Annotated in this window: 43 protein-coding genes, 1 pseudogene and 1 riboswitch; of the genes and pseudogenes, 30 read left to right on the forward strand and 14 right to left on the reverse strand. The window is 55.6% G+C overall.

Annotation, left to right across the window (positions count from 1 at the left end; genetic code table 11):
- The 4 genes and pseudogenes from ACR0DX_RS21405 to pedF form a co-directional block, all read right to left on the reverse strand.
- Window positions 1-98: pseudogene (locus tag ACR0DX_RS21405) on the reverse strand ((2Fe-2S)-binding protein); the annotation flags it as partial.
- 24 nt (window positions 99-122) lie between these two features.
- On the reverse strand, window positions 123-701 hold the full coding sequence (locus ACR0DX_RS21410; RefSeq protein ID WP_170356210.1) for an SRPBCC family protein: 579 nt from the start codon (window positions 699-701) through the stop codon (window positions 123-125).
- Window positions 702-772: 71 nt separating this feature from the next.
- Entirely contained in the window at window positions 773-1669 is an 897-nt protein-coding gene (locus ACR0DX_RS21415) for a substrate-binding periplasmic protein (RefSeq protein ID WP_480847332.1), read from the reverse strand.
- 18 nt (window positions 1670-1687) lie between these two features.
- Window positions 1688-2368 (reverse strand): cytochrome c-550 PedF, encoded by a 681-nt coding sequence (gene pedF / locus ACR0DX_RS21420; RefSeq protein ID WP_170356212.1) that lies wholly within the window; start codon window positions 2366-2368, stop codon window positions 1688-1690.
- A gap of 158 nt (window positions 2369-2526) precedes the next feature.
- On the opposite strand from pedF, the gene ACR0DX_RS21425 reads away from it, so the two are divergent.
- The 11 genes from ACR0DX_RS21425 to ACR0DX_RS21475 all read left to right on the forward strand — a co-directional run bounded on the left by ACR0DX_RS21425 (window position 2527) and on the right by ACR0DX_RS21475 (window position 13971).
- On the forward strand, window positions 2527-3693 hold the full coding sequence (locus ACR0DX_RS21425) for an ABC transporter substrate-binding protein (protein WP_170356213.1): 1167 nt from the start codon (window positions 2527-2529) through the stop codon (window positions 3691-3693).
- Between the two features lie 5 nt (window positions 3694-3698).
- A complete protein-coding gene (locus ACR0DX_RS21430) occupies window positions 3699-4661 on the forward strand; it encodes a YVTN family beta-propeller repeat protein (RefSeq protein WP_170356214.1) in 963 nt (320 codons plus the stop codon).
- Between the two features lie 15 nt (window positions 4662-4676).
- On the forward strand, window positions 4677-5120 hold the full coding sequence (locus ACR0DX_RS21435; RefSeq protein ID WP_170356215.1) for a cupredoxin domain-containing protein: 444 nt from the start codon (window positions 4677-4679) through the stop codon (window positions 5118-5120).
- On the forward strand, window positions 5117-5836 hold the full coding sequence (locus ACR0DX_RS21440) for an ABC transporter ATP-binding protein (RefSeq protein WP_170356216.1): 720 nt from the start codon (window positions 5117-5119) through the stop codon (window positions 5834-5836). The genes ACR0DX_RS21435 and ACR0DX_RS21440 overlap by 4 nt, the downstream gene beginning before the upstream one ends.
- Window positions 5833-6618: an ABC transporter permease gene (locus ACR0DX_RS21445; RefSeq protein ID WP_170356217.1), complete on the forward strand. Its 786-nt coding sequence runs from the start codon at window positions 5833-5835 to the stop codon at window positions 6616-6618. The genes ACR0DX_RS21440 and ACR0DX_RS21445 overlap by 4 nt, the downstream gene beginning before the upstream one ends.
- A gap of 73 nt (window positions 6619-6691) precedes the next feature.
- Window positions 6692-7231: an SEL1-like repeat protein gene (locus ACR0DX_RS21450; RefSeq protein ID WP_480847336.1), complete on the forward strand. Its 540-nt coding sequence runs from the start codon at window positions 6692-6694 to the stop codon at window positions 7229-7231.
- Window positions 7232-7351: 120 nt separating this feature from the next.
- Window positions 7352-7744 (forward strand): c-type cytochrome, encoded by a 393-nt coding sequence (locus ACR0DX_RS21455; RefSeq protein ID WP_170356218.1) that lies wholly within the window; start codon window positions 7352-7354, stop codon window positions 7742-7744.
- A 201-nt stretch (window positions 7745-7945) separates the two neighbouring features.
- Window positions 7946-9712: a PQQ-dependent methanol/ethanol family dehydrogenase gene (locus ACR0DX_RS21460; protein WP_170356219.1), complete on the forward strand. Its 1767-nt coding sequence runs from the start codon at window positions 7946-7948 to the stop codon at window positions 9710-9712.
- Window positions 9713-9845: 133 nt separating this feature from the next.
- Entirely contained in the window at window positions 9846-10535 is a 690-nt protein-coding gene (locus ACR0DX_RS21465; protein WP_170356220.1) for a response regulator transcription factor, read from the forward strand.
- A gap of 45 nt (window positions 10536-10580) precedes the next feature.
- Window positions 10581-11759, forward strand: a complete 1179-nt coding sequence (locus tag ACR0DX_RS21470; protein WP_170356221.1) for an FIST N-terminal domain-containing protein — start codon at window positions 10581-10583, stop codon at window positions 11757-11759.
- A complete protein-coding gene (locus ACR0DX_RS21475) occupies window positions 11752-13971 on the forward strand; it encodes a hybrid sensor histidine kinase/response regulator (RefSeq protein WP_170356222.1) in 2220 nt (739 codons plus the stop codon). Before ACR0DX_RS21470 ends, ACR0DX_RS21475 begins: the two co-directional genes overlap by 8 nt.
- Window positions 13972-14027: 56 nt before the next feature.
- On the opposite strand, the gene ACR0DX_RS21480 is transcribed toward ACR0DX_RS21475, so the two are convergent.
- The 3 genes from ACR0DX_RS21480 to dctP form a co-directional block, all read right to left on the reverse strand.
- Entirely contained in the window at window positions 14028-15371 is a 1344-nt protein-coding gene (locus ACR0DX_RS21480) for a TRAP transporter large permease (RefSeq protein ID WP_353392356.1), read from the reverse strand.
- Between the two features lie 15 nt (window positions 15372-15386).
- A complete protein-coding gene (locus tag ACR0DX_RS21485) occupies window positions 15387-16718 on the reverse strand; it encodes a TRAP transporter small permease subunit (protein WP_170356224.1) in 1332 nt (443 codons plus the stop codon).
- A 74-nt stretch (window positions 16719-16792) separates the two neighbouring features.
- Window positions 16793-17893 carry a TRAP transporter substrate-binding protein DctP gene (gene dctP, locus ACR0DX_RS21490; protein ID WP_170356225.1) on the reverse strand — a complete coding sequence of 367 codons (1101 nt, stop codon included), beginning with the start codon at window positions 17891-17893 and terminating at the stop codon, window positions 16793-16795.
- 320 nt (window positions 17894-18213) lie between these two features.
- Here dctP and queC point away from each other — a divergent pair, with 320 nt between their 5' ends.
- From queC to queF, 4 genes are read left to right on the forward strand one after another with little or no spacing between them, the layout of a single operon-like run.
- Window positions 18214-18915: a 7-cyano-7-deazaguanine synthase QueC gene (queC, locus tag ACR0DX_RS21495; RefSeq protein WP_170356226.1), complete on the forward strand. Its 702-nt coding sequence runs from the start codon at window positions 18214-18216 to the stop codon at window positions 18913-18915.
- Window positions 18915-19268 (forward strand): 6-carboxytetrahydropterin synthase QueD, encoded by a 354-nt coding sequence (gene queD / locus ACR0DX_RS21500; RefSeq protein WP_170356227.1) that lies wholly within the window; start codon window positions 18915-18917, stop codon window positions 19266-19268. Before queC ends, queD begins: the two co-directional genes overlap by 1 nt.
- The gene (gene queE, locus ACR0DX_RS21505) at window positions 19265-19975 is read left to right on the forward strand and encodes a 7-carboxy-7-deazaguanine synthase QueE (protein WP_170356228.1); all 711 of its coding nucleotides are present in this window, start codon (window positions 19265-19267) and stop codon (window positions 19973-19975) included. The genes queD and queE overlap by 4 nt, the downstream gene beginning before the upstream one ends.
- Before the next feature lie 20 nt (window positions 19976-19995).
- Window positions 19996-20457 (forward strand): preQ(1) synthase, encoded by a 462-nt coding sequence (queF, locus tag ACR0DX_RS21510; protein WP_170356229.1) that lies wholly within the window; start codon window positions 19996-19998, stop codon window positions 20455-20457.
- A gap of 59 nt (window positions 20458-20516) precedes the next feature.
- Here queF and ACR0DX_RS21515 read toward each other — a convergent pair whose 3' ends face one another.
- Window positions 20517-21398, reverse strand: a complete 882-nt coding sequence (locus ACR0DX_RS21515) for a LysR family transcriptional regulator (protein ID WP_170356230.1) — start codon at window positions 21396-21398, stop codon at window positions 20517-20519.
- A 462-nt stretch (window positions 21399-21860) separates the two neighbouring features.
- Between ACR0DX_RS21515 and ACR0DX_RS21520 the strand changes: the two genes are divergently transcribed.
- The 6 genes from ACR0DX_RS21520 (at window position 21861) to ACR0DX_RS21545 (ending at window position 34879) form a co-directional block, all read left to right on the forward strand.
- Entirely contained in the window at window positions 21861-22439 is a 579-nt protein-coding gene (locus ACR0DX_RS21520) for a toxin-activating lysine-acyltransferase (RefSeq protein WP_170356231.1), read from the forward strand.
- A 78-nt stretch (window positions 22440-22517) separates the two neighbouring features.
- On the forward strand, window positions 22518-23741 hold the full coding sequence (locus tag ACR0DX_RS21525) for a hypothetical protein (RefSeq protein ID WP_480847344.1): 1224 nt from the start codon (window positions 22518-22520) through the stop codon (window positions 23739-23741).
- Window positions 23705-31414 (forward strand): beta strand repeat-containing protein, encoded by a 7710-nt coding sequence (locus ACR0DX_RS21530; protein ID WP_480847346.1) that lies wholly within the window; start codon window positions 23705-23707, stop codon window positions 31412-31414. Before ACR0DX_RS21525 ends, ACR0DX_RS21530 begins: the two co-directional genes overlap by 37 nt.
- 65 nt (window positions 31415-31479) lie before the next feature.
- Window positions 31480-31728, forward strand: a complete 249-nt coding sequence (locus ACR0DX_RS21535; RefSeq protein ID WP_170356233.1) for a hypothetical protein — start codon at window positions 31480-31482, stop codon at window positions 31726-31728.
- A 95-nt stretch (window positions 31729-31823) separates the two neighbouring features.
- The gene (locus tag ACR0DX_RS21540; protein ID WP_170356234.1) at window positions 31824-33566 is read left to right on the forward strand and encodes a type I secretion system permease/ATPase; all 1743 of its coding nucleotides are present in this window, start codon (window positions 31824-31826) and stop codon (window positions 33564-33566) included.
- Window positions 33563-34879, forward strand: a complete 1317-nt coding sequence (locus ACR0DX_RS21545) for an HlyD family type I secretion periplasmic adaptor subunit (protein ID WP_170356235.1) — start codon at window positions 33563-33565, stop codon at window positions 34877-34879. The genes ACR0DX_RS21540 and ACR0DX_RS21545 overlap by 4 nt, the downstream gene beginning before the upstream one ends.
- Here the strand turns inward: ACR0DX_RS21545 and ACR0DX_RS21550 are convergent.
- The 5 genes from ACR0DX_RS21550 to ACR0DX_RS21570 form a co-directional block, all read right to left on the reverse strand.
- On the reverse strand, window positions 34842-35633 hold the full coding sequence (locus ACR0DX_RS21550; protein ID WP_170356236.1) for an aspartate racemase/maleate isomerase family protein: 792 nt from the start codon (window positions 35631-35633) through the stop codon (window positions 34842-34844). The genes ACR0DX_RS21545 and ACR0DX_RS21550 overlap by 38 nt on opposite strands.
- Complete coding sequence (locus tag ACR0DX_RS21555) at window positions 35630-36712, reverse strand: aminotransferase class I/II-fold pyridoxal phosphate-dependent enzyme (protein WP_170356237.1); 1083 nt, start codon at window positions 36710-36712, stop codon at window positions 35630-35632. Before ACR0DX_RS21555 ends, ACR0DX_RS21550 begins: the two co-directional genes overlap by 4 nt.
- The gene (locus tag ACR0DX_RS21560; protein WP_170356238.1) at window positions 36709-38358 is read right to left on the reverse strand and encodes a hydantoinase B/oxoprolinase family protein; all 1650 of its coding nucleotides are present in this window, start codon (window positions 38356-38358) and stop codon (window positions 36709-36711) included. Before ACR0DX_RS21560 ends, ACR0DX_RS21555 begins: the two co-directional genes overlap by 4 nt.
- Window positions 38358-40454, reverse strand: coding sequence for a hydantoinase/oxoprolinase family protein (locus tag ACR0DX_RS21565; RefSeq protein WP_170356239.1), 2097 nt, complete (start codon window positions 40452-40454; stop codon window positions 38358-38360). Before ACR0DX_RS21565 ends, ACR0DX_RS21560 begins: the two co-directional genes overlap by 1 nt.
- 246 nt (window positions 40455-40700) lie before the next feature.
- On the reverse strand, window positions 40701-41438 hold the full coding sequence (locus tag ACR0DX_RS21570; protein WP_480847350.1) for a DUF3299 domain-containing protein: 738 nt from the start codon (window positions 41436-41438) through the stop codon (window positions 40701-40703).
- Window positions 41439-41769: 331 nt separating this feature from the next.
- Window positions 41770-41876: riboswitch (guanidine-I (ykkC/yxkD leader) on the forward strand.
- A 95-nt stretch (window positions 41877-41971) separates the two neighbouring features.
- Here ACR0DX_RS21570 and ACR0DX_RS21575 point away from each other — a divergent pair.
- The 7 genes from ACR0DX_RS21575 to aspT all read left to right on the forward strand — a co-directional run bounded on the left by ACR0DX_RS21575 (window position 41972) and on the right by aspT (window position 48465).
- On the forward strand, window positions 41972-43030 hold the full coding sequence (locus tag ACR0DX_RS21575; protein ID WP_480847352.1) for a putative urea ABC transporter substrate-binding protein: 1059 nt from the start codon (window positions 41972-41974) through the stop codon (window positions 43028-43030).
- A gap of 63 nt (window positions 43031-43093) precedes the next feature.
- The gene (locus ACR0DX_RS21580) at window positions 43094-43906 is read left to right on the forward strand and encodes an ABC transporter permease (RefSeq protein ID WP_170356240.1); all 813 of its coding nucleotides are present in this window, start codon (window positions 43094-43096) and stop codon (window positions 43904-43906) included.
- Window positions 43903-44670: an ATP-binding cassette domain-containing protein gene (locus tag ACR0DX_RS21585; RefSeq protein ID WP_480847354.1), complete on the forward strand. Its 768-nt coding sequence runs from the start codon at window positions 43903-43905 to the stop codon at window positions 44668-44670. The genes ACR0DX_RS21580 and ACR0DX_RS21585 overlap by 4 nt, the downstream gene beginning before the upstream one ends.
- Window positions 44671-44767: 97 nt before the next feature.
- Window positions 44768-46021, forward strand: coding sequence for an agmatinase family protein (locus tag ACR0DX_RS21590; protein WP_209196120.1), 1254 nt, complete (start codon window positions 44768-44770; stop codon window positions 46019-46021).
- Window positions 46011-46466 carry a hypothetical protein gene (locus ACR0DX_RS21595; RefSeq protein ID WP_170356242.1) on the forward strand — a complete coding sequence of 152 codons (456 nt, stop codon included), beginning with the start codon at window positions 46011-46013 and terminating at the stop codon, window positions 46464-46466. Before ACR0DX_RS21590 ends, ACR0DX_RS21595 begins: the two co-directional genes overlap by 11 nt.
- Complete coding sequence (locus ACR0DX_RS21600) at window positions 46463-46618, forward strand: hypothetical protein (RefSeq protein WP_170356243.1); 156 nt, start codon at window positions 46463-46465, stop codon at window positions 46616-46618. Before ACR0DX_RS21595 ends, ACR0DX_RS21600 begins: the two co-directional genes overlap by 4 nt.
- Before the next feature lie 146 nt (window positions 46619-46764).
- On the forward strand, window positions 46765-48465 hold the full coding sequence (gene aspT / locus ACR0DX_RS21605; RefSeq protein WP_170356244.1) for an aspartate-alanine antiporter: 1701 nt from the start codon (window positions 46765-46767) through the stop codon (window positions 48463-48465).
- 22 nt (window positions 48466-48487) lie between these two features.
- Here aspT and ACR0DX_RS21610 read toward each other — a convergent pair whose 3' ends face one another.
- Window positions 48488-50119 (reverse strand): bifunctional aspartate transaminase/aspartate 4-decarboxylase, encoded by a 1632-nt coding sequence (locus ACR0DX_RS21610; protein ID WP_170724788.1) that lies wholly within the window; start codon window positions 50117-50119, stop codon window positions 48488-48490.
- A 227-nt stretch (window positions 50120-50346) separates the two neighbouring features.
- Here ACR0DX_RS21610 and ACR0DX_RS21615 point away from each other — a divergent pair, with 227 nt between their 5' ends.
- Together ACR0DX_RS21615 and ACR0DX_RS21620 are read left to right on the forward strand one after the other, a co-directional pair.
- The gene (locus ACR0DX_RS21615) at window positions 50347-52599 is read left to right on the forward strand and encodes a hypothetical protein (protein WP_170356246.1); all 2253 of its coding nucleotides are present in this window, start codon (window positions 50347-50349) and stop codon (window positions 52597-52599) included.
- Window positions 52600-52613: 14 nt separating this feature from the next.
- Window positions 52614-52806 (forward strand): hypothetical protein (locus ACR0DX_RS21620; protein ID WP_480847358.1); only part of this gene is annotated, 193 nt, incomplete at its 3' end.

Genomic DNA, 52806 nt, shown 5'->3' on the forward strand with positions numbered 1-52806 from the left:
ATCCCCAAATGATCACGCAAAAATCCAGACAATAACGTCCGACCCTCAACTTCACCGCTCACAGCTACGCCGTTCACAGTCATCGAAATCTTCATCAGATTTTCCTCCCTTAAATTTTCGGATCAACCGCCGAACAGGCGCTTGAACCATCCTTTTTTCTCTTCCGGCGGCGGCGCTGCCGGAGCTGGCTCAGGCGACACTTCGGACACAGCAGGGGCCGCTTCTGGTTCGGGCGCAGCCTCGGCAGGCACGGGCTGAGGTTCTTCCTCGACCGCTTTCTGGAAATTCTCAAAGAACTGGTCGGCCATTTTCTTGGCCACGCCATCAATGACCCGCCCCCCTAGCTGAGCCAGCTTGCCGCCCACGCGCGCATCGACATTATAGGCCAGCAACGTCCCCTCGGGCGCATCCGACAAGGTGACATCTGCTGCGCCCTTGGCAAACCCGGCGGCCCCGCCTTTGCCTTCTCCAGATAACTTGACGCTTTCCTGATCCACCATGTCCGAAAGGGTCACTTCACCTTTGAAGGTCGCCTTTACGGGTCCGACCTTCTGCACCACTGTCGCGGCAAACCCATCTTTGGCTGTTCCCGACATTTCTTTGCAGCCGGGGACACATTCTTTCAGAACGTCGGCCGACAACAATGCCTCCCAGACTTTGGAACGTGGGGCCGCAATGACGCGGCTGTCATGTAGTTCCATGTCACTCCCTCCAGTATTTTCGGTTAAGCTACGCGGTGATCTGCCCGGTGCCTATAAGACCTTGGGTGTAGTCACCGTAATTTCGGGGGCGAATGTGTCAGGCCATATTCCGCAAAGATATTAGCAATACGCCCGTCCTGAAGCGCTGCAAAAATGGCGTCATCCACGGCGTAGCTGAGGCCGCGATACGCAAAGTGAACGGCGACACCATTCGTCCAGGTGCTGACAGCAAACCCAGGAAGCGGTGGCGCATGGACACCTAAGTCGGGCGTCAATCCGGCCTCAAGCTGGCCCCGAGGTCCCATAGCAGCCATGGTTTCGCCTGCCGCCAATGCCTCCATAGCTTTTTCGGCTGTCTTGAACCGACGGATGTTGCGCGAAAGTTGCCCCCCCGGAAAGGCTGATAGGTAGAAATCCGCGATTGAGTCATTTTCGACCGCTACCGAATCGAACCTAAAATAAGCCGGGACCGGAGGATCCTCGGGGTAGGCATCCCGACGATAGGCAATTGCGACTTCTTCGTCGTGGTACTGGCCAGTAAAAACAACCTGCTCGACCCGGCACGCGAACTCGCTGTCGTAGGGGATATGCAACATCACATTTGCAACTCGGCCGTTAATCAGCGGGCCTTTCCAGATCCAATTGCGCAAATCGGCTTCAAGGTTCTCTCCGGCAGCGACCAGATTGAACCGAGCTTCGACCCCCAGATCACCGGCGATGAGTTTTCCAATCTCAATATCGACACCTTGGATAGTACCGTCTCTCTCAAACGACCAAGGGGGAAAGTCTTCGTAGGCTGCGAATTCAATATAACCGCGGTCGATTATGGTATCGAGATCGGCACCGACGATATCTCGGCTTGCGTTCTGAGGTTTGGGCTGGGGCACATGATCTTCGCACCTGGCCAAAACCGGCCCTGAAAACAGGGTGGTGGCCGACAGGGAGAAAACGAAAACGTACTTGATCATGCGCCCCATTCTGCCGCGCTACTGCGCGGCGGACAATCCAATGGTAAGTTGTTCAGCAGCTTCGGCGAAATTGGGTGCATTCCCAGATATCAATGCCGCGGCACGCAGAGCCACGCTGTCGGCCACGGGCGCGCCGGATCCGGTTTCGATAGTTTCGGCGATCTGGGTCAATTCCGATTGAAGCGCTGCCGTGTCCCCCTCGGCGCCGCCGGCCATTGCTGCCAGAAGATCTCTGATTTCCTTCAGGCGGTCCGAGTGATCGTCCAGCGCGCCGTCATCCGGACGCGTTTCGATATAGGTTCGAATGGCCCACGCTGCTTTTTGTCCTAACAATTCGCCAAAGGCGGGCATCTTAGTAATGCCGTTTTGCGTATAACCTTCGCGGAACCGCTCTACATACCATTCGTCGCCATATTCCTCGGCTTCAAGATACCGCAAATCAGGGGCTAACCCTCCCGATACGACACCAAGACCATGGCAGCGGGCACAATTCTGGTTATAGCCGGAATCGCCTATTTCGATTGCAGCCTGCCATACCTCTTCGCCCTGGTCGCGATAGGGGTTTTCAATCAGCCACTCTTCTCCAACATCGGGAAGGATGTCTGTGTTGACTGGTTGTGGGGCGACATCGCCATGGGCCAGCGCCATCCCTCCGGCAACAAGGCCGCCCAGCAATGTGCTGTGAAATCCAAGACGCATCTTCTCCTCCTTTACGATGCTTTTCACGGTCATACCGCAGCAGGACTCAGCGTGAAATTCGACCTTGGTTGCACATCCGTGCAGGTTTGCGACTAAGGTCTTATGGTGGGCTGCATTTTGGCCGTTTTTACTAAGGCGGCGCAGGAGGAGGCGCGAAAATGATTAAGATGTTCCGTGCGGTAGTGGCACTGATACTTCTGCCTGGCACTGCGTTGGCAGAGATTGGTATTTCAGTGACTTACCTACAACAGCAGGTCGCGCGTCCACCCGTTTTATCCAACCTTGATCCGATTCCAGATGATCTTGGTTCGGCGGGTGCCAAACTGGCGCTGGAAGACAATCTGACGACCGCAAAGTTTCTGGGACACGACTATACGCTTACAGTCACTACCGTTTCTTACGGTGAGGATTGGATTACAGCAGCGCGTAAGGCATTGTCGGACAGTCCGTTTCTAATTCTTGATGCGCCTGCCTCTGCTCAGTTGCAGGTCGCGGACTTGGCCGAGGCCGATGGTGCGGTGCTTTTCAATGCATCTTCCCCTGAACTTTCCATACGCGAGCAGGACTGTCGGCCGAACCTGCTGCACACTTTGCCGTCGGGGCTAATGCGCACGGATGCATTGGCTCAATTTCTGGTCAAACGCCGCTGGCAGGATCTGGTTTTGATCTCTGGAAACCACCCACAAGATCAAGCTTTTGCGGACGCGCTGAAGCGGTCATTGCAGAAATTCCGTCTTGACCTGATGGCGGAAAAGACCTGGGTTTTTGATGCTGACCTGCGTCGCAACGCAGCGCAAGAAGTTCCGTTGTTCACGCAGGAATTCGGCGACTATGACGTCCTGTTATTGGCCGATGAATTGGACGATTTCGGCCGCTACGTCGAATTCAACACCTGGAAGGCGCGCCCTGTTGCTGGTTCCGATGGTCTTAAGCCCGTCACATGGTCGCGCGTGGTCGAACAATGGGGTGCGGCCCAGATGCAGAATCGGTTCTTTGAGCAGTCGGGCCGCACCATGATGTCCAAAGACTACGCCGCATGGGCGGCATACCGGACGCTGGGCGAAGCCGTGACACGTACCCAGTCCGACGATCCTGCGGTCTTGCGTGATTATATTTTGTCGGATGAATTCGAACTTGCCGGGTTCAAGGGCAGGGCGATGAACTTCAGGTTTTGGAATGGGCAATTGCGGCAACCAATCCCTTTGGTCACAGACCGCGCGGTGGTCGCCATGGCGCCGCTGGAAGGCTTTCTACATCAGCGTACAGAACTGGATACGCTTGGAATTGATGAGGCGGAAAGTCAGTGTCAGGCATTCAAGGAGTAACGGGCATGAGACTAGCGACACTATTGGCCTCTGCTGCATTGTGCGTTCCCGCAGCAGCGGATGAGATGTGGATCAGCAACGAAAAAGACGACACGCTCAGCGTGATCGACATCGAGACGCTTGAGGTCATCCGCACGATTGAAACTGGTGAGCGGCCGAGGGGAATTACGTTTTCGAAAGACTTCTCGGTGCTATACATCTGCGCCTCTGACAGCGACTCGGTTCAGGTCATGGATCCCGAAACCGGAGAGATACTGCACGACTTGCCATCTGGCGAAGACCCTGAGCAGTTCGTTCTACATCCCAATGATCGTCATCTTTATATAGCCAACGAGGATGACGCTATTACCACTGTGGTCGATACTGAAACGCGAACGGTTGTCGCGCAGATCGACGTCGGGATCGAACCCGAAGGCATGGCGGTGTCGCCGGATGGAAAAATCGCAATCACGACTTCTGAAACCACCAATATGGCTCATTGGATCGACACGGAAACGCAAGAGCTTTTCGCCAATACTCTGGTCGATTCCCGCCCACGCCACGCCGAATTCCTTAAGGATGGAACCGAGCTTTGGGTGAGTTCCGAGATTGGCGGTACGATCACTGTCTTTGATGTGGAAACCCAGACCGAAAAAGCCAAGATTGAATTTGAAGTCGAAGGTGTGCATCCTGATCGAGTTCAGCCCGTAGGGTTTGAACTGTCCAACGAAGACAAAACTGCCTTTGTCGCGCTTGGACCTTCGAACCACGTCGCAGCGGTCAATCCCGACACCTATGAGGTTGAGGATTACATCCTCGTCGGTCGTCGGGTTTGGCACATGGATTTCAACGCGGACAAATCACTCTTGTTCACCACAAATGGTGTGTCCGGCGATGTGACCGTCATCGATGTTGCAAAACGTGAACCAATCAAAACCATCAAGGTCGGGCGGTTCCCATGGGGCGCAGCGTTTCGTCCGACAAACTGATCAGGGAGAATTCAAATGAAGCGTTTATCCACGCTGGCAATTGCTGCCGCGATGATCTTACCCAGCGTCGTTAATGCCGACGATGACTCGGGGTTCGGCTTGGCCGGGTTGTTGTCGGCCAAAAACAAGGAAGACCTACCGCCCATCATCCTTTCAGCCGGAGAACCCTTGGCCGATGCTCCATGGGAACTAAAATCCGGAACTTATTACGAGTTCGAAATTCAAGGTGACGGAAGTCAGGAGCTTGCCATCATCGGCCCCGAGTTCTTTCGTGCCATCTGGGTCGATGAGATTGTGGTAGAAGGTTTAGAGATCCGGCCGCTGGGTTTGGATTCGATCGAATTCGACGAGGCCGGTGAAATGGAAATAGGCTTTGTCGCGATCAAGCCGGGCAGCTACTATCTGAAAGTGCCGGGCAGCACCGGTGAGACACAGCGGCTGGAGATTACCATTAAGTGACAGGGCTAACGGTCCGAAACGTCAGCTATGCCTATGGCGAGAAGCGCGCTCTTGATGATGTGAGTTTTCACGTCCCGCAGGGCGCGTTTTGTGCGTTGCTGGGCCCGAATGGGGCAGGTAAGTCAACGCTGTTTTCCCTGCTGACACGGTTGTTCACCACCAGGCAGGGTGAGATTGACATCGCTGGAATTGACATCGCGAAACACCCGCGGAAAGCCTTGGCTAAGATAGGGGTCGTTTTTCAACAGCCTACGCTTGATCTGGACCTGACGGTTCATCGAAACCTCAGTTATTTTGCCGCTTTGCACGGTCTGTCCGGCCGCCAAGCTGAGGGCCGCATCACGGCCGTACTAGAGCGTCTGGATATGGCTGAACGTGCTACTGAACGTGCGCGTGATCTGAATGGAGGTCATCGCAGACGGTTGGAAATAGCACGATGCCTGATACATGTGCCTTCGGTCCTTTTGTTGGACGAGCCAACCGTTGGGCTTGATGCTGCGTCACGTCATGCCATCACCAAACATGTGCATGACCTGTCTTCGCAAGACGGTTTGACGGTTTTGTGGGCTACCCACTTGACCGACGAGATCGGGCCAGACGACCAAGTGGCGATCCTTCATCGTGGTAAGTTGCTGGATCAGGGTATTTGCCGAGACATCACTGGCGACGCTCCAATGCAGGATACCTTTTTGTCGATGACCAGAGCGGCTTCATGATCGATGCAATGATCGCTTTGCGCGCAATCTTGATCCGAGAAGCCTTGCGGTTCGTGCGGCAACGCAGCCGGTTTGTTGCGGCGCTTGTACGTCCTCTGGTTTGGCTTGTGGTCTTCGCTGCTGGTTTTCGCGCAGCATTGGGTTTGTCGATTACTCCGCCGTATCAGACCTATATCACCTATGAGATCTACATCGTCCCCGGCCTGTGCGGCATGATCATGTTGTTCAATGGCATGCAAAGCTCTCTCAGCCTGGTTTACGACCGTGAAATGGGGTCGATGCGGCTACTGCTCACCAGCCCTTTGCCGCGGTGGTGGTTGCTGTTTTGTCGCTTGTTGGCAAGCACGACGATATCGATCCTGCAGGTTTATACTTTTCTGGCGGTCGCTGCGGTTTACGGTATCGACATGCCCTGGATCGGATACGCCTACGTGTTTCCAGCGCTGATCGTCGCTGGATTGATGCTGGGTGCGTTGGGCTTGGCTTTGTCCTCGGCGATCAGGCAGCTTGAGAATTTTGCGGGCGTCATGAACTTTGTGATCTTTCCAATGTTTTTTCTGTCTTCAGCACTTTATCCACTTTGGAAGATGGCAGAAAGTTCGGCTTTATTAAGAGATATCTGCGCGCTTAACCCTTTTACGCACGCGGTCGAGCTAATCCGTTTCGCGCTCTATGGGCAGTTTAATGCTGTGGCATTGGGGTGGACGATATTGGCGGGTATTATTTTTCTTGGGTTTGCTTTTTGGGGCTACGATCCGGCGCGTGGCATGAAGCGCGGCTAAGCATCTACGACCAATACCACGGTGAAATCGTGGGCCGACTACTGTACATTGTCGAAAACCGGAGGGTACTGCCATGATCCGCATTGCTGCTTTTTTTCTGCTTTTGGCGTCTGCAGTCACGGCGCAGACCATTGAGGACGAGTACGGAACGCTTAACCCGCAGGACACGGGCTGGGGCAAAATCCTCAGCAACATCGACAATGGCGTAACCGACATGACCACCTGCGCTTCGGGTTACTACATGACAAAGTCAGGCCGCCACGATCTGGCGCGACGCTTGTTTCGCACCTGTGCCGAAGCAGGGTACACCGGTGCAATGACCTGGATGGGTCAGTTGGATAACAATGGGCTGGCCGGACCCTATGACCCTGATGCAGCGGCGGCATGGGACAAGCGCGCCGCCGATCTGGGCGATCCGGTGGGCAAGTTCAACTATGGTCTCAACCTTTTGCGTGGTCACGGTGTGACAAGGAACGAGGAACTGGGTAGGGCCTATGTTGACGAGGCCGCACAGGACGGACTCAGGATTGCCAAACGCCTTAGGGATTCGGGCTATGATCCCAACGAAGTCACACCCGACGCTGACGAGTGGAAATACGCACCTCTATTCTGAATCCAGCTTTTTCTGAGAACTACGACTAAAGGATGATGCTCTTCCTCGGTTTTCTTGACCCACGTCAAGCCGGTATCGATGGCCGCGGATTTACAGTTCGGCCAACGTTAGGAGGACCACATGAAACATCTTACCCTGCTACTCGGCCTCGCCGTCAGTTCCGTTACGACAGCGCCAACACTTGCTCAATCCACGTTCGACCGAGTCAAGATTGAGGCGGGCGAGACGCTCTTTTTCTCTGAATGCCGACGCTGTCACGCACCAGATGCAACTGGTCCAAGTTATGGTCCGCAACTTGACGGTGTCGTTGGGCGCAAAGCAGGGACTGTAGAAGGTTATCAGTATTCGGATGCTCTGGCTGGTTCCGGTATCGTTTGGACACCGGCCGCTCTGCGGGCATGGATGGAAGACAACGACGGCTTTATGCCGGGCACCAAGATGCGGCACGTCGGCATCGATGATCGCACGGTTCAAGACTTTATTCTGGCATATCTAAGCAGCATCTCAGACTAGAACCGAGCGTTGGCCGAAGCTGATCAGGAAAATTGGTTTATCCAGAATAATTGACGATCGCGCTTGAAAGCCATGATTTCCGCCCTACGACCATTGTGCAATTTCACCACGAGTTCTGCCCGCCAATAATACTCTCGCCTGCAATCCCGATGCGTCGGAGATTCGGCGCGGAGGAAAGACATAAGTCTAGGGAGGACACAGATGAGCCGGTTTATCATGGCAACTGTTGCAAGTGTGATTGCAGCAGGCGCGGCCTATGCAGAAGTTACCGAAGACGATCTGGCCAATGACCAAACGATCACCACGCAAGTCGTAACCAACGGTATGGGGCGGCACCTTCAGCGCTATAGCCCACTGGACATGCTTAACAAGGACAACGTCAAAAACCTGCTCCCGGCCTGGGCTTTCAGCCTTGGAGGGGAAAAACAACGCGGACAGGAAACCCAGCCGCTGATCTATGACGGCATGATGTATATCACCGGCTCTTACTCGCGCCTTTATGCGATTGATCTGGAGACCGGTAAAGAGGTCTGGCAATACGATGCCCGTCTACCCGAAGGTATCCTGCCCTGTTGTGACGTGGTTAATCGCGGGGCCGCAATATACGGCGACAAGATCATCTTCGGAACGTTGGATGCACGGATTGTTGCACTAAACAAGGACACTGGAGACGTTGTCTGGCGTGATAAGATTGCTGACTACAAGGCAGGATATTCCTATACCGCGGCTCCATTGATCGTCGATGGACTGGTGATCACCGGCAATTCCGGGGGCGAGTTTGGCATCGTCGGGGCTGTTCAAGCGCGCGATGTGAACACTGGTGATCTGGTCTGGGAGCGCCCGGTGATTGAAGGCCACATGGGCACGTTGAATGGTGAAGAAAGCACCATGACCGGAGAGCTGAACGCAACGTGGCCCGGTGACATGTGGAAAACCGGTGGTGGGGCGACCTGGCTGGGTGGGTCTTATGATGCGGACACGGATACGCTGGTCTTTGGCGCGGGCAACCCGGCGCCTTGGAACTCGTGGCTGCGGGACGCAGGAACTCCGACTGAAGGCAACAAAGGCGACAACCTCTATGCCGCCAGCCGTATTGGGATCGACCCAAAGACTGGCGACATCAAGTGGCACTTTCAAACCACCCCGCGCGAGGGTTGGGATTATGACGGTGTCAACGAAGTCGTGGCCTACACGGACCGTGATGGGAACAAGCGTTTTGCCACAGCGGATCGCAACGGTTACTTCTATGTTCTGAACCGCGAAGACGGTGCTTTCGTCTCGGCGACGCCTTTTGTCAAAGACATTACTTGGGCCGATGGCGTGGATGACACGGGTCGCCCGATCTTTGTCGAAAACAATCGTCCCGGTGACCCGGCTGCAGCAGCCGATGGTAAGAAAGGTGAGGTTATCTTTGCTTCGCCGTCCTTCCTGGGCGGCAAGAACTGGATGCCAATGGCCTTCTCTCAAAACACCGGTAACTTCTATGTGCCTTCAAACGAATGGGGTATGGATATCTGGAACGAGCCGATCACCTACAAGAAAGGTGCCGCCTATCTGGGCGCGGGCTTTACCATCAAGCCCAATTACGAAGACCACATCGGTTCTCTTAAAGCCATCGACCCGGATACCGGGGAGTGGAAGTGGGAGTACAAAAACGACGCGCCGTTATGGTCAGGTGTGATGACCACTGCTGGTGGCTTGGTGTTCTTTGGCACACCCGAAGGCGAGTTCATCGCGCTGGATGATGAGACCGGCGAGAAACTCTGGTCGTTCCAAACAGGGTCCGGGATTGTCGGCCAGCCTGTGACATGGGAACAGGATGGCGAGCAGTATGTCTCGATCATTTCTGGCTGGGGTGGCGCAGTTCCGCTTTGGGGCGGCGAAGTGGCAAAGAAGGTTAACTATCTGAACCAGGGCGGCACACTTTGGACTTTCCGATTGCCCAAGGAGCTGGCCTCGGCAAATTGATCTTCTTCACAACTCGTGACTTTATCGCGCGCCTCGCTTGGGCGCGCGTTTTTTATACGACTTTCCGCCAGTTGGCGTGACTCTGTTCTCTTGCTACGCTTTGGTAGGTTGGGCAACATGATTGCAAAGGCCAATGCGAATGCTTGCAAATGCCGTCGGGCAAAACGATTTCGAGAATGTGCTGATCGTCGATGATCATCCTTTGTTTTGTGACGCTTTGTCGATGACATTGCAAAGCGTGGCTCATATCCGTGAAATCCACACCGCCGACCGTCTGGAAGATGCGCTTGAGATGATTGCAGGAGGTTTGAAGCCTGATGCAATCATGCTGGATCTGAACTTGCCTGACGTTGACGGATTGGATGGGCTTGTCCGTCTGAAGGCCGTCGCAAATGCGCCTGTGATCGTAGTGTCTTCAATGACGGACAATCGGGTGATTAGCCAGGTTATTCACGCGGGTGCGTCTGGGTACGTTCCAAAACACAGCCAGCGTGACGTCTTTCGAACCGCGTTTGAAACCGTTCACGCGGGCAATGTCTTTTTGCCGGATGGATGCGTTCTGATCGATCTGGACAGCGCAGATGAACAAAGCGATGCAGTCGGGCGGCTTGCAACGTTGACCAATCAGCAGTCCCGTATTCTTCAGCTGATCTGTGAAGGCAAGCTGAACAAGCAAATTGCCTATGACCTTTCGATCGCCGAAACCACGGTCAAAGCGCATGTCACTGCAATCATGCGCAAGCTGGGTGTCCAAAGTCGTACGCAGGCCGTTTTGATAGCAAAGAAAGCGTCCTTTGCCAGTGTCTTGCAAGAGTCGAGTTAAGCTGCATACTCACAGAAAATCGTCGCGCTTTAGGGAGGAGGCTCGATGGACCAAGCTGTCGGGTGGGCAACGGCTCCGACCCGCGCGCCAGGTATCGTAAGAACTGCATGTATGCCATACGACACCGAAGACGCGGTCACCGGACTATTGAAGACTTTCGGTGCCGGAGAGTTATCTCTGGTCATTCTTTTTGTGACGGACAGAGCTGACGCTGCATCGGTTATTGCACAGGCAACCGAAGCCTTTGCGCCTGCGCCAGTGGTTGGTTGTACAACAGCCGGTGAATTGGCGGGGGCCGGCTATACCGAAAACCAGATCGTGGCCATCGGCTTGCCTGCATCACATTTCGACGCTCGCATCTTGCCAGTACCTGATCTGGATACATTTCTGGCTAAGGATCTGATTCATCAGATGATCCGAAACCGCAATGAAATGACGGAGGCAAACCCTGACTGGCACCACGAATTCACCTTTTTATTGATTGATGGGCTTTCAACAAAAGAAGACGCGCTGACTTCAGAACTCGCGTTGGGGCTAGGGCCAGTTCCGTTGTTTGGGGGTTCCGCCGGGGATGGAACGGATTTCGAAACAACTTACGTCCTGCACGACGGACAAGCATTGGAAAATGCTGCAATCCTGGCGCAAATACGAACTCGATGTCCGATCAAGGTTTTCAAGACAGATCATCTGGTGCCAACAGCGCAACGGATGGTCGTGACCAAAGCGGACCCCGCCCGGCGGATCGTTCGTGAGATCAACGCAGAACCTGCCGCGCGCGAATACGCCCGTATTCTGGGCAAAGACCCCGAACAGTTGACGACCTTCACCTTTGCTGCGCATCCGGTCGTCGTCCAGATTGGCGGGCAGCATCACGTTCGGGCCATTCAGCGCGTGGATGAGAACGGGGATTTGGTGTTTTTCTCGGCCATCGACGAAGGATTGGTTCTGACTTTGGCTGAACCTCGCGATATGGTCGAGCATCTCGAGCAAGAGATCGAGGGCCTAACAGAAGCCGAGGCTCCGGATACTATTCTTGGGTGCGACTGTATTCTCAGGCGTCTAGAAGCGCAGGAAAAACAGATGACGGGTGCTTTGTCTGCAATCCTCGCCGACAATCACGTGGTTGGGTTTTCTACTTATGGCGAGCAATTCAATTCGATCCATGTCAACCAAACGTTGACGGGGGTTGCGATTTACCCGCCGGAAGAGGATCGACATGATTGAATCCCTGATCAACCCGGACGATCCACCAGACCGGCAGAATGAAAAGCTTTTGAAGATCGCCGAGGCACTGATGCGCAGGGTTGAGGAATCGACTGATGCAAGCGGCGCGGCTTACGCACAGTTTCAAAGGGCTGCAGTGCTGGAACAGGAAGTCCGCGCTCGGACATTCGATCTTGAACGTGCGCTGGATCTGCTGAACGACTCCAATGCTCGACTGGCTCAAGCCAATCAGGCAACAGAGGCGGCGCGGGCGGACCTCGCGAATGCGATAGAAACGGTGCAAGAGGGCTTTGCCCTGTTCAACTTGGAAGAAGAGCTTGTGCTGTGCAACAGCCGCTTTGGTATACACATGCCCGATATCCAGCCTCATCTGGTGCCTGGTTTGCAATTTACCGAGTACGTTGAACTGGTTAGTCGCTCTCGGTTTTTGTCACTCCCCGAGGCAGTGTCGCCGTGGGACTGGGCAAAACGTCGTATCGCGCGCCATGCGGATGACCACGTTGTTTTTAACGTCAGGTTGAATGGCAATCGTTGGATGCAAGTCTCTGAACATCGGACACCCGACGGTGGCACAGTGATCTTGCAAACTGATGTCACGGATATCATGCGTATCGAACGTCAGGAGAGGGACCGCATTCTTGACGACAAGGCCCGGCTTATCCGTGCCACTCTGGAACATATCGATCAGGGTGTATGTATCTTCGACAGTAAGCTGAGGCTTATTGGTTGGAACAACCGGGCCAGTGAATTGTTGGCAATCCCAAATGCACAGTTCCAGATGGGTGCGCAGTTCAAAACTCTGTTCAATCGCCTGAGCACCACAATCCGCTTTGCACAGGGCGTAAGTGACGCCGACCTGCTTGCGTGGGTTAACCGAACGTCCGAACGGCCACCGTTGAGGTTCGAGATGCATAGCGGTCGGGCAAAGATTCTATCAGTTTTCGCGCAGGAAATGTCCGACCGGGGATTTGTGATTTCGTTCACCGATGTGACCGCCGAGCGTAAATCTGCCCAGGCGTTGTACGACTCCAAAGCCTTGCTGGAACAGCGCGTCGCAGCCCGCACCGAAGAGCTTGCGGATGCGCTTAAGGACGCGGAACGGGCAAATGCTTCGAAATCACGCTTTGTTGCCGCCGCAAGTCACGACCTGCTGCAACCGCTGTCGGCGGCTAAGCTCTACGTTGCCACTCTTGGAAGTGGGTTGAACGAAACAGACGCGAGGGATGTGGCCGCCAAGGCGGAAAGTGCGCTTAGCAGCGTTGAACATATTTTGGATGCGCTGCTTGATATTTCTAAACTGGATTCAGGACGGGCAACTGTTCACTTGTCGACGTTGCCAATAGATGGCGTGTTTTCGCAGCTCGAAGATTCCTTTCGTCCGGTTGCACAGGCCAAGGGATTGGAGCTGCGCGTCGTCTCTTGCGGCGCGCTGGTTCAAAGCGATGCAAGTTATTTGAGGCGCATCCTGCAGAACCTTCTGTCAAACGCCATTCGCTACACTGAAGCAGGCAAGGTACTGGTTGGCGCCCGGCGTCGAAAAGATTCTATCGTGATCGAGGTTTGGGATACCGGTATCGGAATTGCACCGGATCAGAGGGACATCATCTTTCAGGAATTCCAACGGCTTCATTCGGATGCCAGCGCTGCCGAAGGAATGGGACTTGGGCTGGCTATCGTTGAGCGCGCGTGTGTCCTGTTGAAACATCCTATGAAGTTACGTTCCGGATTGGGAAAGGGGTCGGTCTTCTCGGTAGAGGTGCCTTTGGCTAAACCGGCGTCTCATTGTTATGGCCGGTCTGCTGATTTGGCTTCGCCAGACACTAAGGTTCTGACACGCGCGGTTGTTTTGTTGATTGAGAACGACGAAAATCTGCGCACGGCGTTGACCATGACAATGGAATCCTGGGGCGTGCAGGTTTTGGAATGCGAAAGTCAGGCACAAGCGGTTGGCTTGCTGCAGGAAATTGGCATTCTTCCGGATATTGTGGTTGCCGACTACCAGTTGAACAAAGGTATGACCGGAACTGAGGCGATAGACGTGTTATGGCAGGAATTCGGTCCATTACCTGCCTGTGTGATCTCGGCCAATCGTTCGCCAGAATTGACCGAGTATTGTGAGGATGTGGGTCTGCCTTTGCTGCGAAAGCCGATTGACGCTCGGCACCTGAAATCAATTATCGAAAACGCACTGAAAGGCGCGTCCGCCGCTTGATTGTGCCAAGGTTTAACGACCGCGGGCAGAGAGTTTACTCTGCCCGCGCCTGACGTCTATCCGTAAACAATGTTTGGTAACCAGGTCACCACCCAAGGGAACAGCATACAGATCACCAACCCGACAATTTGAAGGAACAAGAACGGCAAGGCTGCTTTGAAAATGTCCGTCATTGGGATCGACGGTGGCGCTACACCGCGCAAGTAGAACAGCGCATAGCCGAAAGGTGGTGACAAAAAGCTCATCTGCATGTTCACAAGATACAGAACCCCGAACCACAAGACCAAATCATTGGGGTCATCAAACCCAAAGGCAGCCGCCCCCAGCGCCTTGATGATCGGTACAAAGATCGGGACACACAGCAACAGGATGCCGACCCAGTCCAAGAACATGCCCAGAACCACCAGCAGAATCTGCATCACGATCAGGATACCCCAAGGGCCCAGACCCGCGCCTTGCATCGTCTCTTGGACGAATTGCTGACCGCCTTCCAGAACGTAGAGTCCCACAAAGATCGTTGCACCGAACATGATCCAAATCACCATAGCCGAGGCTTTCAGAGTGGTCAGACATGCCTCGCGCACTGTGGGCCAGTCCAGCTTGTTGTGGATCGCGGCCACGATGAAGGCGCCGAAGGTGCCGATACCCGCCGCCTCAACCGGGGTTGCAACGCCCGAGAAGATCACGCCCAGAACAATTACGATCAGCGCAATGGGCGCGGACATCTTACCCAGCAGGCGCATTTTTTCTCGGTTCGAGATACGCTCGTCAACCGGGATTGGCGGGCCAAGAACCGGGTTGATATAGGACCGCACCACCACATAGATGATGTACATACCCGACAGCATCAGGCCGGGAATGACCGCGCCGATGAACAGCTCCCCAACCGATTGTTCGGCAACAACGGCGTAGATAATGGCCAGAATGGAGGGCGGGATCAGGATGCCCAGCGTCCCCCCGGCCATGATCGAACCCATGGCGATCTTTGTGTCATAGCCGCGTTTCAGCATGGCGGGCAGGGCGATGATGCCCATCGTCACCACAGCTGCGCCAATCACACCCACCATCGCCGCCAGAACGGTCGAGGCGATGATTGTTGCCGCGGCCAGACCACCTTTAAGCCCACCGAGCACCTTGTAGATCACATCGAACATGTCGTTGATGATCCCGGCCCTTTCCAACATCGAGGCCATAAAGATGAAAAGTGGAATTGCGGATAGCTGATAGTTCGTCATCAGCGGGAAAATCCGGCTGGGCACAATGTTCAGTGCACGCGCGTCCCCCAGAACGAACAGGAAGACACAGGCCAGACCTCCGGTCACAAAGGCCAGCGGCAGACCTGCCATTAGAAGGACCAGAAGCGAGCCAAACATAACGAGCGTCAACAGCTCGATGGACATATCAAGACCCATCGGTCAGTACCCCCGTGCAATCGTTCGGATGTCTTTGGACAGTTTCGACACCCCTTGCAAAATCAACAGAACCGCGCCCACGACCATCATCCATTTCATTGGCCACAGCGGGATTTCCCATTCGTTAAAGCTGATTTCACCCCAGCGAATATTCGGATCGGTCCAATCGCCAAAAGTCAGCGCTCCGAACATCTGGAAAAAGCTCATCTCTCCACGCGCCCAGTCCGAGACAACCGAGTTGCCGGTCGGAACTGCAATCGCATCCATCGCGAAGATGTAGGACGTCACCAGCAGTGTTCCGGCGAAGATGAAGAAGAAGACCGAGGTGAACAGGTCCGCCCACGCCCGTTTCGGCTTGGTCAGCGGTGCATAGAAGATGTCCACACGCACATGGCTTTCGGTCAGCATCGCATAGGACCCGGCGATCAGGTACTGCATCCCGAACATCAGATACATGGATTCATGCGCCCAGTTTGTGGGGGCGTTGAACACATAGCGGACGATCACTTCGTAGTAGTAGACGAATACCGCGATTACGGCCCAATAGCTGACGAACTCACCTGCATAGAGAGACAGGCGGTCAATCCAGTTCTCGGCATAATCCTGGTCCGCCTTGCGTGCACCGGGGTCCATTTCTGCAGCCCGTGCAGCAGTTTCTTCATCAATCTCCATTTCAGGCTCATGCGGATCCGCAGCAGCCTTGGCGCGCGCGCTTGCCACTAGTCGCGGTAGCATCAGCGCATCGATCGCCATAAAGGCCAGAATTGCATAGAACGCATAACGTGCTACCGAACTCCACAAAGCGCGGTTTGCACCGCTGGCCTCGGCCAGAGGCTGCGCCTCGGCCAGGGCGGTTTCGGATTCGGCCAGACGTTCGCGCCCGGTTTCAATTGCCTTCTCGGCCCTCTCCAGAGCACGCTCGGCTCGGCGTTTTTGCAATGCTGTCCCATCCTGCGCAGCCTCGGCGGCGGCGCGCAGTTCTTCCAGCCCTTCCTCGGCGGTTGCAACCCGTTCGGTTTCGCGCGTGATCGTACGCTCGGCCTGACGGACGATATTGACCGCATTCGAGAATTCGTTGCGGGCCGTTCGCTCTTCGCCATTGGCGTAGAGGATCAGCAGGAAAACTGGCAGATAGACCAACCCCAGCAAGCTGCGCAGGTAAAAGCGGTGCAGGCCCAGCATTCCCCCGGTGACAAGGATCAGATAGCCCAACGGTAACCCGTAGGTGCGCTGTTCAGGTTGGGCTTTGCGTGCCAGCACCATGGCCAGGGCCGGAAAGGCGATCAGCCCGACCCAATATAGCCAGTGCGGCAGCGTGAAATCGACGCTCGGCATAGTACGTTCCGAATTCCAAGGAAAAGGCATGCCCGCGCGAAATTCGCGCGGACTTTTGGTTAGGCTTCAGCGGATTACAGGTCCAGCGTATAGCCTTCGATCATTTCAGGCGTCACATAGCCCAAGGAACCCGACATCATGTAGTCAAGTTGGATCTTGAAGACCCGCGCCGCATCTTTGTCGCGGTTGGCATATTTGAACCAGATCGGCACGGCGACCTCGGTCATCAGTTCGACATCGTCCTGCGACAGGCGCGTGATCTCGGTGCCTTCCGCTTCGAACTTTTTCCAGGCTTCCTGGTCGGCGGCCTGAATGGCGGCGTGGTGCAAATCGGAATAGACGTGGGTTTCCATTTCCACGAATTCCTGCATCTGTGGGCTCAGCTTGTCCCACGCGGCCTTGCCCACGGTGATGTCCATGATGTCGACCGGCTGATAAACTGACATAAAGCCCGGAGGGCCCATCACGATATAGTCCGTCACCTGGCTGAAGCCCAAGGCGTGGTTCACGGCGGGGCCCACAAAGTCGGCCACGTCGATAGTGCCCTTTTCCAGCGCTGGGAAGATTTCCGAGCCCGGTAGAACGGTTGTCTCAGCACCCAGTTCCGAGAATACCTCGGCAACCATTCCGCCTGGCAGGCGCATTTTACGGCCCGCGAAGTCGTCAACCGAGCGGATCGGAACCTTCGAGTGGATGATGTTCGGCCCGTGATGCACCGGCCCCACAAAGTGCAAACCCTGACGGCCCAGCAGCTCGCGCGCGATGTCGATGCCGCCCAGACCGTAATAGAACGTGTCATATTCATGCGGCTGACGCAGCCCCAGCGGGTATGAGCTGAGGAAAACGGCGGCAGGGATGATGCCCTGATAGTAGATGGTGAACGGGTTGATAGCGTCCAGCACACCGTTCTTCACCGCGTCGGCCAGTTGGAAATCCCCAACCACGTCATTGGCGCCAAAGGCCTGGAAGGCCAGCTCACCGCCGGTTTTTTCTTCGATCGTAGCGCACCAGTCTTTGAACGTCTGCAACCCGATGCCCCCGGGCCAGGATGTCTGTATCTTCCAGGTGGTGGTTTCACCCGCTGCGGTCGCGATATGAGGGGCCGCCAGCGTGGCCGCACTTGCACCTGCAATAGTTCTAAACGCGCTGCGGCGCGTGATGAGCTTTTTGGTCATTTCTTCCTCCCATTGATCATCGCCATGCACATGTCAGGCCATGTCGATGCGAGGATAGCATAACCTGTGAGCCAGAAATTGGTAATATTTTTTTTCCAATTAGCGCTTTGCTCACTGTCGTGTGAAGAACTGAGGGCTTTGCTATCGATTACATTCGGGCATTCCGCCCGGCGTAGACGACGCGACCAATAGCTATGCCGAAAACGTGTGCGACAGTGTGGATTGGGTGTTTCGTTGCCGCTTGCCAAGTCTAAGGCCCCTGTATAACAGGGCACATCCCGGTCGCAGCCTACCCGGGTAACAAAACAAGGGTTCAAAATATGAAAACGATCGTAATCTGCTCGGGCGGGCTGGATTCGGTATCTTTGGCGCATATGGTTGCGCAGGATCACGAATTGGCGGGCCTGATCTCTTTTGACTACGGCCAGCGTCACCGCAAAGAGCTGGACTATGCTGCGCTATGCGCGCTGCGCCTTGGCGTTCCCCATGATATCATCGACCTGTGCCCCGTTGGGGCGGTTCTGACCGGCTCGGCTCTGACTGATGATGTGGATGTGCCTGACGGGCACTATGCCGAAGACAGCATGAAAGTGACCGTGGTGCCCAACCGCAATGCCATCATGCTGACCGTTGCATTCGGTGCCGCCGCCGCCCGTGGGGCGGATGCTGTGGCCACTGCAGTGCATGGTGGGGATCACTTCATCTATCCCGATTGCCGCCCCGCCTTCACCGAGGCTTTTGAAGCGATGCAGAAACTGGCGCTGGACGGCTATGCCGATGTATCGCTGTTCACGCCGTTCGTGCATCGCAGCAAAGCCGACATTGTGACCGAGGGCGCGCGTGTGAACACCCCCTTTGCGCAGACATGGTCCTGCTACAAGGGTGGTGACAATCACTGCGGGCGCTGCGGTACCTGCGTCGAACGGCGCGAGGCGTTCCATCTGGCCGGTATTACTGACCCGACAACCTATGACGATCCCGATTTCTGGGCGGTCGCCACGGCACAGAAGGAAAGCGCCTGATGTATCGGATCACCAAGGAATTCCACTTTTCCGCCTCGCACCAGCTGACCCATCTGCCCGACGATCACCAATGCGCGCGAATGCACGGGCATAACTATGTGGTTGAGGTCGAACTGGCCGCCACAGACCTGAACGCTGACGGGTTTGTCCGCGATTATGGCGAGCTGAAGCCGCTCAAGACCTATATCGACGAGACGTTCGATCATCGCCACCTGAACGATGTGATGAACATCCTGACCACGGCCGAGAATATGGCGCGCCATTTCTATGACTGGTGCGCCGCCCGCTGGCCGGAGACCGCCGCCGTACGGGTCAGCGAAACGCCGAAAACATGGGCCGAGTATCGCCCATGACCCGCCTGCGCATTGCCGAGATTTTCGGCCCCACGATTCAGGGCGAAGGCGCGCTGATCGGGGAACCTACCGTATTCGTGCGCACCGGCGGGTGCGATTACCGGTGCAGCTGGTGCGACAGCCTGCATGCGGTTGATACGGCCTATCGTCATGACTGGGCGGCGATGACCACGAATGCGGTCTGGAGCCGGGTGCGCGACCTGTCAGGCGGGCGGCCTTTGACCGTGTCGCTGTCGGGTGGCAACCCGGCCATTCAGGACTTTGCCCCTCTGATCGCGTTGGGACGGACAGAGGGTTATCGGTTCGCCTGCGAGACGCAGGGCTCCATCGCAAAACCGTGGTTCAGCGAACTGGATACGCTGGTTCTTAGTCCCAAACCGCCCTCCAGCGGGGAGACGGTAGATTGGGCTGCGTTCGACGCCTGCCTGTTGGCTGCTGGAAACGGCCCCAAAACAGTGATGAAAATCGTGATCTTTGACGAACGTGACTACGCTTGGGCCCGTGCCGCGGCGGATCGCTATCCGGCGCTGCCACTGTATCTACAGCCGGGCAATGAGACGGTCGACCCCACTCAGCCCGTCGATCCGCAAACCCTGTCGGACCGGCTGTTGTGGCTGGTCGATAAAGTCACCGCAGATGGCTGGTTCACCCCTCGGGTGCTGCCACAACTGCATGTCCTTTTGTGGGGCAACAAACGCGGGGTCTAAAACCCCATCAGGAGAAGACAATGGAAACCATCTACAGCGATCTGACTCAATTGGGCGGGAAAACCGAACTGCCTACCTCGCCTGAGGCGGCAGAACTGGAACGGGTACAGAACCCGCAGGCCGATATCGACTATTGCGTGCGGTTCACTGCGCCCGAGTTTACCTCGCTGTGTCCGATGACGGGGCAGCCGGATTTCGCCCATCTGGTAATTGACTATGTGCCCGGTGATTGGCTGGTGGAATCAAAATCGTTGAAGCTGTTTCTGGGCGCGTTCCGCAATCACGGTGCGTTTCACGAAGACTGCACAGTATCCATCGCACGTCGTTTGGTTGATTTTCTGAGCCCGCGCTGGCTGCGGATTGGTGGGTACTGGTATCCGCGCGGAGGCATTCCGATCGACGTGTTCTGGCAGACTGGAGCCACTCCAAACCATGTCTGGATTCCCGATCAAGGCGTGCCTCCTTATCGCGGACGCGGGTAGTTGGCAGACACGCGCCACGGAATACCCATGCGCGCCGTGGCGCTTGTACTCCAGAGAATTCACAATGTGGTTGTGGCTAGACGATCCAGATGGCTGTCAATAATGCTTAGAACTCGACGCAGATTTGCCGCAGGCTCAGCCTGGTTTAGGCGATGAATATAGAATTGACCGAAAGGTTTGAGCCTGTCGTCAATGTAGTGCAGGTCACTGGCCACAGGCAGATTGTGAAGAAAAATATCCCCTACATACCCCAACCCAACGCCAGCTTGCACCGCATTCAGATAATTGCTCAGGTTTTGAGTCTGGTAGATCGGTCGAAACCTGTATGAAGATTTTTCGAAATACGCCGAGAAAATCTGCGCCGGCTGCCACTGTTCGTGCCAACCAACGATAGGGACAATGGGGCGCGCCAGAAGGTCATCTACATCGACAGACTTGGCCGCGACCCAGCGAACGTCAAATGGCCAACTTTTTTGGGTCAGCGGGCTGGGCACCTCACGATTGCAAATATAGCACGCATCCAAATTGCCCTTTTCCACGGAAGCCAGCAGGTTTTCCGTGTCATCTGTCGAGATTGAAAGTGTCGTGTCAGCCCGGCCCAAACCGAGGCTTGCGATCGCTGAGCTCGAGCACAAGTTTTCCAGGCTGGCGGACACACCGATCCGGATGACTTTCCCGACTTGGGTTTGCGTCAGAACCGAGATCTGATCCAACTCATTCTGGATCGTAAGGCATCGCTGATACAACAGCTCGGCCTGCGCGGTCAGCCCTGAGTGCGGTGTCTTATCCTTGAACAGTGCAAATCCAACTTGATTTTCCAGCAAGCGAATCCGATTGCTGATCGTAGGCTGAGATCGTCGGAGCATCTTTGCGGTTTCTGAATATGACTTCACCTGACACAAGGTCACAAACGCTTTTACGAGGTCAGTCGATATTGGCATCTTTTTATTTCCTGATAGGGACGTGATCTAAAAAAGACGAATCAAAAAAACATTTGGGTATTATGAGCAAAATTATGCGGTATTGTGTTCATGTCTTTCTCCATCCCAATTGCGCTAATATAATTCCAAAATGATCCTTTTTTCTTTTCAGGGAAACGGTCAATATAGCCCTAAAACAGATCAAACTACTTTGCGCAAATAAATAAACACGCGAGAACCAATATATATTCACGCGCTATCGAAAAAAAATTCAAAATAATTATAAACATAAATTTATCATATAGTTAGACTGCAACTCCTCCGAGCCGGAAAGCAAGGGCCAGCAAAGTTTTTGATGTCTAAGGCTGGGTTAAAGTTTTTCAATACCGCATTCAACTTTCGAATTTGACTGCTGCAGTTGCTTCGTAAAATCTTGCCTAAAATCTATACCACTTTTCTTTCACAAAATTGTGGAGAGCATATGTGGTCACCTGGGTGGAGAAGAAGATGACGGTTATGCAGAATACCAACCAGCACACAGATGGTGAAATAACTGGTTATTCTTCAAATGAAGAATCGTCTTTAATTAACGGTTCCAATTCGAATGCGGCGGGAAAATACGGCGAGAACGAGAGAGTTAAATGCCAGCAAATCGGAGAGGTTTGCTTGGTATTGTCCCGTTCGCCCCACTACGCACGGATGCCCCTTCGGCACTTGGGTGAACGTTTCATCTTTCCGATGAGCATTGGTCAAGGACGTATTTTCAAGGATCGGAATGGAAAGCCATTTGGCATTCTGAGTTACGCCTGGTTGTCCGACGAGTTGAGCGAAAAAATGAGGCACCAGGGGCCGTTTGAGCTGCGGCCTGAGGATTGGAATTCGGGCAGTAACCTTTGGTTTATGGAGTTCGCAGCGCCCTATGGGGGTACTCGAAAAATGACTCGGGTGATGCATGACTTCGTGCGCGACACGTTTCCCGACGTTCAGTTTGTTTTGGCGCACAGAGTTAAAAATCAAGGGCGCGATATCCGCGTCGCCAAGTTCCACATCATTCGAAACTAAACAACACACCACGGACACGGCCTGGCTGCGTTGATGCTGCTCACCCGCCCAGAGCGTTAAGAAAAGGGATACGGTATAATGGGTTCTTCCTACGAGTCATTCTACAGCACGACCTACGATAACGGCCGCTACGCGCATATCGACGACGTGGGCGATATTTATGTTGAACACTACGGCAGCAACAGCACCATCAGGATCACCAACACTTTCGACATCGAGAACTTGATCATCCATGGTGACAACAACACCATCTATCTGGATGATGTTGAATACATTTACAATTTTGACGCCCGGGGCAACAACCTGGACATTGATATCAGCCGTATTCGTGAAGATAATATCTCGCAGGCCGACGCCAATATCGAGCTGTGGACATCGGGGTCTGACGTTAACCTTGTGGACGGCTTCAACCTGGAGCTGTGGTTTCATGACAATGGCGTCAATGGGAACAACAATATCAGTATTGTCGACTTCTGGAATATCGATGTCGACCTTTGGGGCAACTATAACTCTCTATATGCTTACGACGTTGATGATGTATGGCTGGATGCCTATGGGGGTGGTCAGACGATCACCATCATCGACGCCTTCGATATCGAACGCCTCTATATCTCGGGCGGTGACAACTATCTTTACCTAAACGATGTAGAGTTTGTGACCGTCGATATTCGCGGCGGCAACAACACCTTGAATCTATATAACGTCGCTGAGAACGGGATCTCGTTCGCAAATTCTGACGTTGATATCTACGGCGGCAGCAACACCCTGAACGTAGACGATATCTTTGACCTAGACTTGGACATTCGCGGCGGGTTCAACACCATCAGTGTCAACAACGCCACCGATATTGACATCAACACCCACGGCTATGGCGAAAACAACATCACATTGACCGATGTGGATGACGTGGCGCTGCATTTGGTCGGACGCAACACCACCCGTATTCACTCGACAGCCGAGTTCAGCGCCGATATCACCGTGCATGGCGGTACCGGAACGAACCACATCACCACCGCGGGCGGGTTCGAGGCGACAGTCAACACCTATGGCAATACCGATGATACTGTCATTGCAGGGGCTGGTGGATCTTATATCTACACGCATGGCGGGAACGACTATATCGACTCGACCGGAGCGTTTAAGATCAATGTCTATGCAGGGGCAGGCGACGACACGATCATAGCCCGTGGAGCGGATGCCAATATTGATGCAGGCAGCGGCCACAACACGATTACCGCAACACGATTACCGCCAGTGGGGTCGGTGTGGGCGTTGTTGCCGGGTCGGGCAACGATACGCTGACAGTTGATGCCGCCATCGGTTACGCCAGCCTTGGCGATGGTCACAACACAGTGAATTTCAATGTGGGTGTCGGCTCGGTCACGGTTGGGTCCGGCGACGACACAATCAACGTCAACGCGGCAGGGGCTGCGATCAACGCGGGCGAAGGCAACAACACCATTCGTTTCAACGGCTTTGCCGGGGATATATCGGTGGGCAGCGGCAACGATACGGTTCACGTGAACGCAGCGGGTGTCCGCCTGAATGCTGGCGAAGGGGATAACTCGATCCATTTCAACGGGTTTGCGGGCGATATCACCGTTGGTGGGGGCAACGACAGAATCTATGTGAACGCTGTGGGTGTCGGCATTGACGCCGGTGAGGGCATCAACCATTTCGACGTGCGCGCGTTGGGGGCAAACCTGACTGCAGGCAGCGGGAATGACAGCGCTTATGTTGGTGCCGGTATTGGTGTTCTGGATTTGGGTGAGGGCAACAATACGATCGAGTTGCACGCCATCGGAGGATCTATCCGAGTCGGGTCTGGCGACGACACGATCCTTGCGCGGGTGGTCGGAGCCTCGATCGACGCAGGTCATGGGAACAACCTATTTGACGTTCAAGCCGCAGGCGCCAGTCTGACTGCGGGCGATGGCGACGACACTGCTTTTGTCGGGGCTGCTGTTGGCTTGCTGAACCTGGGCGGGGGGAACAACGTTGTCGAACTGAATGCAGTTGGTGGCAACATCACGGTAGGCGATGGCGACGACACTTTCGTGGTCAACGCTTTGGGCGCGGATCTGAATGCGGGCAACGGTGACAATATCATTACCGCAAAGGGCTTCGGCTTTTCGGCGGAAACCGGGTCAGGCAATGACCGTATCTGGTCCTTGGGCGTAGGCGGACAAGAGATTGACAGCGGTGATGGCAATGACATTGTCACCGCCTATGGCGGGGTCAACGTGGTCCATGCTGGGCATGGCCACAATCAGGTCGAGGTCGCGGGTGGCCTGAACGTCGTACAAGCAGGCTACGGCAACAACGTGATCGACGCTTATGGCGGCGCAAACGTGGTTCTGTCGGGCCACGGCAACAACGACGTAGACGCCTTTGGCGGCGCCAATGCCGTTTTCCTTGGGGATGGAGACAACGAAGTCGTCGCCGGCGGTGGCCTCAACATCATCGCAGTAGGGGATGGTGAAAACAACATCTTCGCCGCAGGGGGTCTGAACATCATCCTCGCGGGCAACGGAGATTCCAGCCTGAACACCCGCGCGCAGGCGGTCACCAATTCGGATCGCGGCGCAAATCTGGTTGAGAACGGCTCGTTCGAGCTTGGCACCGATATCGGAACCGGTATCTCTTTCCGCGTCCCTGATGGTTGGACGCAATCCTTCGGCCAGTTGGAAATTCACGACACTTCGATCTTTAACGATCAGGTCAGCCCGTATGGGTTCTCGGCTTCGGGCAGCGGACGGCACATTCTGGAACTGGACGGCACGCGGAACTCGGGTGTGTACCAGGATATCGACACCCGTGACGGGGCGACCTACGAGATCACGCTCAGCTATCGCGGGACGACCACCGTGTCGGTGGAAAGCAACACGATCGAAGTCTGGTGGGATGGCGAAAAGGTTGGCGAGATCGCCTCAACCCATACCGATTGGCGCGACTATTCCTTTGCGGTCACCGGCGGCGACACCTCGCGGCTGGAACTGCGCGCAGCAGGCAACTCGGATCTGCTGGGCGGAGCCGTTGACAACGTGCGCGTGAATGAAATCCTCGGCACCCGAGACATCGGTGACGGCGTGTTGGATGCGAATTTCAATGCAACCGCCGCTGAAAACGTGCAGGACCTGTCGGAAAACATCGTTCAGAACGGATCGTTCGAGCTTGGAACGCAGGCAGATACCGCCATTTCGTTTTATGTGCCGACGGGCTGGACACAGTCCTTTGGGCGACTCGAAGTCCACAACGCCAACTTGATCAATGACAGTATTAACCAGTTTGGTCACAGCGCATCTGGCCATGGCGACCACATTCTGGAATTGGACGGAACCGAGAATTCAGGAATTTACCAGGACCTCAACACACGGGCTGGTCTCGAATATGATATCACCATCAGCTATCGCGGAACGACAACAGTGTCTGCGGAAAGCAACTCGATCGAGGTTTGGTGGGCCGGGCAACTGGTTGGGACGGTTGCAGATACCCACACTGATTGGCGCGACTATACTTTCCGGGTTACTGGGGCGGATACATCACGTCTTGAATTCCGGGCGGCGGGAACATCCGACCTGTTGGGCGGAGCCATTGACAACGTCCGGGTTGTTGCGAATTCGCAAGCAACCGACGGTAACCTTCTGACCAACGGCAGTTTTGAACAAGGTAACTATGGCGATGCCAATTTCGGTCTTGGCCTGCCAGACGGCTGGACATCATCCTTCGGCACACCCGAGTTCATTAAACTGGCAAATGCAGGGTACGGAGATGCCGCCGACGGCGACTATATCATCGAACTGGCCGGCGGTGCGGTCAACGGTGGCTTTGGTTCGGGCATTTACCAGGATGTCGACACCAATTCGGGCAGCACTTATCAGGTCTCGCTGAATTTCCGGGGACGGGATGGTGCAAACGGGGCAGACAACGCCATCGAGGTCTGGTGGGACGGCGCACAGGTCGGAGTGATCTCCGAGGCGCATTCGGATTGGCGGACTTACACATTCGATGTGAACGGCGCGGCCGGGGATACGTCGCGGCTGGAACTGCGCGCAAATGACAGCACCCATCTGGGGGGGCTGATCGACGATGTGCGGGTGATCGAGACCGGCGAGCTGAACGCCAATCTGACCGCTGGCCTGAACAATCCGGGCGCGGGTGACAATCTGATCACCAATGGCAGTTTCGAGTTCGGCAACTACGGCGATGCCAATTTCGGACTGTCTCTGCCCTATGGCTGGTCCTCGTCCTTTGGCACGCCTGAGTTCCTGAAAACCAGTACAATTGGTCTGGGTGCTGCTGCCGACGGAGAGTTTGCTCTTGAACTGGCTGGCGGTGCAGTCAACGGCGGATTTGGCTCGGGCGTTTATCAGGATGTCGACACCAGCTCGGGCGAGACCTACCAGATTTCGCTGAATTTCCGGGGACGGGATGGCGCAAACGGGGCGGATAACGCGATCGAGGTCTGGTGGGACGGCGTACAGGTCGGAGTGATTTCCGAGGCGCATACGGATTGGCGGACCTATACATTCGAAGTCTCGGGCGCGGCCGGGGATACGTCGCGGCTGGAGCTGCGCACAACCGACAGCACCCACCTGGGCGGGCTGATCGACGATGTGCGCGTCGAGCGTGTCGTTGACGGTGCGCAGCCTGCAGCCGATGAGCCCGGCAATGACATTCAGGCTTACGGCGTTGGTAACCTTGTGGTCAGCGGCAGCGGCAGTGACCGCATCGTTGCGGGAAGCCTGTTGAACCTGGCAGCGCTTGTTGCGGTGGATGCCGCTGCCGCCAGCGACGATAGCGGGCTGGTCGGCAGCCTGTTCGGTACGTCGGATGGCACGGCCTTTGGAGAAGATCAGGCCGGGTCCATTCTGATCAACGCGCTGGCCAGCGTGACCAACCTGGCCAACGTGGTCATCGCGGGCAATGGCAACAACCAGGTCAAGGCTTATGGCGGCCACAACCTTGTGCAGGCCGGGGAAGGCGATGACGACGTCACTGCGATCGGCAATGCCAATCTTGTGGTGGCTGGCAACGGCAACAACGACGCGCAGCTTGTCGGCTCGCTCAACGCGTATTGGGGCGGCAGCGGCGATGATGAGATCGACCTGATCGGCGGAAACAACATCCTGCTGCTGGGCACCGGCGACAATACCGTGACTGGTCTGGCGCTGGGGCAGAACCTGATCGTGGGCGGCGGCAATGCAGGGGATACCGATGATATCGTGATCACCGGCAGCTCGAACTTCCTGTTCCTGGGCAGCGGCATCAATAACGTGCTGACCATTGGCCAGAGCAATATCGTTCTGGGCGGCGACGGCGAGGACACGATCTTTGCACTTGGCAACTTCAACTTTGTCAACGCAGCCAGCGGCACAAACAGCATCGCAGTGGCCGGTGTCACCAACTATGTGCTGGGTGGCGACGACAACGATCAGGCGCTGATCCTGGGCGGCAACAACGTCTCGTTGCTGGGCAATGGCAACAACGATGTGATCACGCTGGGCTACAGCAACGTGGTTTTCACCGGATCGCACAGCGACACGGTTTATGCCGGTGGCCGGTACAACGCGATCTCGACTGCGGCAGGCGAAGACACGATCATTGCCGCGGGTCAGGCCAATGTGGTTCTGTCCGGTGCCGATGACGATTTTGTCACCATCGCAGGCCAGCGCAACTTTGCCCTTTCAGGCACTGGAGATGCCGTTGTCGTCTCAGTCGGCCAATACAATATCCTTTTGACCGAAGCCGGGGACGATACCGTTCTGACTGCGGGCAAGGACAATTTCGTGCTGACAGCCAGCGGTGACGATACCGTTGCGGCCTTTGGCAAGTTCAACCTTGTGGCTTCAGGCAGCGGCTCGGACGTTGTGATAGCCTTTGGTCAGACCAAATTTGTTGTGACCGACAATGAAATCACGATCGACCCGCAAGAAATCGCCGATTACCAAAAGCGCGTCAAAGACAAGAAAGAGGCCGACAAGGCCGCAGCGGATGCGGCTGATCGAAAAGCCAAAGGCCTGCCGGAAAAAACTGCGCAGGAAACACCAACCAGTTCTACCACCAACACGGCCAATGCCACGGGTGTCAGCACCAAATACGAAGACAAGGATATCGGAGCCAGCTTCACAGCCGGTATCGCAGTATCGGGGTCGGCTTCGGTGCTGTTTCCCGATCTCGAATTCTCGACAGAAGGGGTGCCGGACGTCTACATCCCGGGGTTCAGCACGCCGCAGATCAATCTGGATATTCCCGATATTCCGGAACTGCGCAGCCGGCCTGATTACCAATATGGTGAGTTGGGCGCCTATGGCCTGCCAGAAATCAGCCTGCCGGACCTGACAATCCCCGACCTGACGGTCGCCGGGCAGGCTCTGCCCAGCTTGTCGCTGCCCGATGTGTCAGATTTCGGGTTCCGCGATGACGGGTTGGATTTCGACTTCACGCTGGATATCGACTTTAACCCCAGCGCTTACGCCGAAATCAGCAGTGTCTACAAAGACCTTGTTGGCGTCGAAAGCGCGGACGGGAAGGCGGGCATCTTTAACTCGTCCAACGGAATTCGCCTCAGCCCCAACAGCGGCAATGCGGAATTCCAAGCCTATACCGAACAGCGCGGCGATGTCGGGCCTGCAAGCGGGGGCAACAACACCTTCTTTACCGGCACCGATCTGGCCAATTCGCCCTCAATCACTGGCACGGCCAATGGCGGCTATCAGGTGTTGCAGACCGAGGATGAGTTTGACGTTCAGGTCAATCCTGCCGAAGCCGCGCCGGAAACCGCTCCACCCACGACAATCAGCCTGCCAACCTTTACGCTGCCTGAAATCTCGGTGCCCTCTTTTGCCATCGGCGGAGCAAATCTGTCGGGCCTGTCGGATATCGACACCATCTTGGGAGGACGCGAGTTCTTTGGTCTGTCGATCCCCGAATTTGACATTCCCGCCGAGTATCTGGAGATTCCAGATTTTGATCTGGACGACTTCGCCAGCCGTGATGCGGTGACGCTGGGCGCACAGACCTTCACGATCCCGGAACTGGCCTTGCCCACGGTTGCAGGCGTCAATTGGGCGCAACGGTTTGGCAGCTTTAACCAAACCTACAACTTCCTGCAAACCGATGCGGATGGCGGCGAAGGTGACATTGCAGTGGTCGGTGGACGCGAAAACCGTGTCTACACCGGCGGAGGCGACGACGCGGCGTTGGTTCTTGGCAAAGCCAACAGTGTCTATCTGGGCGCGGGCAATGACGCCGCCGCCGTGTTCGGGACCGAGCGCAACTTTGTCAACGCAGGCGCCGGTGCGGATATCTTGCTGGCCGTAGGCAAGACCAACAGCCTGAATGGCGGTGCGGGCAACGATATTGTCTTTGCCATTGGGGAATCCAACACCGTCCGCGGCGGCACTGATCCCACACCCGGCGTGACCGACGACAACATTCTGATCGCCATCGGCAAGAAGAACGACATCGACTCGTCCAACAATGGCAATGATTTGAATGGTGGCGTCGACGTTGCCATCTCGATCGGCTCGGAAAACAAGGTCCGCACCGGCGGCGGTGACGATACAGTTCTTAGCGTCGGGGTCAAAAACGACACCGGCACCGGTGGCGGCAACGACATCGTGGTCAGCATTGGTAAAGAGAACACCGTCGATCTGGGGCGCGGAAGCGACGTTGCCCTGGTGTTGGGGGTCAAAACCGAAATCAACGGTGACAAACAAACCGACTTGAATGGCGATGACATCATCTTTGCCTTGGGTGGTCGTAACAAGATCGAAGGCAACGGAGGCAATGACAGCATCTTTGTTGCCGGTCTCTATAACACGGTATTGGCTGGCGGAGACGATGATCTTGTGGTCAGCACTGGATCGCGCAACCTGACCTCGTTGGGGTCGGGTGATGATATCGGCATCACCATAGGTGTGGCCAGCCTGACAACCGGTGGTCTTGGGGATGACACCATCATCAATGTAGGCGCGCGCTATGCCAGCCTTGGGGGTCGTGGGAACGATGTGTTCCTTGGTATCGGCAACGGATATCTGGATGGTGGCGACGATCAGGACGTCTTCCTGAACTTCGGGACCGGGACGTTGGACTTCCTGTTCAACGCGGGGATTTCGGTTGTGTCGGAAGCGCTGGCAAATGTGGTTGGCGCCCTGGATACAGTGCTGGAATCCTTCGAAGTCAGCGGCTCAGCCGCGTTGGGCGGGGTCTTCAGCTTTGTCGAAAACTCGGTACTGAACGGCGGCGCGGATAGCGATGTGTTCGTGGCCGGCTTTGGCAACTCGGTGGCCTTTGGTGGCAGCGGCGCGGACCAATATATCTATACGCTGGGCAGCGGGCGCTTTGCGGTCAGCGATCAGATCCAGACCAACCTGCAGGACAGCGCATCTGCTCTGACGGGGACAACCGCCGAAGGTCTGTCGCAATTGTCCAACGGCGATGACGCAGCATTCGGCACCTATTTCGACGACGTCGAAAACGGTGTGCTAGGAGATGCCTCGGGGTCCGCCGTATCGGTTCTCAGCAACGATGCTTTTGTCGATGTGCTGATCTTCCGTACTGCCAACGGGGATACCACCGATATCACTACCGACAACCTTGTCTTCTCGGATGCGGATGACACGATTGACGTTGTGGTTGACGGGGCCTCGCTGGGTCAGGTGCAGATCAACCAGTTCGGCAGTGAGGACATAATCCGCGTCGTGGATCATGACAGCACCTCAGAGATCACGTTCGGGCAGCTCATTTCAAACTCGACTGATGCGCAAGACCCGTTCACCGAGTTTGATGTTGTTGCCGCAATCCAGTCCGGAGTTGATGCAACGATCGCGTATCTCAGTGAAGGCGTGGCCGATCTTGCAGCCAGTAACACTTCCGCAACACGCAGTATCGAAAACGGTGCTTTCCAGGAAGTTTCGTCAATATACGACGATCTGGCGATCCTGAGTAGCGACAATCTGGTCTTTGTCTGATCCTCCCGGCTCGGCGCGTTGTCCTGCGCCGGGCCACTAACATCCCTCTGCGTAAGGAGCGTTAAATGCAACACGTTTATATTGATGGCATCACGGATATCTCGACGATCAACGGAGTGGTACGTGTCACTTGTGGGTGTCTGAAAAAATCCGCGACCGAGGGGGAAGCTCCGGCAAGCGAAAACACCCTGATGATCAACATGTCGCTTCATGCGCTTCTGCAATGCCATGCGCAGATTTCAACCATGATCAAGGTGCTTGAAGAGAAAGAAATCTACAAACACGTGGAAAAAACGTCCGAAACCGATGCCTAGGCTGAGTTGGGTTCTCATAGGCTTTCAGGCAACGGTCTCTGGCAAAGCCAGGAAGATCTTTCTGGCTTAAGGTACTGAAAAGACAAGGCTAAAAAATGGCAGGTTCAGAGGCCAGGCAGATTCAGGCGGGGCGCGCCGAATTGCGCGGTGCACGGCGTCAAAGCCGTGGCCTGTTTTGGTGTGTTGCCATTTTTAGCTTTTTTGCGAACCTGTTGATGCTCACTGGCCCGCTATACATGCTCCAGGTATATGATCGCGTCTTGGGTAGCCGCTCGGTCGAGACACTGGTCGCCCTCTCTGTGCTGGTGGTCTTTCTCTACGGTATGATGGGATTGCTGGACTACGCGCGAGGTCGACTTTTGGGCCGAATAGGCGCGCGGTTCCAATCCGACCTTGATCCTCGTGTTTTTGATGCGGCGCTGCGTAGGGCGTCAGGTCCGGGGAAATCAGATAACACTGCCGGTCCAGCTGATCTGGTTGCCATTTCGCGGTTGTTCTCGTCACCAGTTTTCGGAGCGGTTTTTGATCTGCCCTGGACCCCGGTATTTTTCCTTGGAATTTGGGTTTTCCACCCTTGGCTGGGCATACTCGCCCTCGTAGGTGGGGTCATTCTTATTGCAGTAACCGTCATTAACCAGGTCACCACGCGCGCACCTAGTCAAGCGGCCAACCGGGCTTCGGTCGAGGCGCAAGTCATCTCGGACCAAATGCAAAATGAGGCCGAAATGGTGCAGGCGCTGGGAATGCGTGGCGCAGCCTTTAAAAGGTGGAGCAAAGCACGTGACAACGCATTGTCCGAACATATGCGCTCGGCCGATCTTGGAGGGACGTTCACCACCACGACAAAGACATTCCGACTGTTCTTACAATCTGCAATGCTGGGGCTTGGCGCACTGCTTGTGCTACGGGGTCAGATGACGCCAGGGGCAATGATTGCAGGTTCGATCCTGATGGGCCGAGCCCTTGCACCTATCGAACAGATCGTCGGTCAATGGCCAATGGTTCAGGCTGCTATGCGAGGCTGGGGACAACTGGCCGAGCTTTTGGGAACGGTTCCAATCGAAACAAAGCGAACACCGCTGCCAACGCCGAAAGCCCGACTTGAAATACGTAACCTCACCATTGTTCCACCCGGTGAAACGCAAGCCGTCCTAAAAGCTGTCAACTTCGCTGTTTCACCAGGACAAGCCGTGGGGGTGATCGGTCCGTCAGGTGCTGGTAAATCAAGCCTCGCAAGGGCGTTAACCGGCGTATGGCCTTCGGCAGGGGGGTACATCCGGTTGGATGGGGCCAGTCTTGATCAGTATACGCCAGATGTTCTGGGGTCGCATATCGGGTATCTGCCGCAGGAGGTGACCTTGTTTGACGGAACAATCGCCGAGAACATAGCTAAACTGGCCCCGGACCCCAAAGCTGAAAAGGTGGTATCGGCTGCGCGCAAGGCGGATGCGCATGAAATGATCGTTAAGTTGCCAAAGGGTTATGACACGCCTGTCAGGGCCACGGCCAATCGTCTGTCTGGTGGTCAGATTCAACGCATCGGTTTGGCCCGAGCGATGTATAGCGATCCTGTCATTCTTGTTCTGGATGAGCCGAACTCGAACTTGGACAATGAGGGCAGCGGAGCAGTGAACAAGGCGATCCGGGGGCTCAAGGCTGATGGCAAGTCCCTGTTGATTATCGCGCATCGGCCCGCGGTTCTGGCAGAATGCGATCTTTTGTTGATGTTGGATGGCGGAACTGTACGGGCCTTTGGACCCCGAGACGAGGTTTTGCGAAAAGTGGTCAGGAACAGCAATGATGTCGCCCGAACAGATGCGCAGGGAGGTGTCCAGTGACCCGACCGGTTCAGCAAAACAACGGGCAATGGTCCGCGAAGGGGCCGTTGATTCTGGGCGTTTTGACACTGTTTCTGTTACTTGGAGGTTTTGGCGCCTGGGCGGTACTTGCCCGTATCTCGGGCGCGATCATCGCTAGCGGACAGATTGAGGTCGATCAGAACCGTCAGGTGGTTCAGCACCCCGATGGTGGCGTGGTGGCAGAAATTCTGGTGGATGAAGGAGACGTGGTCAGGGCAGGTGAGACCCTAATTCGTCTGGATCCAAGCGCTTTGGAGTCCGAGTTGGCCATCGCTGAAAACCAGCTCTATGAGTTGATGGCCCGCCGCGGACGGCTAGAAGCTGAAAGGGATGGGCGCGAATCCATCCGGTTTGACGTTATTCTGTCGGAAGCTGCGGCTAAAGACTCAGACGCTGCGGATCTGATTGCAGGTCAAAAGCGGCTGTTTTCCGCGCGCGCGGCATCGACGCGCAACGAGATCGCCCAACTTGAGAAGCGCGCCAATCAGATCAAGAACCAGATAGATGGTCTGGCGGCACAGGAGGCGGCGCTGTCCCGGCAGCTTGAATTGATCACACAAGAGTTGGCCGGGCAGCAACAGTTGCTGGATCGCGGCCTGGCGCAGGCGTCTCGTGTTTTGGCCTTGCAAAGAGAAGATGCCAACCTGTCGGGCCAGATGGGTGACCTCAAGGCGCGTAAGGCAGAAGCCGAGGTGCGGATCACCGAGATTGGAATCGAAATCCTCAAGCTCGCCACTGCTCAGCGCGAAGATGCTATATCCCATTTGCGCGACCTGACGGTTCGTGAGTTGGGTTTGCGGGAAGAACGCCGGGCTCTTTTGGATCGTCTGGCTCGTCTTAACATCAAGGCTCCGGTCGCAGGCGTAGTGTATAGTCTGCAGGTCTTTGCCCTGCAATCCGTTGTCCAACAGGCGGATCCGGTTCTGTTCATTGTGCCGCAGGACCGACCATTGGTGATCAACACACAAGTTGAGGCTATTCATATTGACAAGCTGAGTATCGGCCAACTGGTCACCCTGCGTTTTCCAGCGCTGGATCAGCGCAAAACACCTGAACTTAGCGGTCGCGTTGTGACAATTTCGGCAGACGCTTTCGAGGATAACACCAGTCAGCTGCGATATTACCGGGCCGAGATCACATTGAACGAAGGCGAAACGCGAAGGCTGCCAGAAGGTTCGATTCTTGTACCTGGCATGCCTGTTGAAGCTTTCATCCGAACCGCGGATCGCAGCCCTTTGGGGTATTTGGTCAAACCTATGGCAGACTATTTTGCGAAGGCATTTCGTGACTAGTGTCTGGGCGATCGGGCGCCGTCGTTTGCAGCAACCTTCCATACCCATGCACAGAATTGGCAAGACCCATGATGTACCGAGCCTGATACATCATTGCTTGGTTTGACGTGACAATTGGTTTGCCCAATGCCTGTTCTAATTGGTCGATAATTTCGACACTGCGCATATCGGTACAGGAAAGAACAATCGCATCAGCCTTCGGGTGGTCTGCAGCTCGTCCAAGCTCGAACACGGCTTGGGGGCTTATCGTACCCTGTCCATAATTGTCCAACGTACTTGCGACTTCCGAGCGATTGACCGTGTGGATTCCGGCCTCGGCCAAAAAACTGACGGCAAGGTCGTTGATTGCGGGGACATAGGGCGAAGCAAACCCGATATTTTTCGCGCCCAGTGATCGCAGTGCAAACACGATTGCTCCGGCAGCGGTTACAGTCTCGGCTCCGCATTCGGCTTTAATCCGGGTCGCAAGTGTTCGGTCAAAGGCGAACCCATGGGTCAAGGTTGCAGATGTGCATCCATAAAGTATGACCTCGGGCCGGACCCCTTGGAGCAAACGAAGCGGCTCAACCAGATCTGTGGCTCCAAGGCCTTGCATCTGTTCGGCATCAGGAATCTGATCCTGATCATAACCGCCCATTCGCGCGAAATGCAGCGACACCCCGTCGGGGCGCAACAAATACATATCAGGTTCAAGGTTAGTGTTCGTGAAGGGTACAAGAATGCCGAAACGAGCCAGCCCTCGGGAATGCTTCATGGTGTGTCCCCTTCGATCCAAGCTTCCAACAGTTGGGCCGTGCGGTCCATTTCGGCGGGTTGGCCCATAGTAATCCGCAGGCATTCGGGTAAGCCGGCCCCGGCCTGACCACGTGCTATGATGCCGTCGGCCCGAAGCGCATCATTGGCCGACCGTGCATCTTGGGGATTTGCAAAGCGGATCAACACGAAATTGGTGAAGCTTTCTGGAACCTCGAAACCCGCACGGCGTAGTCTTGTCGCGAAATCGTCGCGCAGTTGGATCGTTGCTGACCGAGTGGCCTTCATATAGTCCTGATCATTCAACGCGCCTATCGCCGCAGCCTGAGCCGCCACTGATATGTTGTTGGGGTTCATAGTTTTACGAGTCTGTGTCGCGATATCCAAAGGGAACACGCCCCAGCCGATCCGCATACCCGCCAATCCGTAGGCCTTGGAGAACGTCCGCAGAACAACCGTGTCACCGCGTTCGATCAGATCAAAGATAGGCTCGTTAAGATGGTCCGCATATTCGCCGTAAGCCTCGTCAACAACCAGTAACACCTGATCGGGAAGAGCCTCACGCAAACGCACAAGATCTGCTTTCGGGATAACTGTACCAGTCGGATTTCCTGGATTGGCAACAAAAACGATGCGTGTGTCGGGTTGAACATGGTCGAACAGCGTATCAACGCATACTCCGCGCGACTTTTCTGGGGCAGTATCAAAACGTGCACGGGCGACTTGTGCAGCGGTTTTGAAAAACGGATATGCATGTGCCGGTGCAAGTACCGCACAGTTTTCGTCTGCGTAGGCTTGGGCCAGACATGAGATCAACTCCATGGACCCGTTACCACATAATATCCACTCGGCTGGCAGATCGTGCAGCGCGGCCAGTGCCGAGCGGAGATCACGCCAATCGGGATCAGGATAAAGATGACCCGCTTCCATAGCGCCAGCAGCGGCAGAAACTGCCAGCGGACTGGGGGGTGTCAGACTTTCATTTTGCGCCAGGGATATTAAGCGCCTACCTTCAAGATCGCTCAATTCAGCAAGCGCGTAAGGCGACAGTCTTGAAACATGCGACACTGGTTGGATCATGTTTCCACCCCATAGACGTCACGCGCGGACTGCTCCGTGATCAGGCCCGCCTCTAAGTCACGCAGAACCTCGGATCGGCTACGGTCCTGGGGCAATCCAAAACCTCCGCCGCCCGGTGTTTCGAATACAAGAGTCTGACCCGCCTGTATTCGGACCTGACCTTTTCCTGGCAAGTCAGAACCATCGTGGCTGACCCGAATGCGCCCATTGGCACCTGCTAATCCACCTGATCGCCCACGTGCGGGGTTTTTAACCCGTTCCACTGAAAGGAACAGCAACAGGTCTTCGTCACAAGCGGATCGAAGCTCGATATGCTGCCCTAGACCGCCCCGCCTTTGACCCGCACCGCCGGAATCTGGTTTTAATTCTCGTCTGGTTATCAATACTGGTGCGACCGCTTCGGTCGTTTCGACCTGAGATCCCCAAACCCCAGATGGGAACGCAGTTGCCGAGAGGCCGTCCAAGCCGGGTCTCGCGCCAGTACCACCACTGAACACCAACTCAAGCGCGAACTGTTCGCCTCCGGTCTGCGGAGCTTCGGGCGCATGTCGCAAAGGCAGGTCGTACATGCACGACGCGCCTTCGGCAGGTACGCGATCGGGCAGGGCCTGCGCGAGGCACCCATACACCAGATCCGGCGTCATCTGGCCCAGCGTGTGACGCATTGCAACAGGCGCACCCGGCTGCGCATTCAGAATGCAGTCTTTCGGCCCCGACACGAGGAAAGCCGTCAATGATCCTGCATTGTTGGGAATATCTGGGCCTATTAAGCACCGCAGGGCAAAGACCGAATAGGCGGTCGCGTAATTCAGGGGTACATTGATACCCTTGCTGGACAGTCCCGAAGTACCCTTGAAATCCAGAACGATCTTATCCGCCTCAATCGTCAGGGCGGCGTGCAGTTCAATTTCGCGCTCGTACCCGTCTACTTTCAGTACGTTATGCCATGTGCCTTTCGGCAATCCAGCGATGACGTCAAGAGTGCCGCGATACGATGTTTCGATAATATAGTTTGCCAATTCATCCAGCCGATTGATGCCGAACTCTTGCATCATGCCAGACAATCTAACCGCTCCGGCCTCGCAGCATGCAATCAAGGCGTAAATGTCACCTTCATTTGCAACAGGTTCACGTGAGTTTGCCTTCACGATCTCCATCAGCAGAGCGTTGACAGTGCCGGCCTCTACCAGTTTGCAGGGTGGAACAAGCAACCCCTCGTCGTAAACATCTGACCCTTCCGGCCCCATTCCCAGACCACCCAAATCGACCAGATGAGACGTGCAGGCCGTAAAACCAATCACCGTATCATCCAGAAATACAGGCATCATCAGCAGGAAATCGTTCAGGTGCCCAGATGCGATCCAGGGATCATTGGTCACGTAGATGTCGCCGGGCTGCATATCTTGCACGGCAAAGCGGCCACGCAGGGTTTTCACCGCTTCGGCCATCGTGTTGATATGCCCCGGGGTTCCTGTAACGGCCTGCGCTAGCATCCGCCCCTGCACATCGAATATCCCGGCCGAAATGTCGCCACACTCTCGCACGATCGGAGAAAACGCGGCGCGGATCAGCGCTTGTCCTTGTTCTTCTACAACCGCCAACAGGCGGTTCCACATGACCTGCAACCTTGTTTCTGACAGATTCATCATGATCCTCCAGCGTTACGGGCCAGCCAGATGTTCCCGGCCTCGTCCAACCGCGCCGAGAAATCAGCGCTGACCAAGGTTGTTGTTTGCGGTTCCATAATCAAAGCCGGTCCTGAAAGATGATCACCCGGTTTCAGAGTGGCGCGGTCATAGAGACCTGCCTTTCGCCAATCACCAGTGACGTCGCACAGGATTAACCGAAAGCCATGAGGCTTGGCTTGACGTTTTTTTGCCGAAGCCGCAGCGGGTGTTAAAGCGGGAGGAAGCGATGAGACTTCAAGCCCCCAATTCATGATTTCGACGCGCATGCCCGGAACTGCGCGGCTAAACTGTCTGACGTATTCATTCTCGAAACTATGGTGCAGTTCTGGAATGTCTTCTTCTTGCAGTGACCTATTGGGCAGCTGAATTTCTATCTCGTGACCTTGTCCGTGATACCGCATGTAGGCCCGCCTTCGTTGCACTAGCGCGCCAGTTGGGGCGCCGCTGCGAACAACAGACCGGGCCTCTTGCAACATCAGGTCAAAAAACGCGTTGAGATCCTGCAAATCGAGTTTATCGAGAGTTGTGTAACGCGAGCGAATGATCTCGAATGACACCGGAGCGAACAGAAACCCGACCGCTGAGCCCACGCCCGGGTCGCGTGGAATAACGATCCGGTCGACCTGCGCGCGCCGAGCCACTCGGGTGGCATGTAACGGCCCGTTGCCGCCAAAGGCGATCATAACGCGCGCAGTTAAATCCTTGCCGGACTCCACAGCGTGCATTCTGCCTGCGCTGGCCATGTTTTCGTCAACGATTTCGCTAATACCGAGCGCCGCCTGATCTGCCGCCAACACCAACGATTTTCCAATGCTCTGGTCCAAAGCGCAGTGCGCAGCATGTGTGTCTATTTTTATACGCCCTTCGGCAAACCGGTCCGGATCTATATACCCTTGCGCCACATCCGCATCAGTTACCGTAGGCTGCGTGCCGCCATTGGAAAACGCCGCTGGGCCTGGTTCAGAACCAGCGCTTTGGGGGCCGACATGCAGGCGCCCCAAACGATCTACATGGGCAATCGAACCGCCGCCCGCGCCGATCTCGATCATTTCGATAACCGGAATACGAACGGGCATACCCGATCCCTTGATAAAACGCGCCGCGCGGGCGATCTCGAATTTACGCGCGGTCTGTGGGCGAAAGGCGTCGATCAGGCAGAGTTTGGCCGTCGTACCGCCCATATCAAAGCTCAGAACTTCACGCTCGTCCGTCTCGGCGGCAACCCGCGCCGCAAGTATTGCGCCTCCGGCCGGGCCGGACTCGACCAAACGGATAGGCAGGCGCGCCGCTGTTTCCAGCGTCGTCATGCCTCCGCCTGCGGTCATCATTAGAATAGGGCAATCTAGGCCTTCGGCGTTAAACCGTGTTTGAAAGTCCGACAAATAGTCTGCTATCTGCGGCTGGACATACGCGTTGGCAATGGTTGTCGACAGTCGATCGAATTCTCGCGCCTCGGGGCTGACCTCATGCGACAAGGAAATCGCCACCTCTGGCAAAGCCTTGGACAAAAGCTGCCGCAACCTGATCTCATGCGCCGGGTTGGCGTAGGCATGCAAAAGGCAAATCGCGAGAGCCTCGGCGCCACAGTCGGACAAGTCGCGAACAAGCTGTGCGACATCCTCCTCTGCAAGCCCGGACAGTTCGCGGCCACGCGCATCCATCCGCCCTCGAATTGTAAAGGCGCGCGTGCGCGGCACGATCAGGTCCGGCTTGACCAGGTTGATATCATACTGGCTGTAACGGCGCTCATAGGCGATTTCCAGAATATCCCGAAACCCTTCTGTTGTCACGGTCGCGACCCGAGCACCGCGCCGTTCGATCAACGCATTTGTGGCAAGGGTTGTTCCGTGAATAAATCCGGTGATGTCGCGCCAGTTTGCGTTGGCATCTGACATCACACGCCGGACACCTTGCAGCGCGCCCAAAGTGGGGTTGCTGGTTGTCGTAGGCGTTTTGGTCGTTGCCAAAATCTGGTCATGTTCGTTGACCAGGACCGTGTCGGTAAATGTACCACCAATATCGACTGCAACACGCAGGCCGTTTTCAGGTTTCATTCAAAGCCATAAGGATTGAGTTAAGGGATTTTGAGCCTGTGTTGCGCTGACAGCGGACCCAACGACGTTTCTCCTAGTGACGGTCACACAACCAAGTCACAGCCAGTCGCGCGGCGCCCCAGCTGTGAGCCCTCGGCCATAGTAGGTATGTCTGAAACTACCACGATTCCCATGTTTGCAACTCTGCAAGAGGTTCTAACGCGCTGTCAATAAAACCAGCGCGGTAACCTCCCTCGGCTTGCACCGTCAATCCAGCTGGTCGGCACCGCCGGATTTACGGTGGCGGGCCGCCCGCATGCGATCAGCAAGGGTTTCGATCCGGCTTTGAGCGTCCTGTGCGTCTTCCAAAACCTCGACCTTTTCGGCAGTCATCTGAAATGTTGCGCGCATGGGCAAAAATCCATCGACGACCATTACCATTTGATCTGATGGAGCGATGGCCAAAGTTCCGGTCACCCGGATGGGCTGGTGCATATAACGCGGCACCCAGTCTGAATCCAATTGCAGACGGATCATCTGATTTGGTGGTGGCGGAGGAAAATGGCTGCACATCCCCAGTTGGGGCACAAGATAAGCCACGGGCTGACCATCTGAGTCAGGCGGAGCGGGGATAGCATACCCTGATACAGTGAAGGACCGACCATCCAGTTTGGGGTTTCCAGCCGTAGCAGCACGCTCGCGCCGTGCGGTCACAGCCTCACGCTGATCCAGAAGCCAATCAATGTCCACGCCTTTCGCCGCCAAGGCGTTTTCGGTTTCTGCCAGAAGCTCCTGCCACTTCAGTCTTTCGTCCGGGGTGCCGATTTCTTGCTGCAGTCTACCGCGCAATCGTACTGCAAAAACCAGATCGTCAAATTCTTCAGGGCCGAGTGTCCGAAACGGGTCTTCAAAGACTTGCGCGGCTGGGTCCGGCATCTCGGCCCAATCCAGCGTTTCGTCAGGCATTGCGTCAGCCATGAACGTCATCATGAGCAGAGCAGCCATCCAGCTGAAACCATGTTTTCGCAAATTAGACACAACTCATCATCGTCGGCATTATCCAACTTGAGTATTGTGGACTTTGTGCTGTGAATCCAGCCTCGGCCAAGAACAAATTTGCTGAGAATCAGCCCCGCCGATGTGCGCGATTATTTTGCTGCTGGGTAGTCTAAGTTTGAAACTGAAATACTTCGGTTCGCGCCAACTCAAAGTACAGTTGAGCCCTGCAATGCAGCAAGCGTTCAGGATTTAGTCTAATTTTTAAGCAACCAGATCAGCTTCCGAGAAACCGATGGCACCTTTGTTGTCAGGATCAAAACCTCTGAGCATTCTGAACGGGCAGGGTGCTTAGGGTTCCGCTGACATTGTCAGGTCAGGTCCAAGAAGCATCACCTTGTCGGCAAACTCCGACAAGGCACACGGCGGGCCAAAATCCCGGGAGGTTACTGCGCTGGTTTCGTCCGCGCCCGATCTCATTGTTCCGCCAGCGGTCCGGAAACCCTCCACGATTTTGGCGGGACGTGACAACGGGGAATGACATGAAAATGACTAAGCTGATGTCCGCGACCGCCCTTGCCTTGGGTGTTCTGGCCGCGCCGCTGGCCGCACAGGAAAAGACCGAGTTCAAGCTGGCATGGTCAATCTATGTGGGCTGGATGCCCTGGGGGTATCTGGAAGACAGCGGGATCATGGACAAATGGGCCGACAAATATGGCATCGATGTCGAGATCGTGCAGTTCAACGATTATGTCGAGTCGATCAACCAATACACCGCCGGTGCCTTTGACGGTGTCTCGGCCACCAATATGGACACACTGTCGATCCCCTCAGGGGGCGGGGTTGATACGACCGCGCTGATCGTGGGTGACTATTCCAACGGCAATGATGCGGTGATCATGAAGGGCGCAGGCAGCCTGGAAGACCTTAAGGGCAAGCCGGTCAATCTGGTGGAACTGTCGGTGTCGCATTACCTGTTGGCGCGGGGGTTGGATTCGGTGGGGCTTGAGGAATCCGATCTGGCCTCAGTCATCAACACGTCGGACGCTGACATGATCGCGGCCTTCGCCACGCCTGATGTCGAGGCAGTGGTGACATGGAATCCGCTTGTGTCCGAAATCATGGGCAGCAACCCTGATGCAGTGAACCTGTTCGACAGCTCGAAAATCCCCGGTGAGATTCTGGACCTGATGGTGGTCAACACTGAAACGCTTGAGGCCAACCCATCATTCGGCAAGGCCGTGGCAGGCGCCTGGTATGAGGTCATGGCGCTTATGGCTGCGGGCGACGAAGAGGTTCTGACCGCCATGGCCGAAGCCTCGGGCACCGATCTGGAAGGCTACAAGGCGCAGCTTGCCGCGACCGAGATGTTCTTTGACCCGGCCGCCGCCGTCGCACAGGCCAGCGCCGGGGATCTGCCGGAGACCATGACCAATGTTGCCGAATTCCTGTTCGACAAAGGCATTCTGGGCGAAGGCGCTCCCAGCGCTGATTTCGTGGGCATCGCTTATCCCGATGGCACGACCACGGGCGACGCGGGTAACGTCAAGTTCCGCTTTGACACGACCTACATGCAGATGGCCGCTGACGGCGACCTGTAAGCAAGCTTCGGGGCGGCCCGCGCTGCTGCCCCGATCCCCCGACGTGCCAAGGATCGCCCACTCATGCGCCTGATCAATCACAAACCCGGACGCCCCGGAGCGTTGCTGCTGGCCGCGCTGCCCTTCGTGGTGCTGTTTGTGGCCTATGCGGTTGCCTCGGATATCCGGTTGACAGCTAACCCGCAGGACAAGCTGCTGCCCGCGCCCTCAACCATTCTGGACACGGCGCACCGGCTGTTCACGGAACCCGACCGTCGGTCAAAAGAGATCCTGCTGTGGAATGACACGTTCGCCAGTCTGGCGCGTTTGCTGGGCGGGGTCGGGATTTCGGCGGCACTGTCTTTGGTGTTGGGGCTGGCCATCGGTTTGCTACCCTATGCGCGGTCGCTGCTGTCCAGCTTTGTTGCGGTGATTTCGATGGTGCCGCCGCTGGCCCTGTTGCCGATCCTGTTCATCGTGTTCGGGCTGGGCGAGCTGTCCAAGGTTGTTCTGATCGTCATCGGCATCACTCCCTTCATGACCCGTGATCTGGCGCAGCGCGTGATGGAGATCCCAAAGGAACAGATCGTCAAGGCGCAAACGCTTGGGGCTTCGACCCCGGTCATTGCTCTGCGCGTAGCGCTGCCGCAGATTCTGCCGCGCTTGATCTCGAATGTGCGTCTGTCCTTAGGTTCGGCCTGGCTGTTCCTGATCGCGGCCGAGGCGGTGGCCTCCAATGTCGGCCTTGGCTATCGCATCTTTCTGGTGCGCCGCTATCTGGCGATGGATGTGATCCTGACCTACGTCATCTGGATCACCCTGCTGGCCTTCGTGATCGACTGGGCGTTGAAAACCACCTCGCGCCGTGCATTCCCGTGGATGGAGGCCGGGCTATGAGTTTTGTATTCGTCCGTAATGTCTGGCAACGCTACGGCGACCGATCCATTCTGGAGCGGGTCAATGTCTCGGTCGATGAAGGCGAGTTCATCTCGATCGTCGGCGCGTCAGGCTGCGGTAAGTCCACCTTCCTGCGTATGCTGCTGGCTGAAGAGCGACCGTATAAGGGCGAGATCAGTATTGATGGTGGCGACACGGCAGTCGAGCCGAACCGCGAACGCGGCGTGGTGTTTCAGAAATACTCGGGCTTTCCGCATATGACCGTGCGCGACAACCTGATCGCGGGCGAAAGCTTTGAACAGCCTTTTGGTCGTTTGCGCGGGGCTGCACGCACCGAGGCCGCAGCGCGGGCAGACGCGATGCTGGAACGGATAGGCCTGAACCATGTGGCCGATCAATTCCCGGCGGCGCTGTCGGGCGGGATGCAGCAGCGGTTGGCCATCGGTCAGGCCATGACGGCGCGGCCGCGCATTCTGCTGCTGGATGAACCCTTTGGCGCGCTTGATCCGGGTACGCGCCTGCAAATGCATGATTTCCTGATGGAATTGCGGGACGAAATCAACATGACCGTCTTCATGGTCACGCATGACCTGCAAGAAGGGTTCAAACTGGGCGACCGGGTTCTGGTCTTCGACAAGCCCCGCTGGGACCCGGACGATCTGGGCCTGTTCGGAGCCACGATCACCTATGATTTCGACGCCCGTAACAAGGGTATGCCCTATCAGGACATTCTCGATCAGTACCCCTCTTTGGCAGGGGCCTGAACAGCCGCAGCATGCGCCGCCGGGCTCCGCATGCTGCGTTCACCAAAGCCCGGAGATTCCCCGCCCGACAGCGGGACACTGATTTGGGAGACATACCGTGTTTTCGGATCCAAAGCGCACGCAGTCCCATCACCCGATGGACCTGCGCACCCACCTTGAACGCCGCGAAAAGCGCCAACACCACCCTGACCTGACCAAACTGGCCGGATGGAAGGCCATGCAGAAAGAGGCCGATCTGCCCGAAGGCCGCTGGGACGAGGAACGCCGCTGGGCCCTGCGCATGGGCTTGACCGGGGCCGACAGCATCGAGGACAAGTCGATCCCCACTTTCGCACGGGGTGAGTTGCCGCATTTTGCGGGCATCAACACCTTCCTCAAGGCCCCATATGCCGAAGACGTGCTGGAGGTTGCCGATTATGACGCCACCGTGTTGGGTATTCCGTTCGACGGTGGCACCACTTATCGCCCCGGCACCCGGTTCGGGCCGCAGGGGGTGCGCAAGATCTCGGCGCTTTATACCCCATACAACTACGAGATCGGCGTCGATCTGCGCGAACAGATGACCCTGTGTGATGCGGGCGATGTGTTCACCATCCCGGCCAATATCGAGAAAAGCTTTGACCAGATCAGCCGCGCGGTCAGCCATGTGTTCAGCTCGGGCTCGCTGCCGATCATGATCGGGGGCGACCATTCCATTGGCTTCCCCTGTGTGCGCGGGATCGCCGAATGCACGTCGAAGAAAATCGGCATCGTCCACTTCGACCGCCACGCGGATATTCAGGAAAAAGACTTGGATGAGAGGATGCACACGACTCCGTGGTTTCACTCCACCAACCTGCCCAATGTGCCGGCCAAGAACCTTGTGCAGATCGGCATCGGCGGCTGGCAAGTCCCGCGTGAGGCCGTCAAGGTCGCCCGCGAGCGCGAGACCAACATCATCACTATGGGCGATATGGAGAAGATGGGCGTCGACAAAACCATCGAGATGGCGTTGGAGATGGCGTGGGACGGTGTCGATATGGTTTATATGTCCTTCGACATCGACAGCATCGACTGCGGTTTTGTTCCGGGCACCGGTTGGCCCGAACCCGGCGGGTTCCTTCCGCGAGAAGCGCTGGCGCTGGCCTCGGGCATCGCTGCCGAAGGCATCTGTGGCATGGAACTAGTCGAGGTCTCACCGCCTTATGACACATCCGATATCACCGCCCTGATGGGCACCCGCGTGATCGTGGATGTGCTAGGCGCGCTGGTGTCGAACGGCAAGATGGGCGCGCATAAGAAGTTCATCGACAAACCCGTCGCCATCCCACACGGCGAATTCGAGGGGCGGAGGTGGTCGAATGCCACATGATCACCCGCACCATCACCACCACGATCATGACCATGCCCATCACGGGCATGGCCACAACCACGCCCATGGCGACCACCTGCACAGCCACATGCATCACGAGGATGAGGCAGCCGACCTGCAGGTTCTGGCCACGCAATTCATCGACGGGTTCCTGCAGGCCGGTGATAAGACCAGCTATCTGAAACTGGCAGGTGTCCCCTTTGAACGCCCATCCAAAGATGGTGCCAAGGCGCTGAAACTGATCGACATCGAGCTGAAGACCGAATGGCAGGTGGGCACCGCCTCGCCCTCATTCGGCTCGCGCGAGCTGAGCTATCTGCCCTTCCCCGGTCAGATGGTGCAGGAGCGTACCAATATGTCGCTGATCTATGTCTCGATGGATGAGAAATCCACTTTAGACATCCGCGACTTTCTTCACCAACGCAAACAGGAGATCGAAGCATGAAATCTGTAAGACTCGCATCAGTAGCCGCATTGGCCGCAACGCCCGCGATGGCCCACACCGATCACGCGTTTCACACACATGGCAGTGAGGTTTTCTTAATCCTCGCTGGCGTTGCAGTGATGGCTTTTCTGGCCTTCCGATCGAAGGGGTAAGTCTGTGACTCGTGGCGCAGTTATTTAAGCACTGCGCCACGTGAAACCTTGTGCCTGTGGTCGAAATCAAAATTTAGTATTTTCTAAATCATCAGTCCCTGTATCGTGAATTAAGCTGACCAGTGTGAAGCTCTGGGGATTTCGATATGGATATTTTAGCAGAACAACTCCGCGCGTTTCCGATTATGGCGCTTTTCCTTTGCCTGGGTCTAGGATACGGCATTGGGAAATTCAGGGTTGGAAAGTTTGAACTGGGCGGAATTGCCGGAACCCTTTTGGTCGCGGTTTTTGTAGGCCAGATCGGCGGCATTACCCTAAGCACTGATGTGCAAAACGTCTTCTTTTCCTTGTTTATTTTTATGGTTGGCTATAACGGCGGGCCGCAATTCTTTGCCGCCCTTAACCGCTCGGCTCTGACAAAACTGTTGGCGGCGTTCATGATGACCGCCTGGGGGCTTTTCTTCGTGATCGCCGTGGCTCGCATGGCTGGGCTGGACAAAGGGCTTGCGGCTGGACTGGCTGCCGGAGGGCTGACGCAGTCGGCAATCATCGGCACAGCGGGCAACGCGATTGATTTGCTAGGGCTCGCGGCAGATGAAGCGGAAAAGCTAAAAACCAATATCGCGGTAGGCTACTCGGTTACCTATATCTTTGGTTCAATTGGGCCGATTCTGGCCGTCAGCGTCATTCCTATCATTCTGCGCTGCGATCTTCGGCAAGAAGCGATCAAACTGGCCAGCAAACTCAGCGGGGGCGGTCGCAAACTGGAGGAGGGTGAGTTTCTTCCAATGAACCGATTTGAGGCGCGCGCCTATCAAGTGACTGCTGATGCGCAACTTGCCGGGCAATCTGTCAAGGCCATCGAGGAACGGTATGGCGGCGATCTGATTGTCGAGAAGCTGATGCAGAACGGAATTCCGGTAGAGCCTGAACCTGAAACCGTTGTCGGGGCAGGTGATGTAATCGTTGTCTCGGGCCTTGTCGCCTCACTTACCAGTTTCGAAGACACCGCAAGCGGCGAAATCGGGGAATATCCACCGGAATTGGTTGTCGTGGAGGAACGCCGCAACGTGATCATCACCAATCGCAAACTGACAGGAAAAACTCTGGCAGAACTGAGGGCTGCATTGACCGCCGATCAGCGTCGTGGAGTTCACATCTCAAAGATCACGCGTATGGGTCATGGCGTGCCGGTACTGCACAATACGGAACTCCACGCTGGTGACGAGATCAGCATCGTTGGTCACAAAGATGACCTGAACCGGGCGGCCAAATTGGCAGGCTACGTGCCGCCCTCGGCCTCGGCTACGAACTTCATTGCTCTGGGTATTGGTGTTGCCATCGGTTACCTGATTGGTGAGATCAGCTTTGTCATTGCTGGAACGAAGGTCGCACTTGGGTCGGGGCTTGGCTGTCTTGTGACCGGATTGATCATTGGCTATCTGCGCATTCGTCGACCCAAGATTGGTGGCATCAACCACGGCGCTGCAAACTTCCTTCAGAGCTTTGGACTGGCGGTATTTGTCGGCGTTGTTGGCTTGAATGCTGGCAAACCGGCGCTGGAAGCCATCCAGCAATACGGCATTACCTTGCTCCTGCTCGGTGTCGTCGTCACCTTGATGCCGATGATTGTGCAGTTCACGATCAACTACTTTATTCTGGGCATAAAAAACCCGGTCGAGGCATGCGCGGTCGTAACCGGATCCCGCTCAGGCAACCCAGGCTTTGCGACGTTGTTGGAAAAGACCGGAAACGCGACGCCAACCCCCGCGTTTACGATGACTTACGCGGTCGCCAATATCTTTTTAACGCTCTGGGGCCCGCTCGTTGTGGCCTTTGTTCCCTGATCAAAGCGTTCGTAGTCGCAAACTAACCGTGAATTGGCAGGCCATTCGCGGCGCGGTAGGCTTGCACATAGCCAACCGCCACCGCCCTAACTGCCCGGCCGATCTGGCGATAGGCGCTGTCATCTAGATTGGCAAAAGAGACACGTGCCGACCAGTTTGGTGCGTCAAAGCCCGACCCATTGAGTAGAACAATCCCATGGTCTTGCGCCAGTTTGAATGAGATATCCAGAGGGTGAACGTTCTCCTTAATCCACTCCACAACCTCTTCACCTACATATTTCCTTAGCCAGAATTCAAAATCGATAATGCCGTAATACTTGTCGAAAAGCGGATTGTCAGAAACCTCTATCCCCAAACCTTCGACCAGCTCATTGAAACGGTGATCGAGAATACCCCAGCAAAACGCCTGATATTTTTTCTCTTCGTCCATCAGTTCAACAAGTGAAAACAGCGTCATCATAACTTGCTGTGGCAGAGACAAACCCGCAGTATGATTCAACGCGACATCTCGGCTGTCCGCCACAATTCGGTCGATGAATTTGAACGAGGACGGATCAGGGGTAAGCGTTTCGTATCGCGCTTCAACGACTGCACGCGTATCCGCTGGGGCTTGGGCGATCATTTTGTCGAAGATGTTGTTTTCAGACACTAAGATTGCGCCGAGACGCCAACCGGTACACCCAAAATACTTCGAAAAAGAATAAACGCCGATCGTGTTTTCCGGCAAATGTCCCATCACCGACTGAAAGTCTGGCACGAAGGTGCCATAGACATCATCGGTCAGGATAATCAGATCCGGACGTCGGGTATTGACGAAATGCACCAGCCGGGCCATGACCTCGGGGCTGATCGCAACCGACGAAGGGTTGCCTGGATTGACAAGGAAAAGTGCCTTGACCTTCGGGTCTGCCAAGAGCTCCAGATGATCATCCGTCAACTGAAAATGGTGTTCTTCCTCTGACGATATGTCGACCACGTTCAACCCGTAGTCTTCCAAAAGCGGCATTTCCAAATAAGGCGTAAAGATTGGTGTGCCCAATGCTATTGTATCGCCTGCGTTAAGCAGTCGCTGGTTTTTAAGCGCCTTGAAAATATAGCACATCGCGGCGGTACCACCTTCGACAGCATATATGTCGAATTTTGCCTCGGGCCGATGCCCGGCGCACATCGCCCACATTATGTATTCGTGCACAATGGCTTCGTTGTGTTTCATGCATCGGTCAGGCATTGGATAGTGGTCGCCCACAATGCCATCGGTTAGTTCAAGGACAAAGTCGTCAGGCGTGAAACCAAATTTTTCAACGGCGTAATCCACCATTGCCGCCAGCGTGTTGGCACCCGGAGGTCCATTCTGTTCCAAAGAATTGGTGCAATAGGCTTTCAACCTCTCGTAAGAACCGTTGCCTTGAGGCATTCCGGCCAACCCGACCTGTGGTTCATCGCGGTGCCTTTTTGCCTCGGTCATCGCAAACTGGCCCAGCAGGAAGAACGCCTCGCGTGCTTTGGTTGCGATCCAGTTGGGATTTCCACGCCCTGCATTCAGATAGGGCAGGGCCATCCGATGCGACTCTTTCTGAGCCAGCTTGATGAGTTCGTCTTTGATCTGAAAAGGGCTAAGATGTTCAAATTTGTGCAAGTTGAGCGTCTCGGGCATGACAATAAACCTTTCGTAAAAACTTCAGGAAAATTCATTGAAATCGTAGGCAAACCATAGGGCCAAAGTAAACAACGCTCTGATCGAAGGCACGGGCGGTGTCACAAACTCTGGTATTCAAGACTTGGCCTTAGAACAGGTTATTGAATGCCCAACCCACAGTGAGCTAGGCTATTTTCAAGGTGCTTTGGATGCCATCTTGTCAGAATTAAGCACAGACGCCATAGTTGCCATTAGAAATTTATTTATTCGATTATTTTTTGAAGCGCTTTTGCAAGGAGCTGAACAAAATCGAAACGCAACAATCTCGGTTTTTTCAAGAACTCCTCTGGTTCCTGCTGTTTATTGGCTGGGTCCCTATGTTGGCGTCCTATGCATTTGTGCTGGACCCGGTGGCCACTGGAAAGACGGGTGTTCTGACGACGATTACCGATCAAATAACGCTTTATCAGCAGCGTGGTTGGGGGCATCCGGCCATCGGTATTTTGGGGTTGGCAGGGCTTGTTTCCGCGGGCCTAGTCATCCGGCTAGGGCGTTTGTCGCTTTGGCCAATTCCGGCCTTTTTGTTTTGGTCGTCGCTGATTTATCAGTTCAATTCGACGGGGGCCGGCGGCGCATTTGAGATGACCACGCACGTGATTTATGCCGCTCTTGCTGCCGCATGCACCTATCTTTTTCTGCGCCACGGTCATTTGCTTTCCACGTCATTCATAGGGTTTACCACTATTCTGTTTCTGGATGTAGCTGGGTCACAGATTGCGCAACTTTTCGGTGCAGCTCCGGGTACCAGCTTGCTGGGGATGATGTTTCTTGGCTATCAACCCAAACTGGTGAACGCACTGTTGTTCCTGACGATTTCGGTGCTGGTTCGAATGCTGTGGATGATGGTCCGTGACAACTGGCAGTTTGTCACAACGCTTTCTAAATCGGATCTACGCTCCGCCAGTCGCAAGACATTACGACTCTGGAGCCCTGCATTGGCTGTTTTTGTTTTCTTCGGCGGGTTTTGGTGGGCGCTCGTAAATTTGTGGGTCGAACCACAGATGGTTGCCGATGTTGAACGCCGGACGGCCGAGTTGGAAAACCGGGCAATCATCTGGGTGATCGAAAACGAGCCGATGGCGCAAGACAGCCATGTTCCGTACGTCAAATCCTGGTCCCGTAGCTATCCAAGCGCGGACCCGCTGGAACGCGCTATCAATCAGTGGTCGGATCTGTATCTGATTTCGGTGCATAAACGTGTGAGCCTCAACCTGAAGACGGTTGAACGCGACGCAAAGAACGACCTTGCTCGTGTACCCCTAGCTGTAAAAGACCAGATGAATACAGCCTTTCCCAAAGAGGTCTTGCCCTTGTTGGAAAAGTCGGGCTGGTGCTTTCCACTTGATCCTGTCTGCAAGACAAAGGAATGGATCGTCGAAGGGGCTAACCAGATGATGGTGGATGCGCGGACCGGAATGATAGACGGCACCACCGATTTTGCGGGATGCATTACTCTGGCATCGTCTGACCCGAACAGGCCCCGAAACTGCCCCAGCGATGTCGCTCTGGCTGACGACGTGTCAGATGCTTCAACCCGGGTTCAAAGCTACTACCAACAAGTTTATCTAACCACACACACGACAACCACGTCGACCGTAACAGGCAGTTTTAGAACCTGGCGCAACGTATCGCTGCTTTTGACGTTGTACAGTGTTATTATTCTGCTCAAGACGTTCCTTATTGTTTTCTCGCGCGTGATATTTGCGCCAAACGGGGCCGCCAGTCTGCATGCACAGTTTCTACCAGATGCCCCCCCATCTTCAGCGTCTGTTTTGGCTAACCATGGGCAGCACTACCGCATCCCCGTTGCCGAAAAAGATGCGTATTTTGTAGCGCGTTGGGGCGTGACGTTGGAAGGGCCTCCGCCCGCCCGACGCCGCCCGCTTGGGTTTCGAATGCCTGTCGCACGCATTGCCAGCGGTACATGGGCTATGAATCGGATTGAGGGCAACCGCGCAGAGAAACCCGATGAATTTGATGCGGAACTGAAAGTCGACGAGCCTGCAGAACTTGTTTCTTGGTCCCTTCAACCTGGTGAGCGTGTGATTTTCAGGTTTTCAGATTTCGTTGGAATGAGCGAAACATTGAAAATGGGACGTATTGCCAGTCTTGGTCTTTCGACGCTGATACTGGGGCGTATGATCTACTATTATGCAGAAGGTCCAGGAACCCTGATCCTTCGAACGACCGCGGCTGCGCGTCTTACGCCTTCATCTGAGGCGGAAAAACCTGCTCCAATGCCCAAGCTGGTCGCCTGGGGTAGCAGTACAAGATTCAGCATTTTTGCCGCTCTTACAACGATGGACACGTTCTTAAGTGGATACAATCTCAAAACAGCGCCAAAAGATGCAGTCGTCTGGGATAGTTCAACCCGCCGTGGAGATGGTCCGGGGACAGGGATCATGCGATTTATGAAAAGCTTCTTGCTACCGCTATAAATGGCGCAAGCATAGTGGTGGATCAGTTCAGTTGGGGAAGCTCAATACCCGCTGCGAATGCCAGCTTAAGCGAATACCGCATCGCGGCAAACCAGACCCCACTCAAAGTCCGGTTTGGGCCGAATATGATCTGCTGCATTCAGCCGTTAAACCAAATCGGCGCTTCGTCTTCTGACCAAGTTGCATACTTTTTCATCACCAGCAAAA

The sequence above is a fragment of the Ruegeria sp. D3 genome (genome assembly GCF_056534465.1).

Excerpts from the sequence above, each read along its gene's own strand:
- ACR0DX_RS21565 (WP_170356239.1), bottom strand. The coding sequence starts at position 40,454 with ATGAAACCTGAAAACGGCCTGCGTGTTGCAGTCGATATTGGTGGTACA.
- ACR0DX_RS21455 (WP_170356218.1), top strand. The coding sequence starts at position 7,352 with ATGAAACATCTTACCCTGCTACTCGGCCTCGCCGTCAGTTCCGTTACG.
- ACR0DX_RS21430 (WP_170356214.1), top strand. The coding sequence starts at position 3,699 with ATGAGACTAGCGACACTATTGGCCTCTGCTGCATTGTGCGTTCCCGCA.
- queE (WP_170356228.1), top strand. The coding sequence starts at position 19,265 with ATGACCCGCCTGCGCATTGCCGAGATTTTCGGCCCCACGATTCAGGGC.
- ACR0DX_RS21410 (WP_170356210.1), bottom strand. The coding sequence starts at position 701 with ATGGAACTACATGACAGCCGCGTCATTGCGGCCCCACGTTCCAAAGTC.
- ACR0DX_RS21445 (WP_170356217.1), top strand. The coding sequence starts at position 5,833 with ATGATCGATGCAATGATCGCTTTGCGCGCAATCTTGATCCGAGAAGCC.
- ACR0DX_RS21415 (WP_480847332.1), bottom strand. The coding sequence starts at position 1,669 with ATGATCAAGTACGTTTTCGTTTTCTCCCTGTCGGCCACCACCCTGTTT.
- ACR0DX_RS21465 (WP_170356220.1), top strand. The coding sequence starts at position 9,846 with ATGCGAATGCTTGCAAATGCCGTCGGGCAAAACGATTTCGAGAATGTG.
- ACR0DX_RS21550 (WP_170356236.1), bottom strand. The coding sequence starts at position 35,633 with ATGAAGCATTCCCGAGGGCTGGCTCGTTTCGGCATTCTTGTACCCTTC.
- ACR0DX_RS21580 (WP_170356240.1), top strand. The coding sequence starts at position 43,094 with ATGCGCCTGATCAATCACAAACCCGGACGCCCCGGAGCGTTGCTGCTG.
- ACR0DX_RS21570 (WP_480847350.1), bottom strand. The coding sequence starts at position 41,438 with ATGGCTGCTCTGCTCATGATGACGTTCATGGCTGACGCAATGCCTGAC.
- ACR0DX_RS21470 (WP_170356221.1), top strand. The coding sequence starts at position 10,581 with ATGGACCAAGCTGTCGGGTGGGCAACGGCTCCGACCCGCGCGCCAGGT.
- dctP (WP_170356225.1), bottom strand. The coding sequence starts at position 17,893 with ATGACCAAAAAGCTCATCACGCGCCGCAGCGCGTTTAGAACTATTGCA.
- queC (WP_170356226.1), top strand. The coding sequence starts at position 18,214 with ATGAAAACGATCGTAATCTGCTCGGGCGGGCTGGATTCGGTATCTTTG.
- queD (WP_170356227.1), top strand. The coding sequence starts at position 18,915 with ATGTATCGGATCACCAAGGAATTCCACTTTTCCGCCTCGCACCAGCTG.
- ACR0DX_RS21515 (WP_170356230.1), bottom strand. The coding sequence starts at position 21,398 with ATGCCAATATCGACTGACCTCGTAAAAGCGTTTGTGACCTTGTGTCAG.
- ACR0DX_RS21600 (WP_170356243.1), top strand. The coding sequence starts at position 46,463 with ATGAAATCTGTAAGACTCGCATCAGTAGCCGCATTGGCCGCAACGCCC.
- ACR0DX_RS21575 (WP_480847352.1), top strand. The coding sequence starts at position 41,972 with ATGAAAATGACTAAGCTGATGTCCGCGACCGCCCTTGCCTTGGGTGTT.
- ACR0DX_RS21585 (WP_480847354.1), top strand. The coding sequence starts at position 43,903 with ATGAGTTTTGTATTCGTCCGTAATGTCTGGCAACGCTACGGCGACCGA.
- ACR0DX_RS21535 (WP_170356233.1), top strand. The coding sequence starts at position 31,480 with ATGCAACACGTTTATATTGATGGCATCACGGATATCTCGACGATCAAC.
- ACR0DX_RS21540 (WP_170356234.1), top strand. The coding sequence starts at position 31,824 with ATGGCAGGTTCAGAGGCCAGGCAGATTCAGGCGGGGCGCGCCGAATTG.
- ACR0DX_RS21480 (WP_353392356.1), bottom strand. The coding sequence starts at position 15,371 with ATGTCCATCGAGCTGTTGACGCTCGTTATGTTTGGCTCGCTTCTGGTC.
- ACR0DX_RS21425 (WP_170356213.1), top strand. The coding sequence starts at position 2,527 with ATGATTAAGATGTTCCGTGCGGTAGTGGCACTGATACTTCTGCCTGGC.
- ACR0DX_RS21560 (WP_170356238.1), bottom strand. The coding sequence starts at position 38,358 with ATGAATCTGTCAGAAACAAGGTTGCAGGTCATGTGGAACCGCCTGTTG.
- ACR0DX_RS21610 (WP_170724788.1), bottom strand. The coding sequence starts at position 50,119 with ATGCCCGAGACGCTCAACTTGCACAAATTTGAACATCTTAGCCCTTTT.
- ACR0DX_RS21475 (WP_170356222.1), top strand. The coding sequence starts at position 11,752 with ATGATTGAATCCCTGATCAACCCGGACGATCCACCAGACCGGCAGAAT.
- pedF (WP_170356212.1), bottom strand. The coding sequence starts at position 2,368 with ATGCGTCTTGGATTTCACAGCACATTGCTGGGCGGCCTTGTTGCCGGA.
- aspT (WP_170356244.1), top strand. The coding sequence starts at position 46,765 with ATGGATATTTTAGCAGAACAACTCCGCGCGTTTCCGATTATGGCGCTT.
- ACR0DX_RS21485 (WP_170356224.1), bottom strand. The coding sequence starts at position 16,718 with ATGCCGAGCGTCGATTTCACGCTGCCGCACTGGCTATATTGGGTCGGG.
- ACR0DX_RS21460 (WP_170356219.1), top strand. The coding sequence starts at position 7,946 with ATGAGCCGGTTTATCATGGCAACTGTTGCAAGTGTGATTGCAGCAGGC.
- queF (WP_170356229.1), top strand. The coding sequence starts at position 19,996 with ATGGAAACCATCTACAGCGATCTGACTCAATTGGGCGGGAAAACCGAA.
- ACR0DX_RS21595 (WP_170356242.1), top strand. The coding sequence starts at position 46,011 with ATGCCACATGATCACCCGCACCATCACCACCACGATCATGACCATGCC.
- ACR0DX_RS21525 (WP_480847344.1), top strand. The coding sequence starts at position 22,518 with ATGGGTTCTTCCTACGAGTCATTCTACAGCACGACCTACGATAACGGC.
- ACR0DX_RS21555 (WP_170356237.1), bottom strand. The coding sequence starts at position 36,712 with ATGATCCAACCAGTGTCGCATGTTTCAAGACTGTCGCCTTACGCGCTT.
- ACR0DX_RS21450 (WP_480847336.1), top strand. The coding sequence starts at position 6,692 with ATGATCCGCATTGCTGCTTTTTTTCTGCTTTTGGCGTCTGCAGTCACG.
- ACR0DX_RS21435 (WP_170356215.1), top strand. The coding sequence starts at position 4,677 with ATGAAGCGTTTATCCACGCTGGCAATTGCTGCCGCGATGATCTTACCC.